Source organism: Actinomadura rayongensis (assembly GCF_009831215.1).
GTDB classification, from domain to species: Bacteria; Actinomycetota; Actinomycetes; order Streptosporangiales; family Streptosporangiaceae; genus Spirillospora; species Spirillospora rayongensis.
Map to the genome: position 1 here is coordinate 115343 of NZ_WUTW01000007.1, position 57671 is coordinate 173013.

48 protein-coding genes (2 of these 48 running past the window's edge) are annotated in these 57671 nt (G+C 75.1%); 20 read left to right on the forward strand and 28 right to left on the reverse strand.

Annotated elements, in window-relative coordinates; all coding sequences use genetic code 11:
* The 8 genes in view from GQ466_RS25550 to GQ466_RS25585 are tightly spaced (at most 30 nt apart) and all read right to left on the reverse strand, a layout consistent with a single transcriptional unit that may run on beyond the window.
* Positions 1–807: the 5' portion of an MSMEG_0565 family glycosyltransferase gene (locus GQ466_RS25550; protein WP_161105584.1), read on the reverse strand. 267 nt of this gene lie to the left of the window's left edge; the window shows 807 of its 1074 coding nt (coding positions 1–807); the start codon lies at positions 805–807; its stop codon lies off the left edge, out of view.
* Positions 804–1640: a carbon-nitrogen hydrolase family protein gene (locus GQ466_RS25555; RefSeq protein ID WP_161105585.1), complete on the reverse strand. Its 837-nt coding sequence runs from the start codon at positions 1638–1640 to the stop codon at positions 804–806. Before GQ466_RS25555 ends, GQ466_RS25550 begins: the two co-directional genes overlap by 4 nt.
* Positions 1637–2485, reverse strand: a complete 849-nt coding sequence (locus GQ466_RS25560) for a carbon-nitrogen hydrolase family protein (protein WP_161105586.1) — start codon at positions 2483–2485, stop codon at positions 1637–1639. The genes GQ466_RS25555 and GQ466_RS25560 overlap by 4 nt, the downstream gene beginning before the upstream one ends.
* On the reverse strand, positions 2482–3924 hold the full coding sequence (locus GQ466_RS25565) for an MSMEG_0567/sll0787 family protein (protein ID WP_337193627.1): 1443 nt from the start codon (positions 3922–3924) through the stop codon (positions 2482–2484). Before GQ466_RS25565 ends, GQ466_RS25560 begins: the two co-directional genes overlap by 4 nt.
* Positions 3921–4979: an MSMEG_0568 family radical SAM protein gene (locus GQ466_RS25570; protein ID WP_161105587.1), complete on the reverse strand. Its 1059-nt coding sequence runs from the start codon at positions 4977–4979 to the stop codon at positions 3921–3923. The genes GQ466_RS25565 and GQ466_RS25570 overlap by 4 nt, the downstream gene beginning before the upstream one ends.
* 30 nt (positions 4980–5009) lie before the next feature.
* The gene (locus tag GQ466_RS25575) at positions 5010–5525 is read right to left on the reverse strand and encodes an MSMEG_0572/Sll0783 family nitrogen starvation response protein (protein WP_161105588.1); all 516 of its coding nucleotides are present in this window, start codon (positions 5523–5525) and stop codon (positions 5010–5012) included.
* Between the two features lie 26 nt (positions 5526–5551).
* Positions 5552–6367 carry an amidohydrolase family protein gene (locus GQ466_RS25580; protein ID WP_161105589.1) on the reverse strand — a complete coding sequence of 272 codons (816 nt, stop codon included), beginning with the start codon at positions 6365–6367 and terminating at the stop codon, positions 5552–5554.
* Positions 6368–6385: 18 nt separating this feature from the next.
* A complete protein-coding gene (locus GQ466_RS25585) occupies positions 6386–7696 on the reverse strand; it encodes an MSMEG_0569 family flavin-dependent oxidoreductase (RefSeq protein WP_337193628.1) in 1311 nt (436 codons plus the stop codon).
* 314 nt (positions 7697–8010) lie between these two features.
* On the opposite strand from GQ466_RS25585, the gene GQ466_RS25590 reads away from it, so the two are divergent.
* Positions 8011–9621 (forward strand): carboxylesterase/lipase family protein, encoded by a 1611-nt coding sequence (locus GQ466_RS25590; protein WP_161105591.1) that lies wholly within the window; start codon positions 8011–8013, stop codon positions 9619–9621.
* Between the two features lie 3 nt (positions 9622–9624).
* On the opposite strand, the gene GQ466_RS32020 is transcribed toward GQ466_RS25590, so the two are convergent.
* The gene (locus GQ466_RS32020; protein ID WP_202421119.1) at positions 9625–10095 is read right to left on the reverse strand and encodes a MarR family transcriptional regulator; all 471 of its coding nucleotides are present in this window, start codon (positions 10093–10095) and stop codon (positions 9625–9627) included.
* A gap of 93 nt (positions 10096–10188) precedes the next feature.
* Here GQ466_RS32020 and GQ466_RS25600 point away from each other — a divergent pair, with 93 nt between their 5' ends.
* Positions 10189–10698 carry a nuclear transport factor 2 family protein gene (locus GQ466_RS25600; protein ID WP_161105592.1) on the forward strand — a complete coding sequence of 170 codons (510 nt, stop codon included), beginning with the start codon at positions 10189–10191 and terminating at the stop codon, positions 10696–10698.
* 3 nt (positions 10699–10701) lie between these two features.
* A complete protein-coding gene (locus GQ466_RS25605; RefSeq protein WP_161105593.1) occupies positions 10702–11667 on the forward strand; it encodes a zinc-binding dehydrogenase in 966 nt (321 codons plus the stop codon).
* A gap of 16 nt (positions 11668–11683) precedes the next feature.
* On the opposite strand, the gene GQ466_RS25610 is transcribed toward GQ466_RS25605, so the two are convergent.
* The 6 genes from GQ466_RS25610 to GQ466_RS25635 are packed head-to-tail and all read right to left on the reverse strand — an operon-like array spanning position 11684 to position 19985.
* Positions 11684–13975 (reverse strand): transketolase-like TK C-terminal-containing protein, encoded by a 2292-nt coding sequence (locus GQ466_RS25610; protein WP_161105594.1) that lies wholly within the window; start codon positions 13973–13975, stop codon positions 11684–11686.
* A gap of 26 nt (positions 13976–14001) precedes the next feature.
* Positions 14002–14994, reverse strand: a complete 993-nt coding sequence (locus tag GQ466_RS25615; RefSeq protein WP_161105595.1) for an amidohydrolase family protein — start codon at positions 14992–14994, stop codon at positions 14002–14004.
* An 11-nt stretch (positions 14995–15005) separates the two neighbouring features.
* A complete protein-coding gene (locus GQ466_RS25620) occupies positions 15006–15968 on the reverse strand; it encodes a PhnD/SsuA/transferrin family substrate-binding protein (RefSeq protein ID WP_161105596.1) in 963 nt (320 codons plus the stop codon).
* Positions 15969–15983: 15 nt separating this feature from the next.
* Positions 15984–17111 (reverse strand): ABC transporter ATP-binding protein, encoded by a 1128-nt coding sequence (locus tag GQ466_RS25625; protein ID WP_161105597.1) that lies wholly within the window; start codon positions 17109–17111, stop codon positions 15984–15986.
* An 11-nt stretch (positions 17112–17122) separates the two neighbouring features.
* Positions 17123–18838: an ABC transporter permease gene (locus tag GQ466_RS25630; protein WP_161105598.1), complete on the reverse strand. Its 1716-nt coding sequence runs from the start codon at positions 18836–18838 to the stop codon at positions 17123–17125.
* A 16-nt stretch (positions 18839–18854) separates the two neighbouring features.
* The gene (locus tag GQ466_RS25635) at positions 18855–19985 is read right to left on the reverse strand and encodes an ABC transporter substrate-binding protein (protein WP_161105599.1); all 1131 of its coding nucleotides are present in this window, start codon (positions 19983–19985) and stop codon (positions 18855–18857) included.
* A gap of 272 nt (positions 19986–20257) precedes the next feature.
* Here GQ466_RS25635 and GQ466_RS25640 point away from each other — a divergent pair, with 272 nt between their 5' ends.
* Genes GQ466_RS25640 through GQ466_RS25660 form a run of 5 tightly spaced genes read left to right on the forward strand, consistent with a single transcriptional unit; the run spans position 20258 to position 25501 of the window.
* Complete coding sequence (locus GQ466_RS25640; protein WP_161105600.1) at positions 20258–21352, forward strand: cupin domain-containing protein; 1095 nt, start codon at positions 20258–20260, stop codon at positions 21350–21352.
* A complete protein-coding gene (locus GQ466_RS25645) occupies positions 21349–22557 on the forward strand; it encodes an FAD-dependent monooxygenase (protein ID WP_161105601.1) in 1209 nt (402 codons plus the stop codon). Before GQ466_RS25640 ends, GQ466_RS25645 begins: the two co-directional genes overlap by 4 nt.
* 9 nt (positions 22558–22566) lie before the next feature.
* On the forward strand, positions 22567–23424 hold the full coding sequence (locus GQ466_RS25650) for a fumarylacetoacetate hydrolase family protein (RefSeq protein ID WP_161105602.1): 858 nt from the start codon (positions 22567–22569) through the stop codon (positions 23422–23424).
* Positions 23421–24587: a CaiB/BaiF CoA transferase family protein gene (locus GQ466_RS25655; protein ID WP_161105603.1), complete on the forward strand. Its 1167-nt coding sequence runs from the start codon at positions 23421–23423 to the stop codon at positions 24585–24587. Before GQ466_RS25650 ends, GQ466_RS25655 begins: the two co-directional genes overlap by 4 nt.
* Positions 24584–25501 carry a hydroxymethylglutaryl-CoA lyase gene (locus tag GQ466_RS25660; protein WP_161105604.1) on the forward strand — a complete coding sequence of 306 codons (918 nt, stop codon included), beginning with the start codon at positions 24584–24586 and terminating at the stop codon, positions 25499–25501. The genes GQ466_RS25655 and GQ466_RS25660 overlap by 4 nt, the downstream gene beginning before the upstream one ends.
* Here GQ466_RS25660 and GQ466_RS25665 read toward each other — a convergent pair.
* The 3 genes from GQ466_RS25665 to GQ466_RS25675 are packed head-to-tail and all read right to left on the reverse strand — an operon-like array spanning position 25473 to position 27781.
* Complete coding sequence (locus GQ466_RS25665; protein ID WP_161105605.1) at positions 25473–26387, reverse strand: MarR family transcriptional regulator; 915 nt, start codon at positions 26385–26387, stop codon at positions 25473–25475. The genes GQ466_RS25660 and GQ466_RS25665 overlap by 29 nt on opposite strands.
* 60 nt (positions 26388–26447) lie before the next feature.
* Positions 26448–27380 carry a M48 family metalloprotease gene (locus GQ466_RS32980; RefSeq protein ID WP_161105606.1) on the reverse strand — a complete coding sequence of 311 codons (933 nt, stop codon included), beginning with the start codon at positions 27378–27380 and terminating at the stop codon, positions 26448–26450.
* A complete protein-coding gene (locus GQ466_RS25675; protein ID WP_161105607.1) occupies positions 27377–27781 on the reverse strand; it encodes a BlaI/MecI/CopY family transcriptional regulator in 405 nt (134 codons plus the stop codon). The genes GQ466_RS32980 and GQ466_RS25675 overlap by 4 nt, the downstream gene beginning before the upstream one ends.
* Before the next feature lie 74 nt (positions 27782–27855).
* Here GQ466_RS25675 and GQ466_RS25680 point away from each other — a divergent pair, with 74 nt between their 5' ends.
* The 5 genes from GQ466_RS25680 (at position 27856) to GQ466_RS25700 (ending at position 32623) form a co-directional block, all read left to right on the forward strand.
* The gene (locus tag GQ466_RS25680; RefSeq protein WP_161105608.1) at positions 27856–28491 is read left to right on the forward strand and encodes a DedA family protein; all 636 of its coding nucleotides are present in this window, start codon (positions 27856–27858) and stop codon (positions 28489–28491) included.
* A 64-nt stretch (positions 28492–28555) separates the two neighbouring features.
* The gene (locus GQ466_RS25685; protein WP_161105609.1) at positions 28556–29392 is read left to right on the forward strand and encodes an undecaprenyl-diphosphate phosphatase; all 837 of its coding nucleotides are present in this window, start codon (positions 28556–28558) and stop codon (positions 29390–29392) included.
* A gap of 11 nt (positions 29393–29403) precedes the next feature.
* Positions 29404–30057: a response regulator transcription factor gene (locus GQ466_RS25690; RefSeq protein WP_161105610.1), complete on the forward strand. Its 654-nt coding sequence runs from the start codon at positions 29404–29406 to the stop codon at positions 30055–30057.
* Positions 30048–31310 carry an ATP-binding protein gene (locus GQ466_RS25695; RefSeq protein WP_161105611.1) on the forward strand — a complete coding sequence of 421 codons (1263 nt, stop codon included), beginning with the start codon at positions 30048–30050 and terminating at the stop codon, positions 31308–31310. The genes GQ466_RS25690 and GQ466_RS25695 overlap by 10 nt, the downstream gene beginning before the upstream one ends.
* Positions 31311–31348: 38 nt before the next feature.
* Positions 31349–32623 carry a COG4705 family protein gene (locus GQ466_RS25700; RefSeq protein WP_161105612.1) on the forward strand — a complete coding sequence of 425 codons (1275 nt, stop codon included), beginning with the start codon at positions 31349–31351 and terminating at the stop codon, positions 32621–32623.
* Between the two features lie 52 nt (positions 32624–32675).
* On the opposite strand, the gene GQ466_RS25705 is transcribed toward GQ466_RS25700, so the two are convergent.
* From GQ466_RS25705 to GQ466_RS25715, 3 genes are all read right to left on the reverse strand, one after another.
* On the reverse strand, positions 32676–34391 hold the full coding sequence (locus GQ466_RS25705) for a sulfatase (RefSeq protein ID WP_161105613.1): 1716 nt from the start codon (positions 34389–34391) through the stop codon (positions 32676–32678).
* Between the two features lie 115 nt (positions 34392–34506).
* Positions 34507–36561 carry an ATP-binding protein gene (locus tag GQ466_RS25710; RefSeq protein ID WP_161105614.1) on the reverse strand — a complete coding sequence of 685 codons (2055 nt, stop codon included), beginning with the start codon at positions 36559–36561 and terminating at the stop codon, positions 34507–34509.
* 20 nt (positions 36562–36581) lie between these two features.
* Entirely contained in the window at positions 36582–37247 is a 666-nt protein-coding gene (locus GQ466_RS25715; protein ID WP_237418371.1) for a TetR/AcrR family transcriptional regulator, read from the reverse strand.
* Positions 37248–37305: 58 nt separating this feature from the next.
* Between GQ466_RS25715 and GQ466_RS25720 the strand changes: the two genes are divergently transcribed.
* Positions 37306–38694, forward strand: coding sequence for an MFS transporter (locus tag GQ466_RS25720; protein WP_161105616.1), 1389 nt, complete (start codon positions 37306–37308; stop codon positions 38692–38694).
* Here GQ466_RS25720 and GQ466_RS25725 read toward each other — a convergent pair.
* Together GQ466_RS25725 and GQ466_RS25730 are read right to left on the reverse strand one after the other, a co-directional pair.
* Positions 38662–39807, reverse strand: a complete 1146-nt coding sequence (locus tag GQ466_RS25725) for a CaiB/BaiF CoA transferase family protein (protein WP_161105617.1) — start codon at positions 39805–39807, stop codon at positions 38662–38664. The two genes, GQ466_RS25720 and GQ466_RS25725, sit on opposite strands and share 33 nt — an antisense overlap.
* Positions 39808–39957: 150 nt before the next feature.
* Positions 39958–41511, reverse strand: coding sequence for a hypothetical protein (locus GQ466_RS25730; RefSeq protein ID WP_161105618.1), 1554 nt, complete (start codon positions 41509–41511; stop codon positions 39958–39960).
* Between the two features lie 217 nt (positions 41512–41728).
* Here GQ466_RS25730 and GQ466_RS25735 point away from each other — a divergent pair, with 217 nt between their 5' ends.
* Positions 41729–43510, forward strand: a complete 1782-nt coding sequence (locus GQ466_RS25735; RefSeq protein ID WP_161105619.1) for a serine/threonine-protein kinase — start codon at positions 41729–41731, stop codon at positions 43508–43510.
* Here the strand turns inward: GQ466_RS25735 and GQ466_RS25740 are convergent.
* From GQ466_RS25740 to GQ466_RS25760, 5 genes are all read right to left on the reverse strand, one after another.
* Positions 43405–45615, reverse strand: a complete 2211-nt coding sequence (locus GQ466_RS25740) for a transglutaminaseTgpA domain-containing protein (RefSeq protein ID WP_161105620.1) — start codon at positions 45613–45615, stop codon at positions 43405–43407. The two genes, GQ466_RS25735 and GQ466_RS25740, sit on opposite strands and share 106 nt — an antisense overlap.
* Positions 45612–46748: a DUF58 domain-containing protein gene (locus GQ466_RS25745; protein WP_161105621.1), complete on the reverse strand. Its 1137-nt coding sequence runs from the start codon at positions 46746–46748 to the stop codon at positions 45612–45614. Before GQ466_RS25745 ends, GQ466_RS25740 begins: the two co-directional genes overlap by 4 nt.
* 2 nt (positions 46749–46750) lie before the next feature.
* Positions 46751–47737, reverse strand: a complete 987-nt coding sequence (locus GQ466_RS25750; RefSeq protein ID WP_202421120.1) for an AAA family ATPase — start codon at positions 47735–47737, stop codon at positions 46751–46753.
* Position 47738: 1 nt separating this feature from the next.
* Positions 47739–50105, reverse strand: a complete 2367-nt coding sequence (locus GQ466_RS25755) for a fibronectin type III domain-containing protein (protein WP_161105622.1) — start codon at positions 50103–50105, stop codon at positions 47739–47741.
* 156 nt (positions 50106–50261) lie between these two features.
* A complete protein-coding gene (locus tag GQ466_RS25760) occupies positions 50262–51509 on the reverse strand; it encodes an acyltransferase family protein (RefSeq protein WP_337193629.1) in 1248 nt (415 codons plus the stop codon).
* Positions 51510–51631: 122 nt separating this feature from the next.
* Between GQ466_RS25760 and GQ466_RS25765 the strand changes: the two genes are divergently transcribed.
* The 5 genes in view from GQ466_RS25765 to GQ466_RS25785 are tightly spaced (at most 29 nt apart) and all read left to right on the forward strand, a layout consistent with a single transcriptional unit that may run on beyond the window.
* Positions 51632–52384 (forward strand): M50 family metallopeptidase, encoded by a 753-nt coding sequence (locus tag GQ466_RS25765; protein WP_378186557.1) that lies wholly within the window; start codon positions 51632–51634, stop codon positions 52382–52384.
* 29 nt (positions 52385–52413) lie between these two features.
* Positions 52414–53319, forward strand: a complete 906-nt coding sequence (locus GQ466_RS25770) for an SWIM zinc finger family protein (RefSeq protein ID WP_202421121.1) — start codon at positions 52414–52416, stop codon at positions 53317–53319.
* Positions 53316–54857 (forward strand): DUF5691 domain-containing protein, encoded by a 1542-nt coding sequence (locus GQ466_RS25775; RefSeq protein ID WP_161105623.1) that lies wholly within the window; start codon positions 53316–53318, stop codon positions 54855–54857. The genes GQ466_RS25770 and GQ466_RS25775 overlap by 4 nt, the downstream gene beginning before the upstream one ends.
* Positions 54854–55933, forward strand: coding sequence for an ATP-binding protein (locus GQ466_RS25780; protein WP_337193630.1), 1080 nt, complete (start codon positions 54854–54856; stop codon positions 55931–55933). Before GQ466_RS25775 ends, GQ466_RS25780 begins: the two co-directional genes overlap by 4 nt.
* On the forward strand, positions 55930–57671 hold the 5' portion of the coding sequence (locus GQ466_RS25785) for a DUF5682 family protein (protein ID WP_337193631.1). The gene runs 490 nt beyond the window's last position; 1742 of the gene's 2232 nt are visible here — the first part of the coding sequence; the start codon lies at positions 55930–55932; its stop codon lies beyond the right edge, outside the window. Before GQ466_RS25780 ends, GQ466_RS25785 begins: the two co-directional genes overlap by 4 nt.

Below are 57671 nucleotides of genomic sequence, written 5' to 3' on the forward strand. Positions count from 1 at the left end.
CGGGAAGGCGAAGGCTTCGGCGGCGGCGACCAGCGGTGGGAGGGTGTCGTCGGGGACGGGGCCCAGGATCACCGGTTCGATGTTCAGTTCGGCGGCGCGGGCGTCCCAGCGGGCGCGGTAGTCGCGGTAGTCGAAGAGGGTTTCGCCGCCCGCTATGACCAGTCGGAGATCGCGGTGGCGGGTGCGGAGCAGGGCGTAGGCGTTCAGGAGGTCGAGCGAGCCCTTGCGGGGTTCTATGCCGCCTACGGTGAGGATGTAGCGGCCCAGGCGTGAGCGCCAGTCCGCCCGTGCTGCGGGATCGGTGGACGAGAAGCGGTCGTAGGCCACGCCGTTGGGGATCGTTTCGGCTTTGACGCCCCAGCCCGTGGCCAGTTCGTCGGCTACGGAGCGGGAGACGCAGATGTGGGCGTAGGGGGTGGTGATCGCGCGTTCGTGGCAGGCGGCGAGTTCCGGGGTCGTGAAGTGGTCGATGTGGTGCACCGTGCGCACGCAGCGGCCGGCGGCGTTGGCGCTGATGCAGTCCTGGGCGTGGACGACGTCGTACGGCGCCGGGTCGAACGCCGCGCGCAGCGTCGCGATGGAGCGCAGCACGCGGTCGCCCACGGTCTCGGACGGGCGGTCGGGGAAGGGCACGATCCGTTGGCGGACGGCCGGGTCGACCTGGCGGAAGAAGCCCGTGTCGCCGTTGCGGCCCAGGGTCCAGACGGTGACGTCCTCGCCCAGCGCGGCGAGGGCTTCGGCCAGGGCGAGCGTGTGGACGACGCCGCCGCGCGGCTTGGTGGAGTAGCTGAGCAGGGCGATCTTCACGACGGCGCCCTCCGGTAGGCGTCGGGGCGCAGTTCGTCCAGATGCCGCAGCACCCGGCGGGCGCGGTCGATCTCCTCGGCGATGTCGACCTCGGCGACGGCCAGTCCCGCCTTGGACCAGGTGCGGGCGAGGATGTCGCCGCCGGGCCCGACCACCTTGGCCTGCCCGAGGAAGCGCATGCCGCCCATGGCGCCGGTCTGGTTGGACGAGGCCAGCACCACCTGGTTCTCGGCCGCCCGCGCCTGGTCGTACAGGTCGAACAGCCGCGCCTGGCGGTCCTGGGCCATGCGCGGGGCGCGGTTGGTGATGCTGGTCGGCCAGGCGGACAGGCAGGCGAGGATCCCGGCGCCGTCCAGAGCCAATGACCGCGCGGACTCGGGGAAGGTCTTGTCGTAGTCGATGAGCATGCCGATCCGCCCGACCGGGGTGTCGAAGGCGTCGAAGCGGTCGCCGGGGGTGTACGCGGCGACCTCCCCGGCCGGCAGGTGGACCTTGCGGTGCCTGCCGAGGACGCCGTCGCCGCTGACGCACACCGCCGCGTTGTAGCGCTCGCTGCCGCCGTCCTCGCAGTAGCCGACGCAGACCACCATCTCGGCGGCCAGCCGCGCCACCTGGAGGATGGCCGGGTCGTCGGCCTTGAGGGCGGGCGGCAGCGCTTCGGGGTCGGGGTGGCGCAGGTCGGCGAGGTAGCCGCCGAGGGCGGCGTCGGGCAGGACGAGCAGCCCGGCGCCCTCCCGGCGGGCGTCCTCGACCAGTTTGGCGATGCGCGCGAGGTCGAACTCCAGGTCGCGGCCGAAGTGGGCGGCGGCAGCCGCGATCCGGACGGTCGTCATGCGCTGACTGCTCCTGCGGGCGTGTAGGTCTCGGGCCGCCGGTCGCGCAGGTGGCCCATCGACCGGCGGGCGGTCTCCAGCGCCTCCCGGACGTCGAGTTCGGCGACGGCCAGGCCGGCCGGGACGCCCGTGTCGGCGAGGATCTCCCCGCCGGGGTCGACGACCTTGGCGCTTCCGACGAAGCGTAGCGACCCGAACGTGCCCGCCTGGTTGGCCGACAGCCACACGATCTGGTTCTCCAGCGCGCGGGCCCGGTCGAACAGGTCGAAGCGGCGCTTCCAGCGGTCCTGCGCCGGGTCGGCGGCGGCCAGCGTCCGGGCGGCGGGCCAGGCGGAGACGCAGACCCCGATCTGCGCGCCGTCCAGCGCGAGCGCGCGGGCCGACTCCGGGAACGCCTTGTCGTAGCAGATCATCATGCCGATCCGGCCGACGGGAGTGTCGAAGGCGTGGAACCGGTCGCCGGACGTATAGGACGCGTCCTCGCTGAGCGGCTGGTGCACCTTGCGGTGGTTGCCGAGGACGCCGTCCCCGTTGACGCAGACCACGCTGTTGTAGCGCGTGTCGCCGTCGGCCTCGCAGTAGCCGGCGATCACGGTCATCTCCCCGGCCAGCGCGCTCAGCCGGCGGATCTCCGGGCCGTCCACGGCCAGCGCGGGCGGGCCCGCGTCGAGTTCCACGTCGTCGGCGAGACTCAGCAGATAGCCGCCGAGGCACGCTTCGGGCAGCGCGAGGAGCCGGACGCCCGCGCCGCGCGCCTGGTCGATCAGGCGCTCGACGGTGGCGAAGTCCTCGTCCAGGTCGCGACCGAACTCGGCGGCCACGGCCGCCATCCTCAGCGTGCTCATGCGGTTCCCATTCCCGTCACCGTGCCGGTGACCGCTTCGGTGATCTCTCCGTCGGGCCAGCGCAGCCCGACGCCCCGGCCCGTCGTCAGCTCGCCGCAGACCGCGCTCACCGCCGGGCCGGCCGGAGGCGGGGGCGTTCCCGGCGCGTCGGCGGTCAGCAGGGCGAACCCGGGGAAGCAGGTGAGCCAGTCGCCCGCCGTCGCGCTCCGCGGGCGGGGGACGGCGGCGACGTCCAGGACGGCGCCGCAGCCGCTCGCCTCGGCGAGCATGCCGAGGGTGCCGGCGATCCCGGCCATCGACACGTCCTTGGCGGCGGCCGGACGGGCGGCGGCGACCGCGCCGAGCATCGCCTGAAGCTCGTCCGGACGGCGGTGGGTGGTGGAGTCCCACTGGCGGCCCCGGTAGCCGGGCCGCCAGCCGCCGCCGAGGTCGGCGGTGAGCCGCACCGCGTGGCCCGCCTCCCCGCCCCCGCCCGGAACCGGATGCGCGGCGCGGCCGAGCGCCGTGACCGCGAGCGCGGCGGGCACCCCGATCTGCGTGTGCCCGCCGAGGACCGGGACGCCGTACGCGACGGCCGCCCGTTTCAGGCCCGCGAGCACCCGGGCGGCGTGCGCGGCGTGGGGCGCGCCGAGCGCGTCCAGCAGTCCGAGCGGCGCCGCGCCCATCGCCGCGAGGTCGTTGAGGTTGACGAGGACCGAGCACCAGCCGGCCCACTCCGGGTCGCGCTCGACCATGGACGGCACGATCGCGTCGCAGGCGGCGATCACCTCGGTGCCGGGCACCGGGGCGCCGTCGTCGCCGACGAACCCGGCGCCGCCGGGGGCCAGGCCGGCGAGCAGCGGTCCGAGCGCGCTCTTGGCGGCGGCCGTCTGGGCGGCGATCCGCCCGATGGGCCACCGCATCAGGACGTGCGGCGCCCCGGCGATCGCGACCGGCCGCACCCGCCGCCACCCGAGCTGCCGGAACAAGTCCTCGTTGCGGGTCTGGACGGTCGCCTCGAAGCGCAGGACGCCGTCCGCCTCGGCCCGGGCGCAGGCCGCCCGCACCAGGGCCGCCCCGACGCCCCGCAGGCCCCGGGCACCGGGAGCGACGACGAGGCGGCCACCGGCCCACCAGCCGAGGTCCGGGCCGTCGTCGACGGGACCCAGCCGCACCCCGCCGAGGACCGTGCCCGACCGATCCTTGGCGACGAGGACGAGGGTGCGCGGATCATCGTCCCTGTCGTCGCGGTCGTGGCCGTCGAAGAGCCGCTGCTCGTAGACGAAGCAGTCCCGGCGCAGCCCCCGGTAGACCGCCAGGTCCGTCGCGGTGCGGGCCTGCTCGACGTGGAACGCGGGCTGCCGGGCGAGCGTGCTGCGGTCGCCGAGCAGGGCCAGGATGTCGCCCGGCCCGTCGGTCACCGGGATCGCGTCGCCGCCGTCCAGGTACACGCCGCTCACCCGCCCGCCGCGCGCAGCACGCTGCACGCCCCGCAGGCCGCGCAGCCCGCGCCCTGGTCGGCGCCGGTCATGCCCGCCGCGCGGAGCCTGGCCGCGACGCCTTCGGTGACGTGCCGCAGCACCTCGGCGTCCGGGGCGGTGACGCCGTCGCGCGCGGCCAGCGTGCCCCGCATCGGACGGTAGGGGACGACGAACGGATAGACCCCGCGGTCGATCAGCCGCCCGGCGCCGTCGATCAGTTCGTCCGGATCCTCGCCGAGGCCGACCAGCAGATAGGTGGAGACGCGGTTGCGGCCGAAGACGGCCACGGCCTCGTCCCAGGCCGCCTCGTACTCGGTCAGCGCGACGCCGGACTTGCCGGGCATCCACCGCCGCCGGACGTCGTCGTCCAGGGCCTCCACATGGATGCCGATCGCCGTCGCCCCCGCCTCGTGCAGTCGGCGGATCCAGGCCAGGTCGCCCGGCGGCTCGCACTGCACCTGGATCGGCAGCCCCGGCACGGCGTCCAGGACCGCGCGCACGGACCGGACGAGGTTGCGGGCGCCCCGGTCCGGCCCGGCCGTGGTGCCGGTGGTCATCACCATCTGCTTCACGCCGTCGAGCCGGACGGCGGCCTCCGCCACCTCGGCGAGCTGCGCCGGGGTCTTGGCGGCGACGGTGTCGCCCGAGCGCAGCGACTCCTCGATGGTGCAGAAGCGGCAGCGGTCCGCCTCGGCGTAGCGGATGCACGTCTGCACGACCGTCGTGGCGAGGACGTCGGCCCCGTGGAGGCGGGCGATGTGCTCGTACGGCGTGCCGTCCGCGGTCGCCAGTTCGTAGAACCGGGGACGGCGGACGGTCCGCAGCGTCAGCCCGGTGTCCTCGTCGCCGAGCCACACCCGGCCGTCGCGGACGAAGTACGGGCTGTCGGGGTTGGTCGGCAGGGCGGCGTTGGCACCGTCGACGAGGACGTGGCCGTCGTCGCTCGGTCCCGCGCCGTCCGGCCGCCGCACGGGCGCATCGGCCCGGACGCCCTGGAGGGCGAGTTCGGCGCGCGTCAGGATGCGCACGCTCACGGCTCTGGTGCCAACGCTCACGGCCCGCCCCTAGAGCTGGTAGGTGGAGTTGATGATGGCGCCCTTGCGCGCGTAGTGGATCAGCGCGTCCTGGACGTCCAGCGGGTGCGTGGGGATCACGCCCTCGATGAGGTCCTCCTCGCGGGCGCCGTGCAGGGAGAGGCCGAAGCGGCAGCAGAAGACCTTGCCGCCCTCGGCGATGAACGTCTTGAGCTGGTTGTTGATGTTGTGCTCGCCGGGGAAGGCCGAGTTCCCGACGGTCGGGAAGCCCCGCGTGGCGAGGCAGTTGAGCGAGCCGGGGCCGTAGAAGTAGATGGCCGTCTCGAAGCCCTTGCGCAGGGCGCGGGTGGCCTGGAGGACGGCGACGAAGGAGACCGACGACTCGTGCGCGATGCCGTGGACGAGCGTGAAGTAGGTCTCCCCGTCCTCGGCCTGGTAGTCGGGGAAGACCTTGGTGGACCCGTAGAGGCTGGAGCCCTCGGGCAGCGACGGGTGCGGGATCTCGTCGAGGGACTTCTGCTCGACCTCGGAGAGCTCGACGGTCATGGATTTCTTCCTTTCGTGGTGAGGGTTCAGTCGTAAAGCGCGGCGAAAGTGCCCGTGAAGACGCGTTCGCCGAGTTCGCCGTCGCCGACCGCGGCGCTCATCCGGGCGTGCTCGCCCGCGAAGTCGCCCCACGGCTGGTCGCTGGCGAAGAGCACCCGGTCGTGGCCGATGCCGCGGTGCTCGATCTCCCGGGCCAGCCAGTACGGCGCGAAGCCGATGGCCCAGGAGAGGTCGGTGTAGACGCGTTTGCCCGCCGCGATCCAGTCGAAGAAGCGGGATCCGATCAGCTTGATGTGGCCGCTCATCCCGCCGCCGAAGTGCACCAGGTGGACCGGCACCCGGTCGGCGTACCAGTCCACGAGGCGTCCGACCTCGTCGATGTCGGACGCGGCGCCGGGCGAGGTGTGGACGTGGACCACCAGGCCGAGCCGCTCGGCCTCGTCGAAGATCCGGTCGAGCTGGGGGCGGCACGCCGGGTCGGTGACGCGTCCGCCGAGCAGGAAGCTGAGCTTGAGGGCGCGCACGCCGTCCTCGCCGGCCAGCGCCAGGGCGTGCGCGGTGCGCCGCTCGTCCTCGGGACGCGGCGAGACCCACAGCCCGGCGCGGATCCGGTCGTCGGTCTGCGCCGCCTCGATCACCAGCTCGTTGAACGAGAAGGCGATAGCGGGATCGGGCACCCCGTAGTTCGGCAGGACCAGGGCGCGTTCGGTGCCCTCGGCGTCGAGGTCGGCGAGGAGCTGCTTGACGGTGCCGCGCGCGGTGACGTCGGGCCGGACGGGCGGCCCGCCGTAGAAGGGATGGGCGGGCAGCACGCCGAGATGGCGATGTGCGTCGAAGACCATGGCGGTGTCCTTGACCGTTCAGCCCAGCGGGAGGGCGGAGGCTAGCTCGCTGGGCGCGCCGGTGAGCGTGCCGCAGACGTCGGCGAGGCGGAGGGAGGCCTCGATGTGGCCGGCGAGGAATCCGGCGTCCCGGCCCACCGCCTCGAAGCGGCCCGAGCCCCAGGAGTACTGCCAGGGCAGGCCGAGGAAGTACAGGCCCGGGATGCTGGTGGCCCCGCGCCAGTGCATCGGGTAGCCGCGGCCGTCGAAGGCCGGGAGTTCGATCCAGCGGTGGTCGCGGGCGAAGCCGGTCGCCCAGACGACGGACGTGACGCCCGCCGCGCGCAGGTCCAGCGAGCGCGGCTGCTCGGACGGCTCCCAGACGGGCACGTAGCGGGCCTCGGCGGGCGCGTCGATGCGCTGGGCGGCGATGTGCGCGTCGATGGCGTCCTTGATGCCCTCGGCCACGGCGTCCGCGCGGTCGAGGTTGAGCTTGAGGTCGTCGGCGAACTCCAGGGCCGCGCCGTCGACGCCGGTGAGCCGTCCGTACAGGCGCATGCCGTCCCGGGCGAAGGCGCGCAGGTCGATGTCGCGGCCTCCGTCGCGTCCGGTGACGTAGTGGTTGACCCGCATCCGGACCCCGTCGGCGTCGTCGAAGGCGTCGATGGTCTTGGCGTAGTGGCCCATCTCGTCCAGCCAGGCCACGCAGTCCTTGCCCCGGTAGAAGCGGGCGACCCGGGGAGCGCCGCCCACCGCCAGATGCACTTGGCGGCCCGCCAGGTGCAGGTCCTCGGCGATCTGGCAGCCGGACTGGCCGGTGCCGATGACCAGGACTCCCCCGTCGGGCAACTGGTCGGGATTGCGGTAGCGCGAGGAGTGGACCTGTTCCACGTCCGACGGCAGCCGCTCGGCCATCCGGGGGACGGACGGCGCGTGGTACGGGCCGGTCGCCACCACCACCTGGTCGGCGGTGAAGGCGCCCGCGGTCGTCGTGAGGTCGAACACGCCGCCGGACCGCCGCAGGCCCGTGACGGTGACGCCCTCGACGAGCGGCGGCCGGAAGAAGGCCACGTAGTCCTCCAGGTACCGGACGATCTCGTCGCGGACCATGAAGCCGTCGGGATCCGTCCCCTGGTACGGGTAGCCGGGCAGTTTGCACTGCCAGTTGGGGGTCACCAGGCAGAACGTGTCCCAGCGGCGCTCGCGCCACTCGCGTCCGACCCGGCCGGCCTCCAGCACGACGTGGTCGATGCCGCGCTCCCGCAGGTGGTAGCTCATGGAGAGACCGGCCTGGCCCCCGCCGACGACGGCGACCGGGTAGTGGGCCCCGGCGAGCCCCGGCGGGTTCACCGCTCGCTCCCGTCGGCGTTCCCGACGTACGCGGTGGCCGCGCGATGGAAAGACAGCTCGGGCATGAGATCCTCCCTGCAGAACCCCGAGGCCGGTCCGGCCCTCGGGACTGCTTGATGAGTGCCACCTCATCCCTCGCGTGTTACCGAACGGGGTCATCCGGACTAAACGGGCGTTACCAAACGCTCACCGCCGGTGACGGCGGACGCGGCCCCGAACGGTGTTCTTGTCAGCCGTCCGCATAGGCACGGTCCCGGCGGATCTCTAGGGTGTGCGCCACTTCACATTTCGGGGGCCTCCTCGAAAGGACCGTCATGGCGCTTCGGCGTTGGCTGGGAACGATCGCGCTCGCTGTGAGCGTGCTGGGCGGGACGGTCGCGGGACCCGTGCGGGCCGCGGAACCGCAGGACGTCGTCCAGACCGGGAGCGGCGCGGTCAAGGGGGTGGCGACGGCGGGGTACCGGGCCTTCCACGGCATCCCCTACGCGAAGCCGCCGCTCGGCGACCTCCGCTGGCGGCCCCCGCAGCCGCCCGCCGCCTGGACGGGCGTGCGCGACGCGACCGGGAACCGGACGGTCCGCTGCCCGCAGCACCGCCTGTCGTACGAACCGGACCGGCCGATGACCGAGGACTGCCTGGTCGTCGACGTCTACACCCCGCCGGGCGCCACCGACGCCGACCGCCTGCCCGTCATGGTGTGGCTGCACGGCGGCGGGTTCGAGAACGGCTCGGGGGCCGACTTCAACGCCGCCGGGTTCGTCGCCCGCGCCGACGCCGTGGTCGTCTCGGTCACCTACCGGCTGGGCGCGCTCGGCTTCCTGGCGCTGCCCGGCCTGCGCGCCGAGGACCCGAAGCTGAACTACGGCCTCCAGGACCAGCAGGAGGCGCTGCGCTGGGTCCACCGGAACATCGCCGCGTTCGGCGGCGACGCCGGACGGGTCACGCTGTTCGGGGAGTCGGCCGGGGCGCTGTCCACGTGCGCGCACCTGACGATCCCGTCGTCGGCGGGCCTGTTCCACCGGGCGATCATGCAGAGCGGCCCGTGCGAGGACTCCCAGGTGCACGCCGCGACGCTCGCCGCCGCCGAGAAGCACGGCGCGGGCTTCGCCGACAAGGCGGGCTGCCCGGACGGCCCGGACCGGCTCGCCTGCCTGCGCGCCCTGCCCGCCGCCGACCTGGTCGCCGCCGCCCCGCCGCTGGACGATCCCGCGAGCGTGCAGGGCGTGCCGTGGGCGCCGGTCGTGGACGGGACGTTCCTGCCGGGCGATCCGGCCGACCTCGTCCGGGCCGGGAAGTTCACCCGGATGCCGGTCATGATCGGGATCAACCGGGAGGAGGGGCGCCTGTTCACCGCCCTGTTCCGCCTCAAGACCGACCACGACCTCACCGAGACCGAGTACCGGGCGCAGCTCGACGCCTTCGGCGGCCCGCTGGTCGGGGGGATCTTCGCGCTGCTCTACCCGTCGGAGCGGTACGGCTCGCCGGAACGGGCGCTGGCCGCCCTGCTCACGGACATGATGTTCGCGCACCCCGTCCAGGGGATGGCGAGCGCCTTCTCCGACCGGGTGCCGACGTTCGCCTACGAGTTCAACGAGCCGAAGGCGCCCAGCGTCATCCCGACCCTTCCCGACCTTCGCTGCGCGTGCCACGCCTCGGAGATCCTTTACCTGCTGGATCCCGATTCCGCCCGCTACGACGCGGCGCAGAAGGCCCTCGCCGACCAGATGATCCGCACCTGGGGGACCTTCGCCGCGACCGGCTCCCCCACCTCCACGACCCTTCCGGCGTGGCCCGGGTTCAACCGGCTCAGCTCGCCCTACCGCAACCTCAACTCGGCCGGCGAACCGGACGTCACCCGCTTCGGCGCCTTCCAGAACGTCCACCAGGACTGGTTCTGGGCCCTCGTTTCACCGTTCCTGACCTAGGGATCAGGCCGGCGCCGCGCGGTTGACGAGCAGGTCGAAGGCCGTCTGGACGAGGGCGGCCTCCTCGGCGGTCAGTCCGTCGAGGACCTCGGCGAGCCAGTCGCGGCTGTGGCACAGCGCGGCCGACGCGGCGACCCCGGCGGGGGTCGCCGCGATCAGCTTGACGCGCCCGTCCTCGGGATCGGGACGGCGTTCCACCAGCCCGAGGGCGATCAGGCGGTCGACCTTGGCGGTGAGGTTGGACGGGTCGCAGCCGAACCGCGCGGCGAGGTCCTTCATCGAGGACGGCTCGACCGCCGCGAGCCCCAGCACCCGCGCCTGGGCGAGGGTGAGGCCGGCGGCGCGGGCCGAGGTCTCGAAGTCGACCAGGTAGGCGCCGACGAAGTCCAGCATGGCCCGGCGGATGCCGGGAAAGCTGCCCCGGGCCATGTCGCCCGTCAGGGTCTCTCCGCTGAAGGACGGTCGTGTGCTCACCCGTCCAAAGTACCTGAGACACTCCGTCAAAAAGCCTGATACTCTCAGGCAAACACATGAGAGTCTCATGTTGTTTGAGCCAGAGGAGCGTCCATGAGCACCGAGGTGCAAGCCCCGCCGAAGATCGCGGAGCGCCAGATCGACGAGGTCACCGCGCGGTACGTCCGGGCGGCCGACCACCGGGACGGGCGGGCCATGGCCGCGCTGTTCACCGACGACGCGGTCGTCGAGATCCGCTACACCGGCGCGGGCGAGTCCGAACTTCTCGGGACGGTGCGCGGGGCCGAGGCCATCGGCCACGCCGTGGCGGGCATGATGGCCCCGCACCCGCCGCTCGGCTGGAGCCACCACACCACGTTCAACCACCTCGTGGAGGTCGACGGCGAGACCGCCACCAACGACGCGCAGTTCGTGGTCTACAACGTCGTCGGCCGGGCGCGGCCCGCCGAGGGGTGGCCGCCGGACGCGTCCGGGGCGCAGGGGTCGATCACGCCGATCGAGTCCGGCTACGTGCGGTCCCGGCTGTCGCGCGTCGACGGGCGCTGGCTGATCACCGAACTGGTGATCAGCCACGACCTCCCCTACGCGTTCCCGCAGGACTGAGGCGTGCTCGCCATCCGCCGCACCGCGCCCGACCCCGACGGGCGCCTGACCGGCATCGAGATCGCCGACCGTCCCGCCCCGCCGCGCCCGGACGGCTGGACCACGGTCCGCCTGAAAAGCGCCTCGGTCAACCACAGCGACCTGGCCGCCGTGCGCGGCCCCGGATTCGAGCCCGGGACGCACCGCGTGCTCGGCATCGACGGGGCGGGCCTCGACGAGGACGGCAACGAGGTGATCGTCTACCCGATCGTCTCCGGCCCCGGATACGCCGACCCCCTGTACGACCCGGACCTGCGGGCACTGTCCCAGGGCCTCGACGGCACCTGGGCCGAAGAGGTCCACGTCCCGCGGGCGAACCTCATCCCCAAACCGGCCGGGCTGTCCTGGGACCATGCCGCCTGCCTGGGCACCGCGTGGCTGACCGCCTATCGGATGCTGTTCGGACGGGCCGACCTCAAACCCGGCGAGACCGTCCTCGTCCAGGGAGCGGGCGGCGGCGTCTCGACGGCGCTCATCAGCCTGGGCGTCGCGGCGGGCCTGCGCGTCTGGGTCACCAGCCGCGACCCCGACCGCGGCGAGCGCGCCGTCACCGAACTCGGCGCGCACGCGGCCTTCTCCCCCGGCGCCCGCCTGCCCGAACAGGTCGACGCCGCGATGGACGCCACGGGCCGGGCGACGTTCGCCCACTCGCTCCGCTCGGTCCGCACCGGCGGACGCCTGGTCACCGCCGGAGCCGTCACCGGCGGCACCACCGACCTGGACCTCGCCGACCTGTTCATCCGCTCCATCAGCCTGCACGGCAGCGCCATGGGCAGCCCCACCGACCTCCGGAACCTGGCCCGGCACTGCGCCACCGGCGGCGCCCGACCGAAGATCGACAGCACCTGGCCCCTCCACGACGCCAAACCCGGCATCGCCCGGGCCCTCGCCGGCGACCAGTTCGGCAAGATCGTCCTCCACTGCGCCTGAATGCGGGGGGCCGGCGTCAGGTGATCAGGGCGAGGGCGGCGGTGATGACGGCGTCGGCGTCGATGCCGTGGTGGCGGTAGACGTCGGGCAGGTCGCCGCTCTGGCCGAAGGACGTGACGCCGAGGTGGGCGGCGCGCACCCGCCGGACGCCCGCGAGGAACGCCAGCGTGTGCGGGTGCCCGTCGATGAGGGTGACCAGCGGGCACGCGCGGTCGTCGGGGAACAGCGCGTCCAGGATCCAGGTGGGCGCGTCGTCCAGGCCGGTGCGCGCCCGCTGGGCACGGAACAGCAGGTCGGGGCTGGTCACGCAGACGACGTCCGCGCCCACGCCGAGGGCGGCCAGCCGTTCGGCCGCCGCCAGCGCCTCGGGGACGAGCGCGCCGACCGCGGCGAGCGTGACGCGAGGTTGCGCGGCGCGGCGCAGCGCGTAGCCGCCCGCGACGACCGAGCGGCGGCGGCGCTCGCGGGCGGCCGGGTCCGTGGGCACGGCGGCGAGCGCCTGGTCCACCGGACGGGTCGACAGCCGCAGGTACGCCGACGTGCCGTCCGGGCCCGCGAGCGCGCCGAGGCAGGCCAACAGGCACCACTCGGCGTCCAGCGCGAACGCCGGTTCGTAGCTGACGCAGCCGGGCTGCTCCAGCCCGATCGACGGCGTCTTGACCGACTGGTGCGCGCCGCCCTCGGGCGCGAGGCTCACCCCGGACGGCGTGCCGACGAGGATCGACCGCCCCCCGGCGTAGATCCCGAACGACCACGGTTCCAGCGCCCGTTCCACGAACGGGTCGTACAGGACGCCGATCGGCAGCAGCGGCTCGTCCCAGCGGCTCCAGGTCGCGCCGAGCTCGCCGAGCAGGCCGACGAGGTTGGTCTCGGCGATGCCGAGTTCGATGTGCCGTCCGGCGGGCCGCTCCCGCCAGTGCAGGATCGTCTCGGCGTCGTCGGCGAACCAGTCGGCGCGCTCCTCGGTGGACCACACGCCGACCTTGTTGACCCAGCCGCCGAGGTTGGTGCTGGAGCTGACGTCGGGGCTGACGGTCACGACCCGCGCGGCGGCGTCCGGGGCGGCGCGGTTCAGGTCCAGCAGCGTCCGGCCGAGCGCGGTCTGGGTGGCCAGCACGCCGGACGGCGTCCGGCCGAGGTCCGCCGGCACGGTCACGCGCGCGGGCGCGGCGGGCGCGGCGCGGTGCAGCCGGGCGGCGGCGTCGGCGAGCAGCCGGCCTTCGGGGGATCCGGGTTCGGGCCGCGTCCACGGACGCGCGGGGTCCGCGCCGAGCCGGTCGGCCAGCTCCGCCAGCTGCGCGTCGGTCAGCAGCGCCGAGTGGTTCTGCGGATGGCCCTCGATCGGCAGGTCGCGGCCCTTGAGGGTGTAGGCGAAGATCACGGTGGGCCGCGCGTCGTCCACCTGGGCGAACGCGGCGCGCAGGGCGGCGAGGTCGTGGCCGCCGAGGTCGCGGACGGCGGCGGCCAGGTCGGCGTCGGGGACCTCGGCCAGGAGCGCGGCGAGCGCGGGCCCGTCGGCGAGGGCGGCGCGCAGTTCGTCCGGGCGGCGGCGCAGCATCCGCTGGTACTCGGCGTTGGGCATCGCGTCGATGCGGCGGCGGAGCGCGTCGCCGCCCGGACGGGCGAACAGCTCCTCCAGCCGCGTCCCGTACTTGACCGTGATCACCTGCCAGCCCGCGGCGGCGAACACGCCGGGCAGCCGCGCCCCGGCCATCGCGGGGACGACCCGGTCGAGCGACTGGCGGTTCAGGTCGACGATCCAGTTCACCTCGCCGAGGTCGGCGACCATCGGGTCCAGCACGGCCTCCCAGACGGCGCCCTCGTCGAGTTCGGCGTCGCCGACGAGGGACCACTGCCGTCCGGTCCCGCCCGTCCCAAAGTGGTCGCGGACGTAGCGGCGGGCGAGCGCGCCCCAGATCGGGGCGGTCGCGCCGATGCCGACCGAGCCGGTGGAGTAGTCGGCGGGCACGGGGTCCTTGAGGCGGCTGGGGTAGCTCTGGAGGCCGCCGAACTGCCGCAGGGTCGTCAGGTCGGCGGCGCCCAGGTCGCCGAGAAGGTACTCCAGCGCGTGCAGGACGGGCGAGGCGTGCGGCTTGACCGACACGCGGTCGTCGGCGCGCAGCTCCTCCAGCCACAGCGCCGTCATGATCGTGACGAGGGACGCGCTGGACGCCTGGTGACCGCCCACCTTGAGCCCGCCCGGGTTGGGCCGGACGCGGTTGGCGTGGTGGACGATCGCCGTCGCGAGCCAGAGCACGCGCCGCTCCAGGGCCCGCAGCACCGTGTCGCGGCCGGTCGTCGGGTTCATGGCGCCTCCCGTGGTGTCGGTAACGGTCATGCCCGGGGACGCCCGGACGAGTCCAGCCCGAGCAGCCGCGCGGCGGTGCCGCCGAGGATCGCGGCGGGCAGGCCGTCCGGCAGGTCGAGGTCGGCGACGGCCCGGACGTAGGCGGCGATCCCGGCCGCGCCCTTGGTCTCGACGGACCCGACGCCGGAGAAGTCCTGCGGGAAGTCGGTGCCGAACAGGAGCGTGGCGGGGTCCAGCGCGGTGAGCGCGCAGGCGAGCGCGCCCGGGCCGCCCTCGAATCCGGCGAGGTCGAAGTGAATGCGGCCCAGGTACTCGTCGAAGGACCGTTCCAGGTGGGGGCCGAAGCGGTGCTGCTTGCCGCGCAGCCGCTCGGTGATCGCCGCGATGCCGCCGCCCATGTGGCTCATGACGAACGTCAGCGTGGGGAAGCGGTCGAGCAGGCCGCTGGCGATGATCCGCGTCGTCTGGAGGATCAGGTCGAGTTCGCGGCCGACGATCCGCGACAGGTCGTAGTCGCCGATGAACGCGTACCCGCGCGGCGGCATCGCGGGATGGACGAAGATCGGCACGTCCCAGGCGCACGCCTTCTCGTACAGCGGCCACAGTTCGGGCGCGTCGAGCGGGTGCCCGTCGGGCTGGGAGGGAAGGCTGAGGCCGCGCAGGCCGAGGTCGCCGAGCGCGCGGTCCACTTCGTTCAGCGACTCGGCGGTCATGCCCGTCGGAACGTGGGCGAGCCCGGCGAACCGTCCGGGATGCGACGTCTGGAGCCCGGCGAACGCGTCGTTGGTGATCCGGCACTCCTCGGCGGAGGCGTCCCAGCTCAGGATGCTGGACAGGACGGCGACGTCCACGCCCGCCGCGTCCATCGTGCGCAGGCGCTCGTCGACGTCGGACAGCCCCGGATGGCTGTTGATCTTCGTCATGCCGGGCGGCGCGACCTGGGTGCCGCTGCGTCCGCCGTCGTAGCGGGCGACGAGCGCGGGCGGCACGTAGTGGTGGTGGGTGTCGATGACGAGCACAACGATCTCCTTCAGACCCGGTAGACGTCTTCGACGGCGGTGAGGAAGGCGTCCTCGGGTGTCAGCCGCGCGGCGCAGACGCCCTGGTCGTGGCAGTGGCGCAGGAAGGCGTCCAGGGTGGTGTGGTTGGCCGCGACCCCGTAGGGCCAGCCGAAGCCCGGAAGCGACGGGTCGCCGGCGGTCTGCGGCAGCCACGGCACCGGGATCCGCGACACGGCGGTGTCGGTGAGGCGTTCCAGGCTGGCGTCGCGGGCCCGGCAGAACGCCTTGAACAGCGCGGTCGCGAGCCAGGAGTGCTCCTCCAGCAGGCGCCGCCGGACGGCGACCGTGTGCATGATCGGGTAGATGCCGGTCGCGTCGTAGTAGGCGCGCTCGCGGTCGCGGGCGTCGGCCAGCAGCGGACGGAACGGGCCGCCGGGCTCGCGGGCGGTGATCAGCGCGTCCAGCTCCCCGGCGGCGAGCATCCCGGTCAGCGACCGGTCGGTCACCGAGGTGATCGCGACACCGGACGGCAGGCGCGGCGGGACGTGCTCGCGCCGTCCGGGCTGGCGCAGCCCGGCCTGCGTCCAGGCGATCTCGTCCAGCCCGACGCCGTGGTGCTCCAGGACGGCCCGCGCGTACACCCCGGCGGTCTGCACCCATTCGGGCACGCCGACCCGTTTGCCCGCCAGGTCCTCCAGCGCGGTGAGCGGCGAGTCGTCGCGGACGACGAACGCCCGGTGCCGGAACACCCGCGAGGTGAACACCGGCAGCGCGACGAACGCGTCGCCGCCGTCGGCGCGGTACTGGGCGTAGCGCGCCATCGACACCTCGGCGACGTCGAACTCGCCGTGGACGAAGAACCGGTGGAAGATCTCCTCGACCGGCAGGACCATCCAGACCGGGTCCGCGCCGTCCACCGGGACGGCCCCCGACACCAGGTCGCGGACGTGGTCGTAGTCGGCGGTGGCCACCGACAGCCGTACGGAACTCAAGAATCGCACCCTTTCCTAGCCGAGCGGGACGAGCCGGACCTTCTCCGGCGCCACGCGGACGGTCACGTCCCGTCCGGGCTCGATCGACAGCGACGGGTTGGACCGGCAGCGCACGCTCCGGTCGCCGACCCGCACGACGTGCTCGGTCGCCTCGCCGAGGAACGCGCGGGCCGTCACGACGCCCGCCAGCTCGTTGTCCCCGGCCGGCGGCGCCGCCGGGTCGTGCGGCGCGAGCGACAGGTCCTCCGGACGCAGCGACACCAGCAGGTCGGCGCCGGACGCGGCGTCCACCCGGTCGGCCGAGCGCAGCACGGCGTGCCCGGCGCGGACGCTCGTCCCGTCCGGCCCGGCGCCCGCGACGACGGCGGGCAGCAGGTTGGACGTGCCGATGAAGTCCGCGACGAACCGCGAGTTCGGCCGCTCGTAGATCTCGCGCGGCGTCCCCATCTGGACGATCTTCCCCCCGTTCATCACCGCGATGACGCTGGACATCGCCAGCGCCTCGACCTGGTCGTGCGTGACGTACACGGCGGTGAGCCCGAGGTCGCGCTGGAGCCGCTTCAGCTCCATCCGCATGGACTCGCGGAGCTTGGCGTCCAGGTTGGACAGCGGCTCGTCCAGCAGCAGGAGCTGGGGTTCGATGACGAGCGCGCGGGCGAGCGCGAGCCGCTGCTGCTGCCCGCCCGACAGCTTGGTGGCCGGACGGTCGGCGAACGCGTCCAGCTCGGTGACCGCGAGCACCTTCTCGACGCGCGCCCGGATCTCCGCGCGCGACGGCCGCGCCCGCCGCTTGGCCAGCTCCAGCGGGAACGACACGTTCTTGGCGACGGTCATGTGCGGCCAGATCGCGTACGACTGGAACACCATGCCGAGCCTGCGCTCGTCGGCGGGGACGTCGACGTTCTCGGCGGCCGAGTACACCAGCCGGTCGCCGATCGTGATGCTGCCGCCGCTCGGGGACTCCAGGCCCGCGACCGACCGCAGCGTGGTGGTCTTGCCGCATCCGGACGGGCCGAGCAGCGTGAACAGCTGGCCGGGGGCGACGTCGAAGCTCACGCCGTCCACGGCCCGCACGGCGTCCTCGGCGCGGGCGCGCCGGCCGCCGCCCGCGTAGTCGATGATCAGGTCCTGCACGTGGAGCATGACGATCTCCGTTAGTCGAGGTCGACGCCGAGGCGTCCGGCGACGGCGACGAGGGCGGTCACGAGCACGCCGAGGAACGCGCACAGCAGCACGCCCATCGCCGCGACGCTCGTCAGCGATCCCTCCTGGTACTGCTCGAACACCCGGACGCCGATGACCTCGGTGCCGGGGCTGTAGAGCAGGATCGAGCTGGACAGCTCGCGGAACGACACGACGACGATGTAGAGCCCGCCCGCGATCAGGCCCGGCCGCGCCAGCGGCAGCAGGATCCGGCGCATGGTCGTCCACCAGGACGCGCCGAACACGACCGCCGAGTCCTCCAGCTCGGCCGACACCTGCTGCATCGCGGTGTTGGCGTAGCGGACGCCGTAAGGCAGGAACCGCGTGACGTAGGCGATGAGCAGGATCCAGAGCGTCCCGTAGACCGGGATCGGGGACCGCAGGTAGACGAACGCGAGCCCGAGGCCGAGCACGAGGCCCGGGATGACGAGCGGGGTGAACGCGAGGGCGTCCACGGCCGTCGCGGCGCGGCTGCGCGAGCGGACGACGATCCACCCGGTGAACGCGCTGAGCGCCATCACGACGACGGCCGCGCCGAGGCCGAGGACGGTCGAGTTCCGGACGGCCGTGAGCGTCGTCCCGCTGGACAGCACGGCCGAGAAGTTGTCGAGCGTGAACCCGGCGGTGGACAGCGACGGCGTCCGGTAGGTCTTCAGCAGCGACGCGTAGACGAGGATCGCGACGGGCGCGAGCACCGCGACGGCGAAGTAGGCGAGCGTCAGCGCCCCGACCGCGCCGCGCATCCGGCCGAGCCGGATCCGCCGGGGCCGGAACGCCTTGCCGGTGACGGTCTGCGCGGCGCCGCGCGAGATCCGGCGGCTCAGCACGACGCCGACGGTCGCGACGGCCAGCAGGCCGAGCGACAGCGCGCCCGTCGCCTGGTAGTCGATCGGGTACTGCTGCATGAGGAAGTAGATCTTGCTGATGAGGACGTAGACGCCGTCGTGCAGCCCGAGCATCGCGGGGACCTCGAAGCTCTCCAGCGACTGCACCGCGACGATGAGCGTCGCCGCCGCCAGCGCGGGCCGGACGAGCGGGAGCGTGATGCGGCGCAGGATCACCGCGCGGCCGAGCCCGCAGGTCTGCGCGGACTCCTCCAGCGAGGCGTCCGTGGAGCGGAACGCAGCGGACATCAGCAGGAACACGAGCGGCGTGGAGTGGATGCCCTGGACGAACATCATCCCGCCGACGCCGTAGACGTTGAACGGCGTCACGCCGAGGACCGCGTCGCTCATCCGGTTGAGCAGCCCGATGTCGGGGCTCGCCAGGAAGATCCAGGCGGGCACGTAGGCGACGCTCGGCAGCGCCAGCGGGATGATGGACGACAGGAAGAACAGGCGCCGGAAGGGGGCGTCGGTGCGGACGTGCGCGTAGGCCATGAGCGTCCCGCACGCGACGGCGACCAGCGTGGACCCGGCGACGTACAGGGCGGTGTCGCCGACGACGCCCCCGAGCTGGGAGTCGGCGTACGCGCGGCGGAACCCGGCGAAGGTGATGCCGCGCTCGTCGCTGAGCGCCCCCCACACCAGGTAGGCCAGCGGGACGAGGACGAGGTAGCCGACGACCGCGACCGTGCCGACGCCGACGAACGTCCGGGCTCCGGCGCGGCGCCGGCGGGGCGCCGGGGACGGCGCGCGGTCACGCGGCGGTGCGGTGGCCAGGGTCATGGTGTCTCACCCGCTCTCACGGCTTGACCGGGTCGTGGTGGCGCAGGAGGTTGTCGTACGCCTTGGACCAGGGGCCGGACTCCCGCACGTACTTCGCCGTGTCCACGGTGACGGTCCTGGCGTCGGCGGGCAGCAGCGGCCGGTAGCCGGGGACGGCCGACGGGTTGGAGACGATGTCGTTGTCGTGGGCGTAGACGGCCTGGGCGTCGGTGAGCAGGAAGTCCACGAACAGCAGCGCGGCGGCGGGGTGCGCGGCGCGCGTCATCGGCGCGGCCCCGGACGGGACGAGCACGATCGGCTGCACGGCGGCGTCGACGGCCAGCGGCGCGCCCTTGGCCCGGGCGGTGAGCGCGAGCCGGTTGTAGGCGGTGACGCCGACCGCGCCCTCGCCCGCCGCGAGCAGGTCGTTGAGCTTGACGTGGCCCTGGACGGTCCGGGCGTTCGCGGCGATCCCCTTGAACAGCCTGGTGATCTCGGCGTCGCTGCGGCCCTGCTGGGCGAAGTAGTCCCAGAGCGTCATGTACCAGTTGGAGTCGGACAGCTCTAGGGCGAGCTTGCCCTTCCACCGGGGGTCGGCGAGGTCTTCGAAGGTGCGGGGCGCGTCGGCCTCCGACACCTTCTTCGTGTTGCGCACCACGGTGATGGCGTTGAAGCGGGTCGTGACCCACCCGGCGTTGATCCGCGCCTGCGGGCTGAGCCGCCCGCGGATGTCGCTGTCGTAGCGGGACAGGATCTTCTTGTCGGACAGGACGCCCAGCTCGAAGTTGGTGGCGTCGACGACGTCGTTCTTCGGCTTGCCGGCGCTGTCCTCCTGGAGGACGCGCTGGAGCAGGTCCTCGCTCTGGGCGCGGAAGACGTTGACCTTGATGCCGTACTTCTTCGCGAAGGGCCCGGCCACGAGGGCCTGGAGCTTCTCGTTGCTGGTGTAGACGTCGACCTCGCCCTCGGCCTTGGCGGCCTTGACGAGGGCTTCGGTGCGCGCGGGCCCGGTCAGCCGGGCGAACTTCGCGTAGGTCGCGACCTTGGAGTCCGACGCGGACGCGGGGTCGGCGCTGCCGGTCGGCGGGCCGCCGCACGCCGCCGCCAGGACGACGGCGGACAGGGCGGCCGGAAGGCCGCCGGACAGAACGCTGCGCAGGGGACGCATGATCCTCCTCGATCCTGCTCGGGTGTCCGCAGGGGGGTGCCAGGGGACCGCGCCGCGGTGCGCGGCCCGGTCGTTCCGTATACGGACTACCTGTGGGCAAGGTATGAGACCCACATCACGGTGTCAACACCCGGGATCGAGTCGCCGCAGCAAGAGACCGCTAAACAGCCCGCCCTTGACGGAGTCGCCGCCCCGACCTACCGTGAGCGATCTAGTCCGTGTACGGACTAATTTGACCCGGAGGCCACCGCCCCGCCGCCGAGGAGAGGACCATGACGACAACCCGATTCGACGACGACGAACCCGACCTGGACGCGCTGTACGCCGACCTGGCGGCGGCCGACCTCCAGCCGCTGTGGCGGCAGGCGGGCCTGCTCCCCCCGGCCCCGAATCGCCTCGGCCCCCACCGGTGGGACGGCCGGACCCTGCGCGCGCTCGCCGAGCGCGCGGGCGCGCTGGTCGGCATCGACCGGGGCGGCGACCGCCGCGTCCTCGCCCTGTCCCACCCCGACCTCGGCGGCCTCCCGTTCGCCACCCACACGCTGTGGGCGGCCGTCCAGTACCTCAAGGGACACGAGAGCGCCCCCGCCCACCGGCACAGCCCGGCCGCGCTGCGGTTCGTCCTGGAGGGCTCGGGCGTCTGGACGCTCGTCGACGGCGACCCGATCGCGATGGAGCCCGGCGACCTCGTCCTCACCCCCGGCAACACCTGGCACGAGCACCGCAGCCGCGGCGACGAGCCGATGATCTGGTTCGACGGGCTCGACCTGCCGCTGGTCCGCGCCCTGGACGCGGTGTTCTTCGAGCCCGGACCCGACGACCTCACGCCCTTCTCCCCCGGCGACCCGTGCCGTTCGGAGGAGCGCTTCGGCCGCGTCGGGCTCCGGCCCGCCGGCGAGGCGGCGCCCGGACGGCACTCCGCCCTGCTCGTCTACCGCTGGGACGCCACCGACGCCGCGCTGCGCGCCCAGCTCGCGTCCACCGGACGGGACCACGCCCGCGTCCGCTACACCGACCCCGCCACCGGCGCGGACGTCATGCCGACCCTGCGCGCCGAGCTGCAGCGGGTGCTCGCCGGAGGCCGCACGACCGCGACGCGCACGGTCGGCAGCGCCGTCTGCGTCGTGCACCGGGGCGCGGGGTCCTCGCTCGTCGGCGGGCACCGCGTCGACTGGACCGCCGGGGACGTGTTCGTCGTCCCGTCGTGGGCGTGGGCGCAGCACCGCGCGGACGCCGACGCCGACCTGTTCGTCCTGTCCGACACGCCGGTCATCGAGGCCCTGGGCCTCGGCCGCCGTGCGGAACGATCCGAAACCGAGGAGAACACCCCCATGCCCGGCATTTCCCGCGTCGGCGGCACCTCATGACCGTCCGGCACCGCGTCGGACGGCTCGTCGTCGGCGGCGGCATCGGCGGCCTGACGGCGGCGCTCGCGCTGGCCCGCAACGGCGTCCCCGTCCACGTCCTGGAACAGGCCCCCGAGTTCAGCGAGATCGGCGCGGGCGTGCAGCTCGCCCCGAACGCGCTGCGCGTCCTGGACCGCCTCGGCGTGCTCGGCGACGTGCTGCGCGAGGCCGTCCGGCCGCCGCAGGCCGTGCTCATGAGCGCCGTGACCGGCGAGCGGATCACCGCGATCGACTTCGGCGCCGAGTTCCAGGCCGCCTACGGGCACCCCTACATCGTCACCCACCGCTCCGACCTGCTCGCCGCGATCCTCGACGCGTGCCGCGCCGAACCCGCGATCACGCTGGAGACGGGACGGAGCGTCCGGTCGGTGCGGCAGGACGGCGACGTCGCCGTGGCCGTGTGCGCCGACGGCGCCGAGTACCGGGCGGACGCGCTCGTCGGCGCGGACGGCCTGTGGTCGGCGGTCCGCGCCCACACGATCGGCGACGGCGACCCCGCGTACATCGGCGACGTGGCCTACCGGGGCACGATCCCGACCGCCGCGATCTCCGACCGGGCGGGCAAGGACAACATGACCTGGTGGATCGGGCCCGGCCTGCACCTCATCCAGTACCCCGTCCGGGGCGGCGAGCTGTTCAACCAGGTCGCGGTGTTCTCCGCCGACGAGCGGGGCCCGGCCGAGGAGTGGGGGCCGCCGGACGAACTCGACCGCGCGTTCGCCGCCACCACCGGCCACGTCAGCGAGGGCGTCCGGCTGGTCAACCGCGACCGGCGCTGGGTCCTGCGCGACCGGCCGCCCGCCCGCGCGTGGTCGCGGGGCCGCGCCACCCTGCTCGGCGACGCCGCCCACCCGATGGCCCAGTACCTCGCGCAGGGCGCGTGCCAGGCGCTGGAGGACGCCGTCGTCCTCGCGGACCTGCTCACCGCGCACGGCGCGGACGTGCCCGCCGCGTTCGCCGCCTACGAGGCCGAACGCGTCCCCCGGACCGCCGAGGTCCAGACGTGGGCGCGGCGGATGGGCGAGATCGTCCACGCCCGCGGCGTCACCGCGCTGCTGCGCGACGCCCTGCTCGCCGACCGCGACGCGCGCGACTTCCGCTACACCGACTGGCTCTACGACTACCGGACCGACGCCCGGCCGCAGGCCCCCGCGTCGGCGGGCTGAGAGGAACCCATGAGACTCGTCACCTACGACGACGGCCGCGCCGGCGTGCTGCGCGGCGACCGCGTGGTGGACCTCGGCGGTCGCACCATGCTGGACGTCATCACCGGCGGGATCCCCGGCGGTGTCCCCGAGGCCGCCGGCACGCCGCTGGACCGGGTGCGGTTGCGCGCCCCGGTCCTCGACCCCTCGAAGATCATCGCCGCGCCGGTCAACTACCGCGACCACCAGGCCGAGATGAGCGTGGACTCCCAGGTCGGGGTGCTCGGCTTCTTCCTCAAGGCCCCGTCGTCGATCCTGGACCCGGGCGGGACCGTCCAGCTCCCCTACCACGACCGCCGCTTCGACCAGGAGGGCGAACTCGCGCTCGTCATCGGGCGGACCGCGCGGCGCGTCGGCGAGGACACGGCGCTGGACCACGTGTTCGGCTACACCGGCCTGCTCGACATCACGATGCGCGGCGGCGAGGACCGCTCGACCCGCAAGTCCTTCGAGACGTTCACGCCGATGGGTCCGGTCCTCGTCACCGCCGACGAGTTCGGCGACCCGGCCGACGTGGACCTGCGCTGCTGGGTGAACGGCGATCTGCGCCAGGACGCCAACACGCGCGACCTCATCTGGAGCGCCGCCCGCCTGGTGTCGTACGCCTCCTGGGTGACCACTCTGCACCCGGGCGACATCATCACGACCGGGACGCCCGCCGGGGTCGGGCCGCTCGCGGCGGGCGACGCGATCCGGCTGCGGCTGTCCGGGCTCGGCCCGGACCTCGCCGTCGCCGTCCGCGCCGACGCCGCCGTCGCGTCGCACACCGCCGGACGCGACCGGGGGCCCGTCCCGCCGCCCCCGCCGGTCCCGGGCGCGGCCCGATGACCGCGCCCGCCGGGCCGCTCGCGGGCCTGCGCGTCCTGGAACTCGGCAGCCTCATCGCCGGGCCGTACGCGGGCCGGATCCTCGCCGACTTCGGCGCGGAGGTCATCAAGATCGAGGACCCGGGCCGTCCGGACCCGCTCCGCGAGTGGGGCGCGGCGCGGCACCGGGGCCGCACGCTGTGGTGGTCGGTGCAGAGCCGCAACAAGCGGCTCGTCACGCTGGACCTGCGGTCCGCCGAGGGCCGGGACGCGCTGCTCACGCTGGTCGAGTCGTCCGACGTCCTGGTGGAGAACTTCCGGCCCGGGACGCTCGAACGCTGGGGGCTCGCGCCCGACGTCCTGTGGGAGCGCAACCCCGGCCTCGTCGTCGCCCGCGTGTCGGGCTACGGGCAGACCGGGCCCGGCCGGCACCGGCCGGGGTACGCGTCCGTCGCCGAGGCCGTCGGCGGGCTGCGGCACCTGGCGGGCTTCCCCGACCGTCCGCCGCCGCGCCTCGGCGTCTCCCTCGGCGACAGCCTCGCCGCCATGATCGCCGTCCAGGGGATCCTGATGGCGCTGTACTGGCGGGACGCGCGGGCGGGCACCGGGCAGGTCGTGGACGTGTCGCTGGTCGAGGCGTGCTTCTCCCTGCTGGAGGGCGTCGTCCCCGAGTACGCCGCGACCGGCGCGGTGCGCGGCCCGACCGGGACCGCGCTGCCCGGCCTCGCGCCGTCCAACCTGTACCGCACCGCCGACGGCCGCTGGGTCGTCGTCGCGGCGAACCAGGACACGGTGTTCGCCCGCCTCACGGCGTGCATGGACCGCCCGGACCTCGCCGCCGACCCGCGCTTCGCCACGCACACCGCCCGCGGGGCGCACCAGGAGGAGATCGACGCGATCGTCCAGGAGTGGACCGGGAAGCACGACGCCGACGCTCTGCTCGACCTCCTGGCGGAGGCGGCCGTGCCCGCCGGGCTCGTCTACACGGTCGCCGACATCTTCGCCGACCCGCTGTTCACCGAGCGCGGGATGCTGCTGCCCGTCGAGGATCCCGAACTCGGCGAGATCGTCATGCCGGGCGTCGTGCCGAAACTGAGCGCGAGCCCCGGCGCCGTCCGCTGGCCGGGGCCGCTGACCCCCGGCGCGCACAACGCCGAAGTGCTCGGCGAAGGGGGAACGCCGTGACGGACGTGGAGATCGTGGAGGTCTGCCCGCGCGACGGGCTCCAGAACGAGGACCGCACGGTCCCCACCGCCGACAAGATCAGGCTGGTGCGGGACCTCGCCGCCGCCGGGGCGCGGCGGATCGAGGCGGTGAGCTTCGTCCATCCCCGGCGCGTCCCGCAGATGGCCGACGCCGAGGCCGTCCTCGCCGGGCTCGGGCCCGTGCCCGGCGCGCGCCTCATCGGGCTCGTCCTCAACCGGCGCGGCGTCGAGCGGGCCGTCGCGACCGGCGCGCTGGACGAGATCAACTACGTCGTCCCGCTCACCGACGCGTTCGGCACGGCGAACCAGGGGCGCACGACGGCCGATGCGCTCGCCGAACTGCCCTCGATCCTCGGGCTCGCGGCCGACGCGGGGCTGCGGACGACCGTCACGCTCGCCGTCGCGTTCGGCTGCCCCTACGAGGGCGACGTCCCCGTGGACCGGGTGCGGGAGGCCGCCCGCGCGGTCGCGGGCGCCGGGCCGGACGAGCTGGCCCTCGCCGACACGATCGGCTGCGCCGTCCCCGCCGACGTCACCGCGCGGCTGCGGGCCGTCCGCGCGGTGTGCGGGCTGCCGCTGCGCACCCACTTCCACCAGACGCGGCTCACCGCGCTCGGCAACGTCCACGCGGCGCTGCTGGAAGGGGTGACGGTCCACGACGCGAGCGCGGGCGGCATCGGCGGCTGCCCGTTCGCGCCGGGCGCGGCGGGCAACGCCGCCACCGAGGACGTGGCGTGGATGCTGCACCGCAGCGGCCACCGCACCGGGATCGACGTCGACGCGGTCACCGGCGCGGGCCGGTGGATCTGCGACGTGCTCGGGGTGGCGCCGCGCTCGGCGCTGGCGCAGGCGGGGCCGTTCCCCGCTACGGCGCCGCCTCGTGCGCCCGGGTGAGACGCGCCATCAGGTCCGTGAACCGCCGGCGCTCCCCCGCGGGCAGGGGCGCCAGCAGTTCCGCCTGGACGGCGACCACGGCGGCGGCGCGGTCGATGAGGAAGTCACGGCCCGCCGCCGTCAGGCCGAGCAGGTTGCGGCGCCCGTCGCCCGCGTCGCGGGTGCGCTCCACCCAGCCGCGCTCCTCCAGGCGCGCGACGACGTCGCCGCCCGTCGACTTGTCCAGCGAGACGCGGACGCCGAGCGTCCGCTGATCCAGAAGCGGTTCCCGGTGGAGGCTCAGGAGCACGCTGTACTGCACCGACGTGATGGACGAGGACACCGACCGCGTCCACAGCGTCGTGTGGACCTGCTGGGCGCGGCGGACCAGGTGCCCGGGGTGGCGGTGCAGCCGCTCCGCCGGGATCGCGCCGTCGTCCGCGGCGAGGGCTTCGTCGTCCGGCGCGGGCCCCTGGTAGGCGACGCGGCTCAGCAGCCCGAAGAGTTCGTCGCGCTCGGCCGCGTCAAGGGGGTCCAGCAGCCGCCGCTGCACCTCCACGACGGCGGGGGTCGCCTGGACGAGCGCCAGCCTGCCGCGCGCCGCGAGGCAGACCGGACGGCGGCGGCCGTCCTTCGGGTCCCGCTGCCGCGTGACCAGGCCCCGCCGGACGAGCCGCGACACGACGTCGGCCGTGGTCGACTTGTCCAGCGACATCAGGTGGCCGACGGTCTTCTGGTCGAGCTTCCCCTGCTGCCCGACGACCAGCAGGATCCCGTACTGGACGGACGTGAGCCCGACCAGCACGTGCTGCTGCCACAGGCCCGTGTGCGCCTGCTGCACGCAGCGGATCAGATGTCCGGGCGCGGTGCCCAGCACGGGGAGAGAGGCGTCGGCGGGGGCGGTCACGCGAAAATACTACGTGTACGCACCAACCCACGTCGAACACGCGCCGGAACACCGGGCCGGTCAGGCGCCGGCGGCTTCGAGGAGGTCTTCGAGGTCGTGGACGGCTTCGAGGGTGCACAGGCCCGTGAGGACGAGCGTCGCGGCGACGGCGGCGATGAGCAGGACCCGGCGGCGCGGGGGCGCGGCCATCAGCGCGGCGACGCGGCGCGGCAGGGGGCCGCCGGCGGCGAGTTCCGTGCCGGTGATGCCGAGCGCGGGGGCGGACTTGTGTGGATTGTCGGCTTTGAGGAGGGCCGCTTTGGCGACCGTCCGGGCGACCAGGCGGCGGTCGCCGCTGGCGCGGGCGGCGTGCTCGTCGGCCCAGCGTTCGACGGTGTAGGAGACGGCCCGGCTCACCGGCCTCAGGAGGGGGTTGAGGGACGCGGCGAGGTGGCCGACGGTGGTGAACCAGTGGTGCCGGTGGCGCAGGTGGGCGCGCTCGTGGGCGATGAGGGCGACGCGTTCGGCTTCGGTGAGGCCGTCGAGCATCCGGGTGGAGACGACGATGCGCCCGGGGAGACCGGGGAGGGTGAACGCGTCGGCCGCCGGGTCGTCGATGACGACGAGATCGCCGGTGCCGGGCAGGCTGCGGGCCTGGCGGGCGGCGGCGAGCAGGGCGCGTCCGCGGTGCCAGAGCGCGCGGACGGTCGCGAGCGCCGCCGCGGTGAGGAGGAGTCCGGCGGCCAGGGACACGAACCGGGACGTCGGGTCGGTGCTCGCCAGGACGGTGCGCGACAGCCTGCCCGCCTCGGTGACCAGGGGGATGCGGACGAGCCCGGCGATGGCGAGCAGGCCGAGCGTGATGGTGCTGGCCGTCGCGAGGACCAGCGCGGTCGCGGTGAGGAGCCAGGTGGCCGGACGCGGGTCGAGCCGGGCGGCCAGCCAGCGGGCCGACAGCGCGGCGGCCAGGGACGGCAGCAGCGGCAGGTAGACGGCCAGGTGCACGCCCGTCACTCCCGTCCGTCGTCGGAGGCCAGCAGGCGGCGGAACAGGGCCTCGTCGCGCGGCGACAGCTCGCCGACGAACCGGGCGAGGACCGCGTCGCGGTCGTGCTCGTTCTCCAGGACCTCCCGCATCCGGCGGGCCGCCATCCCGGGCGCGTCCAGGACGGGACTGTAGGCGTAGGCGCGGCCCGAGCGCTCCCGGTTCAGCGTGCCCTTGGCGTACATCCGGGACAGGACGGTGACGACCGTCGAATAGCTCAGTTCGCCGCCCATCCGCTCGGCCACGTCGCCGGGCGTCAGCGCCGCGTCCGCGCTCTGGAGCACGGCCAGCAGCTCGGCCTCCAGCGCGCCGGCGGGGCGGCGCGCGCCCGTGCCCTCGTCCACGGCGAACCTCCGGGCGTCTTCGAGCATCTACATGGTGTAGAACTTCTACATGGTGTAGATGTCACTGTATTCGATCGGGCGACCCCAGGAAACGAGGAGCCATGACGGCGGCGCTCAACCCGCTGGACGCGACGTCCCTGCTGTCGAGTCTCGGCGCGTTCGGGGTGTTCCTGGTCCTGTTCGCCGAGACCGGGCTGTTGATCGGGTTCTTCCTGCCGGGCGATTCGCTCCTGTTCACCGCCGGCCTGCTGTGCACGACGTCGGCGACGGGCAAGGTCCATCTGTCGTTGCCGCTGGTGCTGCTCGCGGCGGTGGCGGGCGCGCTGGCCGGCGCGCAGACCGGGTTCTGGATCGGACGGCGGGGCGGCCGGCCGCTGTTGGCGCGCTCGCGCAACGAGCATCTGCGGCGGGGCGCCGCGCGGGCGGAGGAACTGCTGCGCTCCTACGGGCACGGCAAGGCGATCGTGCTGGCCCGGTTCATCCCGGTCGTGCGCACGGTCCTCAACCCGATGGCCGGCGCGCTGGACGTTCCGGCGAGGGTGTTCACGCTCTGGCAGGCGGCCGGGGGGCTGGTCTGGGCGGTCGGCGTGACCCTGGCCGGATACGCGCTCGGCTCCACGATCCCCGGCGTGGACGCCTACCTGCTCCCGATCGTCGCGGTGATCGTGGTCGTGTCGGCCGTTCCCGTGCTGCTCGAACTGCGCCGGAACCGCCGCCGGCCCGGCGGTCCCTCGTGACGCCCGGCCCGTCCCCGCGCTCCGCCCACCGCCGCCCCGGCGGCCGTCCGGAAGGCAGACCCGCATGACCGCCATCACGATCGGCCAGGCCGTCGTCCTCGGTGTCGTCGAGGGGCTGACGGAGTTCCTGCCCGTCTCCTCCACCGGCCATCTGAAGATCGTCGAAGGGCTGATGAAGATCCCCGTCGACGACGACTCCGTGGTCGGGTTCACCGCGGTCATCCAGGTCGGCGCGATCGCCGCCGTCCTGCTCTACTTCTTCTCCGACATCGCCCGCATCGCCGGAGCCTGGCTGCGCGGCGTCGCGAACAAGGAGCAGCGCCAGAACCACGACTACAAGTTCGCCTGGTGGGTCATCTACGCCACCATTCCCGTCGTCCTGGTCGGCCTGGCCGCCAAACCGCTCATCGACGGGCCGCTGGCCTCGTTGTGGGTGGTCGCCGGATCGCTGATCTTCGGCAGCGGGTTCATGTGGGCCGCCGACCGGTACGGCCGCCACAAGCGGGGCGAGGCCGAGGCCACCCTCGCGGACTCACTGCTGGTCGGCACCTCCCAGATCCTCGCGCTGCTGTTCCCCGGCTTCTCCCGCTCGGGCGCCACGATGTCCACCGGGCTGCTGCGCGGCCTGGACCGCGTCGCCGCCACCCGGCTGTCGTTCTTCCTCGGCATCCCCGCCCTCACCGGCGCGGGCCTCTACGAACTCAAGGACGCGCTCGGCACGGGCACCGCGACGGGCCCGCTGCTGGTCGGCACCCTGGTGTCGTTCGTCGTCGCCTACGCCTCCATCGCCTGGCTGCTGCGCTTCGTCGCCCGCCACACCTTCAACGCCTTCGTCCTCTACCGCCTCGCCGTCGCCGGTCTGCTCCTCGGCCTCCTCGCGAGCGGCGGCCTCTCCGCCTGACCGCCGGGCGCATGGCTCTCATCGCGGTGTGCGAGGACGACGCGGCGGTGCGCGACGTCCTCAAGCGCGTCCTCGAACACGACGGGCACCGCGTCTCGGTCGCCGCCACGGCGGACCGCCTGCTGCGCGCGCTCCACCCGGTCCCCGACCTGGTCGTCCTGGACCTCGGGCTGCCGGACGCCGACGGCCGCGACGTCTGCCTGGCGCTGCGGGCGCGCGGCGTCGACGCGCCCGTCCTGATGCTCACCGCGCTGGACGGCGTGCACCACAAGGTGGGCGGCTTCGAGGCCGGGGCCGACGACTACGTGACCAAGCCGTTCGACGTCCCGGAACTGCTGGTCCGGGTGCGCGCCCTGCTGCGCAGGACGACCGTGCGCCCCACGCCGAGCGGCGTCGTCCTCGATCCGGCCAAGCACGTCGTGACCTACGGTTCGCGGAGCGAGAGCCTGACGCCGACCGAGTTCCGGCTGCTGGGCCGGCTCACCGCGTCGCGGGGCGAGGCCGTGCGCCGCCACGCCCTGGTCGCCGCGGGCTGGCCGCACGGCGCGCGGGTCAGCGACAACACCCTCGACTCCTTCGTCCGCCGCCTGCGCGCCAAGCTCGGCGCGCTGGGCGCGGCCGATCATCTGAGGACGGTCCGCGGGGTGGGGTACCGATGGGAGTGACGGGCTTCCGGGGGCAGGTCGTCGCGCTCACCGTGGTGATCGCGACGGCGGTGGTGGCGGTCCTGGTGGTCGTCTCGCACGTGCTGCTGAGCCGGGTGACCGACGCCGACTCGCGGGGGCTCGCGCGGACGCGGGCGGAGGCGGTCGCGGCGAACGTCACCGTGCGCGGCGGTCGCGTCGTGATGACCGAGAACGGCAACGAGGCCCTGGACACGGTCGCGTGGGTGTACGCCGACGGGCGCCTCATCGACGGGATCGCGCCGGACGGCGTCCTCGACCACGTCGAGGAGCTGGCGGGCTCCGGGCGGTCCCGGACCGTCACGGCCGACAATCACCTCTTTCACTCCCGGGCGATCTCGATCGAAGGTCACCGGGCGGTGGTGGTCGCGGGCGTCGATCTGACGCCCTACGAGGCGTCGGAGCGGCGCGGCCTGGCGCTGTCGCTCATCCTCGGGGGCCTGTCGATCCTGCTCGCGGGCGCCGTCGCCCACCTCGCGGTGCGCCGGGCGCTGCGGGTGGTCCACGCCATGGCCGCGCTCGCCGACGACTGGAGCGACCACGAACCCGGGCGCCGCTTCGACCTCGGCGTCCCCCGCGACGAGTTCGGGGAACTCGGACGCACGCTCGACCGCCTCCTGGACCGCGTCGACACCGCGCTCGCCGACGAACGGCGGCTCACCGACGAGATCGCCCACGAGCTGCGGACGCCCATGACCGTCCTGCGCGGTGAGGCCCAGTTCGCGCAGCTGTCGCGCCGCGAGCTGGCGCCGGAATCGGTCCTGCGGGAGGTCGAACGGCTGGACACGGCGGTCAGCGCGATCCTCGGCACCGCCCGGTCGGGCGGCGACGTCGGCGCCCGCTGCGATCTGCGGGCCGCAGCACGGCGGGCCGTCGCGGGACGCCCGGTCGACGTCGCCGTTCCCGCCGGCGTCGACGTCGCGGTGGCGGCCGAACTCGTGGTGGCCGTCCTGTCGCCCCTGCTCGACAACGGGCTGCGGCACGCGGCGTCGCGCGTCCGGATCACGGCGCGCGTCCGGGCCGGGGACGTGGTGGTCGAGGTCCTCGACGACGGTCCGGGATTCGATCCGGCGCAGGTCGGGCGGGCGTTCGAGGCGGGCGTCACCGGGGGCGGCGGGCACGGGCTGGGGCTGGCCGTGGTCCGGCGCCTCGCCGCGTCCGCCGGCGTGGACGTGCGCGCGGTCGCCGACGGCCACGGCCGCGTCGCGGTGACCCTGCCCCGGGCGTCCCGGTAGTCAGGTTACGGGCAGGTGCGGCGGTCCAGCCTCTCCGCATGACGACGACAAGCGCGGTGCGCTCGCGGCGCGGGCGGCTCCTGCTCAACAAGGTTCCCGAGGTCACCGTCTGGTTCTGGGTGATCAAGATCCTCTGCACGACCGTCGGGGAGAGCTTCGCCGACTGGATCGACATGAAGCTGGGCGTCGGCCTGGTGAACACGGCCCTGATCTTCACCGCGGTCTTCGTGGTGGTCCTGGCCGTGCAGCTGCGGCTGAAACGGTACGTCCCGTTTCCGTACTGGCTCACCGTGGTGGTCGTCAGCGTGACGGGCACGCTGTACACCGACATCCTGACCGACCAGCTCAACGTGCCGCTGTGGATCAGTTCGGCGGTGTTCTCGGTCCTGCTCGTGGCGGTCTTCGGCGTGTGGTGGCTGCGCGAGCGGACGCTGTCGATCCACGCGGTCGCGACGCGGTCCCGTGAGTCGTTCTACTGGCTCACCGTTCTCGTCACCTTCGCGCTCGGCACCGCGACCGGCGACTGGACCCTCGACCTCACCGGCTGGAGTCCGGGAGCGTCGGTCCTGCTGCCGCTCGGCCTCATCGCGGCGATCACGGTGCTGTGGAAGTTCGGCGCGAACCCCGTGCTGTCCTTCTGGCTCGCGTACATCCTGACCCGCCCGCTGGGCGCCAACATCGGCGACTGGCTCGCCTCGCCCAAGGTCGCCGAGTCCCCGGGCGACCCGACGGGGCTCGCCCTGGGCACCTTCACCACGAGCCTGATCTTCCTCGGGCTGATCCTGGCGACCGTCCTCTACCTGACCGCCACGCGGGCCGACGTCACCGAGACCCATCGGGCCGCGCAGGACCCGCACGCCCCCGGCGATCCGCGCAGGGAACGCGTCGCGCTGGCCGGGTTCGGCGCTCTCGCCGTCGCCACGGCGGTCCTGCTGACGGTGGCGCACAACCGGCCGCACGTCACTCCGGCGCCGGAGACCGACGCCACCCCGACCGTGCAGCTCGCCCCCGGCCAGGCCGCCGAGAAGTTCCCGCCCGCCAAGGTCGCCAGGCTGAGGGCGCTCGCGTCCACCGCGCTCGCCGACGCGCGGTCGGGGAACGCGAAGGGGGCCCACGCAGCCGCCAAGGCGCTGCGCGACCTCTGGGACGCCGACCAGAAGTCCCTGCAGCCGCTGGACGGCACCGGCTGGACGTTCATCGACGCGCAGCTGGACCAGGTCCTCAAGACCTTCGGCATCGACCACTCCAACCCGCCGATGGCGCCGGCGAAGCAGGAGGCCGAACTCACCACGCTCCTCGCGGACCTGCGCTGACGCACCCGATCGGCGCCGTCCTCGCCGCGCCCCGCGGCGAGGACGGCGGCGCCTAGGAGTTCGGGAGCACCAGGGGGACCTCGTCGCCGGGCTGGACGCGCAGGGTCGTGCTCCGCGCGTAGTGCCGCACCGTCTTGGCGGAGTAGGTCGTGCCGCGCACCTGCAGCTCCAGGGGCGGGCGGCCCGCGCGCAGCGTGGCGAGCGGCGCGTCGGTGCGGTCGAGCCAGCGGACGATCTCGGTCCCGAGCCGCGCGACGACGTCGGGACGCCGGGACGCGAGGTCGTTGGTCTCACCAATGTCGTTGCCGAGGTCGTAGAGATGCCAGCGCTGGTCCTCGTAGGTGTAGCCGAGCTTCCACCGGCCGTCGCGCACCGTGGTCTCGGGCCGCTGGTCGCGGGCCCCGCCGTTCTTGTAGCCGGGCAGATGGGCGAACCGCGGACGGACGACGGGAGCGCCGGTGGTGAAGGCGGGCCGCAGGTTCGTCCCGTCGAAGGGCACGCCGCTCGGCAGCTTGGCCCCGGCGTAGGCCGCGAGCGTCGGGTAGAGGTCGGTGCCGTTGATGGGCGAGGAGTTGATCGTGCCACCGCGCACCAGCCGCTTGTTCTTGCTCCACACGATCCAGGGGACCCGCACGCCGCCCTCGTCGAGTTCGCCCTTCTGCCCCTTCAGCGGGCCGTTGTAACCGCCGAGGTCCGTGCGTCCGCCGTTGTCGGAGCTGAACACGACCAGCGTGTTGTCCGCCAGCACATGGCCGGGGTTGCGCGGGTCCGGCGTGCGGTCGAGGTGGTCGATCACGCGCGCCACCGATTGGTCGAGCCCTTCCACCAGCGCGGCGTACGACGGTTTGGCGGGGTCCTTGCCGGGGGTCGCGGCCTTGTACTTCGCCAGCAGGTCGCTGCGCGCCTGCGCGTCGCCGACGGGGCTGTGCACCGCGTACTGACTGAGCCACGTGAAGAACGGCCGCCCGCTGTTGCGGTCGATGAAGTTGACGGCCGCGTCGCTCAACGCGTCGGTGACGTGCTTCTGGGTGCCGACCAGGGCGTCGAGGGCCTTGCCGCTCACCCCGTGCGCGTACGGCTTGAGGTTCTGATCGACGTACGCCTGCGTGTAGGGCGCCGCGAAGGCGTTGAGCGCGGGACCGATGGAGGCGTCGAACTTCCCGTTCTCGGCGTGGTAGACCTTCGCGTTGCCCGATTCGCTGCCGCCGAAGTTCTCGTCGAAGCCGTGGGCCGAGACGATCTCCGCCGCGTTCTTGGTGACGTGGAACTTGCCGATGTACCCCGTCCGGTAACCGGCGCTCTGCAGCGTCTCGGCGACGGTGACGGCGTGCGGCGGGAGGACGGGGTTGCCGTCCGCGAGCCCCTGCGGCGGCCCGACGAGCAGGGTGTCGTCACCGCCGCTGTTGAGCTCGGCGCCGAGGTAGATGTTGTTGTCGGGACGCTGGGCGTAGAGGCCGGTCAGCAGCGCGGACCGCGAGGGCGCGCACATGACGCAGGCGTAGCCGTTGTCGAAGGACATCCCCTCCCGGGCCAGCCTGTCGATCGCCGGTGTCTGGATGAAGTCGTTGCCGTTGCCTTGGTTGGTACGGCCGGTGCTGAGGTCCGCCCAGCCGAGGTCGTCGGCCAGCACGAAGACCACGTTGGGTCGGCCTGGCTGCTTCTCCTTCGCGGCGGCGGCCGGCGCCGGCCCGGAGGCCGCGCCGAGAAAGGTGAGGGCGAGGGGCACCGTCAGCGCGCCGAGCGCGTGACGGGACAGTCGTGCGGACATGTGTTCCCTTCCGGGCGACGGCCCGACGGATCGCGTGCGGCAGGACGCCCGGAATGAGATCACAAATTACCTACTTAGACAACCTGCTTAGTAGGAAGCTCCCGGCTCACCGGGTTCACGGGTGGTTGAGCGTGGCGTCGCGTTCCCGCGTCCAGAGCAGGGAGGTGACGCGGGCGACGGCGGCCGTGTGGTGGCGGCGGAACGTGCTGAGCGACAGGCTGAGGAGTTCGGCGGCGAGTTCCTGCGTGGGCGCGGGACGCAGATACGTCCGGTCCAGGACGAGGTACAGCTTGTGCTCCTGCGGATCGTCCCGGACGTGGTCGATCGCGGCGCGCACGGCGGCGCGCAGCGCGGACGGACCGCCGCCCCCGACGAGGCGCGCGCTGAGCAGCGGGTTGACGGCGAGGCGGTCGGGGGCGTGCAGGTCGCGCAGCGCGGTCCGGACGGCGGCCGTGAACGCCGCGTGGGTCAGCGCGGTGATGAACGGCCGGTCGTCGACGGGCGCGGTGCGGCCGAGGTCGCGGTCGGCGAGCATCGCGCTCCAGCTCTCCGGGGTGCGCCCGCGCCAGTCCCGGACGAACACGCAGTGCCGGGCGCCGTCGATCTCGTACGCGCCGCCGGGCAGGACGTCGTAGCCGACGTGCGCCATGGCCTCCGGCTGGACGGCGCCCTCCCGGAACGCGCCGAGGAAGTCGAAGGCCAGGTCGGGACTGCCGAGGATGCGCTGCGAATGGCTGGCGGACGCGGCGTTGCGGGTGGGCGAGGCGTCCTGGAAGCAGTCGCGGTCGATCAGGAAGCGGCTGAACGTCACCTGCTCCCCCGCCGCCAGCGGGCCGTGCGCCCGGACGTGCGCCCACGCCGGGGCGGTCGCCGGATCGGCGGCCAGGTCGGCGTCGCTCATCTGGTCGAGCCGCAGCAGGACGGCCAGCCCGCGCGGCCCGGGCTCGGCGGACCGGAACACCGCGACCGTCGCGGCGGGATGGCCGAGGTAGCGGCGCAGCAGGTCCGCCGAGCGCGGTCCCTGGTGCCGGGCGGCCAGCGCGATCAGCTCGGCGTGCTCGGACGGCGCGGGCAGGTCGGGGTAGGCGGCGTCGAGGGCGTCCCAGTCCCAGAACCGGCGGATCACCGGGTGGGTCCGGGCGAGGAAGCTGACGTCGGTGATCCACCGGGCCTGCTGCCGGCCGGACGTCCTCCCGACCTCGTCCATCAGGTGGCGGCGGATGCGGTGGTGGAGGTCGGCGCGGGTCTCCGGGTCGCGGCGGCGCAGGTCGGCCGCCACGACGTCGCGGACGAGGTCGTGCGGGAACAGGCCGTGCTCGCCGTGCTCGACGAACGCCAGGCCGCTCAGCCAGGTGTAGAGGTCGCCCGCCTCGTCGTCCGCGTCATCGTCCGCGTCATCGTCCAGGGCGGCCCGCAGGAGCGGTTCGGTGGTGAACCGGGCGTGCGCGGCGGCCTGGAGCGCGCGGCGGTGCCGGGGGCTCGGGGCGTCGGCGAGGAAGCACTCGGTCAGCCGGTCCACGACGTCCGGGGACCCGGCCAGGTCGCAGGCCGCGCCGGGGTCGCGCCGCAGGAGGCCGGTGAGCAGCGTCAGCGCCAGCGGGTGGCCGTGGGTGACGGCGGCGAGCCGTTCGTGGACGTCCGGCGGCGCCCCGGCGGCGGTGGCGAAGGCCCGGATCTCGTCGGCGTCCAGGTTGTCCAGGCGGACGACGCGGAGCAGGTCGCGCCAGCCCGGGTTCACCGCCCAGCCCGGCGGCGGCGGGGTGCGGCCGGCGATGACGACCAGGGCGTCGGCGGGCAGGCCGGGGATCAGCGTCTCCCGGATCCAGCCGTCCAGCGGGAGGATCGCCTCGTAGGTGTCGATGAACAGGACCGTCCGGCCGTGCCCGGCGGGCCGGGCGGACGCGGCGAACGCCTCCGGGGACGGCCCGGTCGCGCGCCCGTCGACCCGCACCGGCGCCGCGCCCGCGTCCCGCGCGACCCGGGCCAGCTCACCGAGCAGCGCGGTCTTCCCGACGCCCCCCGGACCGTGGACGTAGAGCACCGCGAAGCCGGGCTCCGCCGCGCGCAGGGCGTCGCGCAGCAGCGCCGATTCGGCCGACCGGCCGACGAACCGGCGCGCCCGCGCCCGTTCCAGCCGCGCCGCGATGGTTTCCTCAGCCGAGACGTCCATGGCAGCGGACTATAAGCGCGTCACGCCCGCCGGACGAGGCCGTCCACGAGGGCGCGCAACCCGGCGGCGTAGTCGTCGCGGACCGACAGTTCCTCCCAGCGGTCCGCCACCCGGGCGAGCGCCGGGTGCTCGTCCGGGTCGAGCGTGCCGAAGACCCGCTCGCGGTAGGTGGTGCCGGTCGCGGCGCGGGCGCGGTCGCGGGCGGCGCGCTCGCGGGACGTCACGATGATCTGCCCGGCGGTGTAGTGCCAGATCGCCCGGTAGGCGCGGACGGCGTCCTCGGGCGTCAGGCCGCAGTCCAGGGCGGCGGCGATGATCTGCTCGTTGAACCAGAGCGCGGACCGCCCGAAGAGACGGCCGCTGGTCAGCACGTCCATGATCCACGGGATCTCCGCCAGCGCGTCGCGCATCGCGGTCGCGACGGCGATGACGCGCTCGCGCGGGTCGGCGGGCAGGTCCGGGCGCGGCGCGCGGACGGCGTAGTCCTCCAGCAGGAGCAGCAGCAGGCCGTCCCGGTCGCTGACGTGGTGGTAGAGCGCCATCGGCGTGCTCCCGACCTCGCGCGCGAGCCGCCGCATCGTCAGCTTCTCGACGCCCTCCTCGGCGACGATCCGGTGCGCCGCCGCGACGATCTCGTCCCGGGAGATGCGCGGCGGGCGTCCGGGCGGGCGCTTCTGGCCGGTCATGCGGCTCATCCTCTCGCACGCCTCGACAGCGCGGGGCCGCTCCGGCTAGTTTTTGTACATGTATAGAAACCCTTTGGCCGCCGTGGCGGCGGTCCAGTTCCTCGTCGCGCTCGACCTGTCCGTCGTCAACGTCGCCCTCCCGGCCATCGGCTCGTCGCTGGGGTTCGCGCCCGTCGACCTCGCCTGGGTCGTCCACGTCTACGCGCTCACGTTCGGCGGGTTCCTGCTGCTCGGCGGACGCGTGGCCGACCTGTTCGGCCGCCGGGTCCCGCTCGTCGCCGGGCTCGCGGCGTTCGGCCTCGCGTCGCTGGCGGGCGGGCTCGCGCAGACGCCCGGCCAGCTCGTCGCCGCCCGCGCCGTCCAGGGCGTCGCCGCCGCCGCGCTGGCGCCCGCCGCGCTCGCCGCCCTCACCGTCGCCTTTCCCGAGGGCGCGGCGCGGGTGCGGGCGCTCGGCGTGTGGAGCGCGGTCAACGCGGGCGGCGGCGCGCTCGGCGTCCTCGTGGGCGGGCTGCTCACCGAGTACGCGGGCTGGCGGTGGGTGATGCTCGTGAACCTGCCGATCGTCGCGGTCGCGCTCGTGCTGACCGCGCGCGGCGTCCCCGGCGGCGGAGGGCGGCCGGGGCGGCTCGACGTGCCGGGGGCGGTGCTCGCCACGGCCGGGACGGGCCTGCTCGCGTTCGGGGTCGTCCGGACGGACCGGTACGGGTGGGCGTCGGGCCGGACCCTCGGCGTCCTCGCCGCCGCCGCGCTGCTGCTCACCGCGTTCGCCGTCGTGGAGTCCCGGACGGCCGATCCGCTGCTGCGGCCCGGGCTCCTGCGCGGCCGGTGGACGGCGGGCGCGAACGTCTTCGTGTTCCTCGCGACGGCCGGGCAGTTCGCCGCGTTCTACTTCGTCTCGCTGTACCTCCAGCGCGTCCTCGGGCTGGGCGCCGCCGCGACCGGCGCGGCGTTCCTGCCGTTCTGCGCCGGGACCGTCGCGGGGGCTGTGTCGGCCGTGCGGCTCACGTCGGGACGGTCGCCGCGCCTCGCCCTCGTCCCCGGCGCCGCGCTGGCCGCGCTCGGGCTCGGATGGTTCGCGATGGTCAGCCCGGACGGGTCGTTCGCCGGCGACGTCCTCGGCCCGTCCCTGCTGACCAGCGTCGGGATCGGCCTGTGCCTCGGGCCGGTCACCGCCGCCGCGACGACCGGCGTCGCGGCGGCGGAGGCGGGCATGGCGGCGGGCGTCGTCAACAGCGCGCGGCAGCTCGGCGGGTGCGTGGGCCTCGCCGCGCTGGCCACGCTCGCCGCGCACCGCACCGGCGGCTCGGTCGCGCCCGGCGACCTGAACGGCGGCTACGCGGCGGGGCTCGCGGTCACCGCCGTCCTGCTCGGCGTCGCGGCGCTCGTGGCGCTGGTGGTGCTGCCGCGTCCCGCGCTAGCCCTGGACGACGGCGCCCGAGTCCAGTAGCGCGTCGGCGTCGGCGAACCCGAGGTCGGCGAGGACGTCGCGGGTCTGCCCGCCGGGCAGGACGGGCAGCCCGGCGGTCTCCCCCGGCGTCCGGGAGAAGCGCGGCGCGGGGGCGGGCTGCCGGTGCCCGGCGCGCTCGGGGAAGACGTCGCGGGCCGTGTTGTAGGGGTGTTCGGCGGCCTCGGTCAGCGACAGGACGGGCGCGACGCACGCGTCGCCGGGCAGGAAGACCTCCGCCCACTCGTCGCGGGTGCGCTCCTTGAACCGGGCGGCGAAGGCCTCGCGCAGCTCGTTCCAGCGGGCGCGGTCGTGCTGGCCGGGGAGGTCGGCGGCCTCCAGGCCCAGCTTGGCGAGGAGTTCGGCGTAGAACTGCGGCTCGATCGCGCCGACCGCGACGTGCTTCCCGTCGGCCGTCCCGTAGACGTCGTACCAGGGGGCGCCGGTGTCGAGGATGTTGACGCCGCGCTCATCCGTCCACAGGCCGCCGGCCATGAACCCGTGGATGAACGTGGACAGGTGCGCGACGCCATCGACGATCGCGGCGTCCACGACCTGGCCGCGTCCGCTGATCCTGGACTCCAGCAGCGCGGCGAGGACGCCGACGACGAGGTACATGCTGCCGCCCGCGAAGTCGCCGAGCAGGTTCATCGGGACCTGCGGCGGGCCGCCCGCCCGGCCGATCGCGTGCAGCGCGCCGGTGACGGCGATGTAGCCGATGTCGTGCCCGGCGCTCTGCGCGAGCGGGCCGTCCTGCCCCCAGCCGGTCATGCGGCCGTAGACGAGGCGCGGGTTGCGGGCGAGGCAGTCGTCCGGGCCGAGGCCGAGCCGCTCGGTGACGCCGGGCCGGAACCCCTCGACCAGCACGTCGGCCTTCTCGACCATCCGCAGGACGACGTCCCGTCCCGCGTCGCTCTTGAGGTCGATCGCGATGGATCGCTTGCCCCGGTTCGTGAAGTCCGTTCCGCCGGTCGCCCCCGCGCCCGCCACGGCCGACGCCCGGTCCACCCGGATCACGTCGGCTCCGAGATCGGCGAGCAGCATCGCCGCGAACGGCCCGGGACCGATCCCGGCCAGCTCGATCACGCGCACCCCGTCCAGCGGCCCCGCACCCATCCGGCCACCCCTCTTTCCCCAGAACGTCGTTCGGTCGCGGTCCAGTCTGCCGCATCCCCGTAAGCGCGCGCTGACCCGCCCCGGCGAATGCGGTGCCCGAACCGCCTTTTGAGGGTAATGCCGGATTATTCAGTTGATCACCGGGATTGGTCAGCGGGCGGACGCGGTGAACGTTCCCGGCGGCGTGTGCGGTGAATTCGGACCGGGGACGATCAGCAATCCGCCGCGCCGGGAAATACGGCGCGGACGGCCGTCCACCGACGGCGTCAGATCCCGGCGCGCGGCGGCGATGTACGCCCATCGGCCGGACGGCGCGCGCCACCACGTCCCGGCCACCGGGCGCGCCTCGTCGCACCAGCCGGTCGCCTGCTCGGCGCGGGGCGTGAGCAGGACGGCGCGGGACGTCGTGCCGCCGCCCGCGAAGGTGAGGCGGGTGCACGTCCAGTCGCCCCGCCCGCCCTCGAAGGGGAGCTGACCGGACCAGAAGTCGTACGCGCGGGCCTCGCCGAGCGGGCGCGCGGGCTGCGGCAGCGCGCAGCCCAGGCGTTCCCACAGGTGCAGGCCGCCGCCGGTCAGGCGGGTGACGGGCGGCGTGCCCGGCATCCGGTAGGACAGGGCGAGCGGACGCGGGCCGCCGAGGTGCCCGATCGTCCGGACGGCCGTCCCCGGGCCGTGCTGGTCGAACAGCGGGCCCCGGCCGCAGCGGGTCGTGGGCGCGACCGGGTCCGTCACGCCGGACCGCACCGGGACGGCCCGTCCGGCGGGCGTGGTCACCGCGTTGGTCCACGGCGGCAGCAGGTAGTGCCCGTCGCCGAGCGCGAGCGGGGTCTCGGCGTCCTCGCCCGCCGAGACGACCTCGACCGACCCGCCCGCGAACCGCGCGACGCGGCCCGCCCGGCGCAGCAGCGCGACGGGACGTCCGCCGACGCGCCCAGCGAACAGCAGCTGCGCGCGGTCCGGGCCGGTGCGGTCGGCGGTGGCGAACGCGCGCGCGGCGCGGCCGGTGAAGTCCCGGTCGGACGCCAGGTCGCCGCGCGCGGGCCAGGCGTCGAGGCGGTGCGGGCCGGTGCGCCAGGCGTCCGGCGCGGCGGCGGTGACGCGCAGGTCGCGGGCGGCGGCGGTGCCGTCCACGCCGAGCCGCCCGGCCTCCCCGGCGGCGAGCGCGCCGACGAGCGTCGCGGTGAGCGCGACCCCGGCCGTCACCGGGACGAGCGAGCGGCGCCGCACCGGGCGGACCTGCGCGGGCGGGAACGGCGCGGGCACCTCGGGCGGCTCGGGCGCGGCCTCGGCGGCGGCGAGCACGGCGGCCGGGTCGGCGACGCGCAGCCGCGTGAGCTGGTCGCGGACCTCGTACCCGGGCATCCCGGCGAGCCGCCGCAGCACGTACGCGATCCGGACCGGCGGGTCGAGCGTCCCGAGCAGGTCGGTGAGCGCCGGGGCGGGCAGCGGGACGGGCAGCGCCCGCGTCCACGGCCCGAGACCGAGCGCAAGCCTGCGGGGCGGCCGGACGGCGCGGCGCAGCACGCGGGTCCGGCGGCGGCGCGGGTCGTGCGGGCGCCCGGCGACGGCCGCGTCGGCGATGCGCCGCGCGAGCGCGATCCGCCGGGTGCGGGTGCCCCGGTCGGGCAGGACGAGATAGGCGAGCCAGACGAGATCGCGATAAAGCGTTCCCGTGGCGGGCTTCTCTCCGGTCGTCTCCGGCATCGCGCCCCCTCCTCTTCGCGTCGTGATGCGGAAAGGTTAGAGATCGCGGACGCGACGGACAGCCGAATTGACGGAACCCGGACCCGCGATAAAGGGCAATTCCGCCTTTCCGCGATGTGAGACCGTTCACGCGCGCGGCGCCGCGCGGATGCGGCGTCCGAATCGTCCGCGTACTACGCTGGAGCGCCCGCCCCCCGAGTAGAGGATCCCGCTCCCGATGACCGAGGACGTGCCCGGCTACCGCGTGCTGGACAGGGCCGGGGAGGGCGGGTTCAGCGTCGTCTACCGCGCCCGGCAGGAGCGGCTCGACCGCCTCGTGGCGCTGAAGGTGCTGTCGGTCCACGCCGTGGACGACGCGGCGCTGCGCCGGTTCCAGCGCGAGTGCACGATCACCGCGAAGCTGTCGGGGCATCCGAACGTCGTGACCGTCCTCGACACCGGGACGACGCGGGCGGGCTCGCCGTACATCGCGATGGAGTACTTCGAGCACGGCGCGCTCGCCGACCGGCTGGACCGCGAGGGGCCGCTGCCGGTCGCGGACGCGCTGCGGGTCGGCGTGAAGATCGCGGGCGCGCTGGCCGCCGTCCACGAGATCGACGTGCTGCACCGCGACATCAAGCCGCAGAACATCCTCGTCTCGCGGTACGGGGAGCCCGCGCTCGCCGACTTCGGGATCGCGCGGCTCGTCGACTCCCTGGACGCCCAGCACACGCAGGCGTTCACCCCGCACCACGCCGCGCCGGAGGTGCTGGAGGGACGGCCCGCCGGGGTCGGCTCGGACCTGTACTCGCTCGGCTCGACGCTCTACCAGCTCCTCGCCGGACGGCCCGCGTTCAAGGGGCCGAAGGGCGAGGGCATGGCGCAGCTCATGCTGCGGATCCTGAACGACCCGCCGCCGCCGTTCGGGCCGCACGTGCCGCCGGGCGTCCACGCGGTGATCGCGCGCGCGATGGCCAAGGCGCCCGCCGACCGGTACCCGGACGCGGTCACGTTCGCGCAGGCGCTGCGCGGCCTCCAGGCCGACCTCGGCCTGCCCGTCACGGACCTCGCCTACGGCACGGCGGGCGGCGCGGTCGACGGCACGGGCGGCGGCATCGTCGGCGGGACGTTCGGCGGCACGGGCGGCGGCACAGCGGGAAGCGGCGGCGCTGTGGGCGGCGGCGCTGTGAGCGGGCCGGGCACGGTCCCGGCGGGGAGCGACGTGCCGCCTCCGCCGCCGGTCCCGGACTGGGCGTCGACCGCGCAGGTCGCTCCGCCCGCGCCCGCGGTCCAGGCGAGCCCGTGGCAGGCGCCCGTCCCGCAGGACACGGCGCCGCCCGACGCGCGGCACGGCACCGTCCCGGGGCCGCCCGGCACACGACACGGAACGATCCCGGGGTCGCCCGGGACGCTCACCGGGCCGTCCGACACACGACCCGGAACGCTTCCCGGGCGGTCCGACACACGACCCGGGACGGTCCCCGGGGCGCCCGACACGCATCCCGGAACCGTCCCCGGGCCGCCCGCGCGTCGTGACGGACCGCGCCCCGGGCTGATCATCGCCGCGTCCGTGGCGCTCGTCGGCGGTCTGGCGGCCGGGGTGGGCGCGCTGGTGTGGGGCGGCGGCGGGAAGCCGTCCGCTCCCCCGGCGACGCAGGCCGCGACGCCGGTCGCGAGCGCCGCGCCGAGCGCGGACACCGGCCCGATCCCGCGCTCCCGGTACGCCGAGACGCGCCCGCGCGGCGTGGTCGTCCGCCCGTACGGGACGACGGCCGCGCTGAGCTGGAAGCTTCCGGCGGCGTCCCGGCAGCTCGCGATCCTCGTCCTGAAGAAGCCGGCGGACGGGCAGGCCGTCGTGTCGGCGGGCAACGGCGCGCAGGCGGTGACCGTCACCGGCCTGAACGCCAGGCGCGGCTACTGCTTCCGGGTCGGCACCCTCCTGCGCGTCAACCAGGGGAAGGCGGCGGACGTGTCCTGGTCGGCGCCGGTGTGCGTCCGGGGCGCCCGCACGGCGCGCTGACGGCGCAGCTCGCGCGGATGGAACCGCCGGACGAACCGGGTCTCGGCGGCGGCAAGGCGGACGAGCCGGTCGGCGTGCGCCCAGGCCCGGTCGGCGTCGGCGGCGCTGACCGGCGACGCCGCGAACCGGGCGCGGTTGGCGAGGTCGGCGAGCGGGCGCAGCTCCCGGGACGCGGCGTCCCCGGCCCGCTCCGCGCCGAACGCGGCGACCTCGTGCGCGGTGAGGGCGTCGGCGGAGCGCAGCCCGAGCGCGGCGACCGCGTCCAAAGCCTGCCGCCAGGCCCCGGCGACGCGTTCGGCGGGCGTCCCGGCGCGGCGGCGCCGGCGGCGCAGGACGGGCGCGGCGAGCACGGCGGCGAGATACCCGACCACGAGCACCGACGCGACCACCGCGGCGAGGACAGGCCAGGGCGGCGCGCCGTGCCCCGAGCGCGCGGCGGGCGGCGGGACGGGCGCGGCGCTCGGCGGCGTCCCCCCGCCCGGCCGCGCCGCCGCGTCCTTCTGCGCCTGCTCCAGCTTCTTCGACTCGCCCGCCGCGACGTCCGCCCGCTTGGACTGCCCGCGCTTGGCGGGCGTCGGGTCGAACGGCACCCAGCCGACGCCCGCGAACTTCACCTCGGGCCAGACGAGCACGTCCCGCGACCGCACCTCGGTGATCCCGCCGAGCGGCGCGGACGGACGGAACCCGACGACGACGCGGGTGGGCAGCCCGATCGTCCGGCCGAGCACGGCGAACAGCGTGGCGAACTGCTCGGACGTCCCGCGCCGCGACGTGCCGAGGAAGTAGTCGAGCTGCCGGTACCCGTGGCCGGGCGGCGCTGACACGTCGTAGCGGGCGGTGGCGGCGAGCCGTTCGGCGAGCCGCGCGGCCTGCTGGAACGGCCCGGACGACCCGTCCGTCGCGGCCTCGGCGAACGTCCGGAAGTCGGCGAGCTGGACGGGTTCGCGCGTCTCCCCAGGACCCCACGGCAGCGCGCGGGCGGCGCGGGCCTCGGGGTCATCGGCGGTGTCGGCGTACAGCAGCTCGTCGGGGTCCCAGCGCGGCGTCGCGGACGCGACCCGGTAGGTCTGGCCGCGCCGCAGCGGGCGCGCGGCGGCGAGGATCCCGGCGCCCGGGTCGACGACGGCGTCCAGTCCGGCGAGGCGGCGCGGACGGTCGGCGGCGGGCGCCCAGATGCCGGGCAGCCCGGCGATCGTGATCGTCTGGTCCAGCGGGCGGCGCGCGACGTCGCCGCCGGCGCCGGGCACGCGCCCGCCGGTCGGGACGAACCGGGCGGTGGACGTCCAGGTCACGCCGTCGAACCGGTCGAGCGCGACGAGCCGCTGGTCGGCGGCCCGGGACGCGCGGACGGTGAACAGGACCTCGTCCGACAGCAGCCACCCGCCGACGCGGTCCAGCGGGCTGACGCCGTCGCGGGTCTGCGGCGGCGGCGCCTGCACCTGCTCGCGCGGGTCGTAGGGCTCGGCGCCGACCGGCACGTGCGGGACGAGCAGGAACACCGCCCCGCCGAGCGCCGCCGCCACCGGCACGCCCGCCCAGGCGCGCCGGCCGTCCGGCGACCGGACGAGCGCGAGCCCCGCCAGCAGCACCGCGACCGCGGCGACGAGCGCCGCGTTGGACCCCGGCCCGCCGACGCCGAGCAGCAGCGCGACCGCGAACACCGCGAGCGGCGGCAGCCCCGGCGCGAGCCGCCACGGCGTGCGCAGCGCCAGTTCCGCCGCCCCGGCGGCGCCGAGCCAGGTCAGCGCGCTGACGAAGGCCAGCGAGCGCGGGTCGGCGGGGACGGGCGGCAGCGTCGTGAGGATCGCCTTCCACGCGCTGAGCAGGGCGTCGGCCACCGCGTCCGGGAACGCGCCCGCGACCGGCCGCAGCACGGTGACAGCGGCCGTCCCCAGCCAAACCGCAACCGATAGAACAAGCGACGTCCACAACGGCCACGGCCGGTCCGCGCGCCCCGCGAGCAGCGCCGCGAGCATGGTCGGGACGACGGCCGCGACCGCGACGACCGGCAGCACCGGCCCGTACCCGAACACCCGATGGAACGCGAGCCCGGCCGCACACGCGAGCGCGGCGGTGAGGGGCAGCGCGAGGTACCGCCGCGTCACCGGCCCCTCCCGAGCAGCGGCCAGGCGGCCTTGAGCGCGTCGAGATCGGCCACCTCGGCGGCCTGGACGCCCGGCGGCACGGGCGCGCCGTCCCCCGGCCGCACCCGCAGCGCGACGACGCGGTCGTAGCGGGCGCGGACGGCCCCGAGCCGGGCCAGCGCCGCGCCGTCCTGGACGACCACCACGAGCGACCCGCCGCCCGGCGCCCCGCGCAGCGCGTCGGTGACGGACCGGTCGCCGCCGGGGTCGAGCGCGAGCCGGGTCAGCCGGTCCAGCACGGTCTCGGCGTCGCCGGGCCCGCCGCGCGTCGCCGCGACCGGCCCGGACGCGGCCAGCACCCGCACCGGGAAGCTCGCCCGCGCGGCGCCCACGGCGACGGACGCCGCGACGTCCACGGCCAGCTCGAAGTCGTCGGGGTCGCGCCAGGCGGCGGCGCGGTCGTCCACGAGGACGGTCGTGGTGGGCAGGCTCGCGTCCACCAGGCGCCGCACCATGAGCGTCCCGGTGCGCGCGGACGACTTCCAGTGGACGTGCCGCAGCTCGTCCCCGACGACGTACTCGCGCAGCGCGTGGAACGTCGCGGTGCCCGCCGGGGACTTCTCGCTCGTCGGGCCTTCGAGGTGGTGCGCGCGTCCGGACGGCAGCAGCCCGAGCGGAACGGTCCGGGGCCGCACCAGCAGCGTGCGCGGCGTCCCGTAGGAGCGGACGCGGCGCGCGAGGCCGAGCGGGTCGGCGCGCACGAGCCGCAGCGGCCCGACGGGGATCTCGCCGCGCCGCGCGGTCGACAGCCGGTAGGTGACGGTCCGCCGCGCGCCGCTCCGCATCCGGGGCAGGTCGACCGCGACGGGCTCGGACCCGGCCGTGTCCCGCGCCGCGAGCCCGCCCCGGACGGCGCGGCCCGCGTTCGTCACGTGCAGGACGCCGACGGCGGGCTCGCCGCGCGCGACCTTCTCCGGCGCGATCTCCCGGCGGACCTCCAGGCGCGGGCGCGGCAGCGTCCACAGCAGCGCCCCGGCGGACGCGGCGAGCCCGGCGGCGCCGAGCGCGGCGGGCTCGGGGTAGCCGAGCCACCAGCCCGCCGCGTACAGCGCCGCCGATCCCGCGGCCGTGGCCAGGCCGAGCGGCGTGAGCATCGTCAGACCCCTGCCGCCTGCGGGGCCGGGACGGTCGCGAGCACGTCCGCGACGACGTCCGCGCCCGTCCGGCCGCGCAGCTCGGCCTCGGGCGTGACGAGCAGCCGGTGCGCGATGACCGGGACGGCGAGCGCCTTGACGTCCTCGGGGACGAGATAGGACCGTCCGGCCGCCGCCGCCCGCACCCGGCCCGCGCGCAGCAGCGCCAGGCTGGCCCGGGGGCTCGCGCCGAGCCGCAGGTCCTCGTGGCCGCGCGTGGCGGCGACGACCCGGACCACGTAGTCGTAGAGCGGCGCGGCGACGTGCAGCCGGGCCGCGAAGTCGATCATCGCGGCGACGTCGTCGCGGGTGGCGACGGCGGGCAGCCGGTCCAGCAGCGCGCCGGACGGCCGTCCCGCGAGGACCTCCACCTCCGCGCGGTGGTCGGGGTAGCCCATCGAGATCCGCATGAGGAACCGGTCGAGCTGGGCCTCCGGCAGCGGGTAGGTGCCGTCCATGTCGACCGGGTTCTGCGTCGCGAGGACGAGGAACGGGCGCGGCACCGGGTGCGGCGTGCCCTCGACGGTGACGCGCCGCTCCTCCATGACCTCCAGCAGCGCCGACTGCGTCTTCGGCGAGCCCCGGTTGATCTCGTCGGCGACGACGAGGTTGGCGAAGATCGGGCCGGGGTGGAACTCGAACGCGTTGCCGGCCTGGTTGAAGATCGACACGCCGGTGATGTCGCTCGGGAGCAGGTCGGGGGTGAACTGGACGCGGGTCCAGCGGGCGTCCACGGACGCGGCGACGGCGCGGGCCAGCGTGGTCTTGCCGACGCCGGGCACGTCCTCGACCAGCAGGTGGCCCTCGGCGAGCAGGCAGACGAGCGCCAGCTCGATCTTGTCGCGCTTGCCGCGCACGACGTGCTCGATGTTCTGCGCGAGGGCCGCGAACATCTGGGCGAACCGGGCGGCGACGGCGTCGGCCTCGGGAGCGGCGGGGGGCTCGGTCATGTCAGGAACAGCTCCACAGGGTCGAGGAGAACTGGCCGGCGTTGGATCCCGGCGTGTTGACGTAGAGGTCGCTGACCCACTTGACGCCGTTGTAGTCGATCTTGTCCCACACGCTGCTCTGGAGGTTTCCGTCGTTGCTGTCGACGACGTGTGATCCGCTCGCCTGGCACAGGACGGTCACCGGGCCGGTGAAGCCCTTCGGGAACGACCCGGCGCGCGGGTCGCTCGTGCTCGGGCCCGTGTGCAGGAAAGTGCTCGTGTACTCGTTGTTGTGGCCGTTGTACGTGCGGGCGTGCGGCGCGACGGCGAGGTCCGCCGTGGCATGGGCGGGCGTGGCCTCGCCCGCGCCGTTCAGTGCGACGATCGTGACGTCGTACTGCCGGTCGTTGGTGAGCCCGGTGATGCTGTAGCTCGTCCCGGTGGTGGTGTACGTCGCACCGTTCGCGGTGATCCGGTAGGCGACGTCGTAGCCCGGCGCCGCGTTCCAGCTCAACGACGCGCCGTGGTTGACGCCCGTCGCCTGGAACCCGGTGACCTGGCCCGGCGCGGTGCACGGCCGTGCGGTCGCGGACGTCTCCGACAGTGCCTGCGCGGGACGTCCGCCGCTCGTGTACTTGGCCGCGACGCGGAACGTGTAGTCCCGCGAGCACGACAGGCCCGTCACCTGGAACCGGTGCGCCGCGTTCGTTGCGAGCGGCTTCACACCGGGGAACGGCGAGCCCGCGTCGTCGGTGAGGACGTAGCCGGTGACGGCCGCCGCGTCCGCGCCCGGGTCGAACGCGACGGTGACCGTCCCGTTCCCCGGGTCGGCCTGGACGTTCTGCGGCGCGGCGGGCTCCTTGCACGCCCCCGAGGTGAACCGCGTCGACGCGCCGTTGCGCTGCCGGTGCGTGCGCGGGTCGGTGTACCGGACGGTGATCTGGAACGTGTACGGCCGTCCGCACTGGAGGCCGCCGATCGTGAAGCGGTAGTCGCCGCCCTGCGGGACCTGCGCGGGCGACGCGCCGGGCACCGGGCCGCCCGCCGGGCCGCGCAGCACGTAGCCGTCCGGGCGGATCCTGCCGAAGTCGGACGGCTGGAACGTCACGGTGATCGTCCCGGCGTCGCCCTGCGGGTCGACGGCGCGCGGCGCGGACGGCGGGTCGCCGGGCCGCAGCGGGCGCACCGGCCGGTCGCCGGGCCGCGGGTCGCCGCCGCCTCCGCCGCCGCCGGGCGTGGGGAGCGGCTTGCGGACGCCGCCCGCGACCTTGTCGTCGTACTTGCTGATGTGCTTGACGGAGCCGTCCTGGTCGAGAGAGACGGCGGTGGAACCGTCCGGGTCGTTGGCCCAGAGCATCCCGTCCTTGACGAAGACCTCCAGCGGGCCGGTCCGTCCCGACACCCGGATGGGCTTCTCCGCCCGCCGCGCGGCGTAGTCGTAGACGAGCAGCGCCCCGGCGGACTCGTCGGGGATGTAGACGCGCGGGCCGAGCACCTGCGGCTCGCCGAGCCGGTGCCGGGGCACGGCGAGGCCGACCGAGGCGACCGTGCCGGTGCCGGTGTCCAGCAGCGTCAGCTCGCCGCGCGCCGCCAGCAGCGGGACGGTCAGGCTCTCGGCCGTCGCGGGCAGCCGCACCCCGCCCGCGCCCGCCGCCCGCACCGCCGACGGCAGCTTGACCGTGCGCGGCCCCTCGGGACGGACGATCGTCGCGGTGGCGCTCTCCGAGTCGACCGCGACCGGGGTGCCCGCCGCGATCGTCAGCCCGAGGCCGCCGCCGGGCCGTCCGGCCGTGACGGGCGTTCCGGGCTTTCCATCGGTGAACGGGACGAGGTGGCCGGACTGCGGCTCGGGCACCCAGAGGCGTCCGGTCGCGTCCACGCCCGCGCGGCCGAGCGGCGGCGTCAGGTTCGTGACCGGCCCGGACGCGGCGAGCGTCACCGGGTCGATCCGCTGCACGCTGCCATGGACGGCGTCGACGGTGTAGGCGCGCCCGCCGCCGATGACGACCTGGATCCCGGCCGCGCCGAGGTCGCGGCCCTGCTCCACCTTGAGCTGGGACGGGTCGACGCGGCTGACGACGCCGGTGGTCTCGTCCACCAGCAGGACCGTCCGGCCGTCCTGCACGACGGTGATCGCGTGGCCGCGCGCGGTCGGCAGGGCGGCCTTGCCGTCGATCCGCCCGGCGAGGCCGTTGGCGTGGACGACGAGGCCCTTCGCGGTCGCGCCGAGCCAGGCGCCGACGTCCGACACCCGGTAGGTCGCGCTGGCCCGTCCGACGCCGTACACGAGCGCCGCGACCAGCAGCAGCCCGACGGCGCCCACGGCGACCTGCCCGGACAGCCGGTCCCTGCGCAGCAGCCCGCGCAGCACCCCGCCCCCTGAACCCACAGTCCGTCCACCCCTCCGTCAGGGTTCGCATCGGCCGCCGTCCACCCGCGGCGCGCCCGTTACCGTCACGAAAAGCGGGAAAACCCTAACGGACCGGTTACACCGCTGTTCCTGCTATCGGTGAGACTGACCAGATGCGGCGTTGGATGCTGTGAGTCACCTCACAGTTACCGGGGCGGGCGAACGGTCCGGGGCGGCGGGCGGCGGGTCCAGGCGGCGGGCGACCCGCCGGCCCGCGCGGAGCGCCGGGACCTCCACCAGCCGGTACGTCCCGGCCGACACCGCCACGACCAGCACGAGGTAGGCCGCGAGCCACAGCGGACGGTCCTCGCCCGGACGGCCGACCGTCCCGTCGGCGGCGGCGAGCAGCACCGGGTGCAGGACGTACACCGAGTAGCTGACGACGCCGAGGCCCGCGAGCGCGCGCGGCATCCGCCGGGCGCGCAGCGCCATCGCCGCCGCGAACGCGGCCATCGCGAGCGGGAGCGAGGTCTGCCACGCGCGGACGACGCCGCCGTCCACCATGTCCGGGACGTGCCGGAGCGGCAGGAGCAGGGCGGTCGCGAGGACGCTGGCGCCCGCGAGGACCGTCCAGCGCCAGGCGAGCCGGCCCTGCTCGGAGCGGTGGACGGCCGTGCCGAGGAACATCATCGCGAGCAGTACCAGCCCCTGCCAGGCCGCGATCCGGCTGTTGGCGAGCACGAGGACCAGGCCCGTCGCGCCGCCCAGCAGCGCGCCCGCGCGGGCGAGCGCGGCGCGGCGCGAGCACGCGAGGACGATCGCGGTCGTGACCAGCGCGGCGACGGCCGCCGTGACGGGCGCGGTCCCGGCCCGTCCGGACAGCGCCGCGACGGGCAGCACCGCCGCCAGCGCCGCCGCCGACCCGGCCAGCGCCAGCGCGACGCCCGCCGACCGCCGGTGCAGGCCGACCGCGAACAGCGCGACCGTGAGCAGGTAGAACACCATCTCGTACGAGAGGGTCCAGAAGACGTTGACGATGCTGGGCACGGCCAGCAGGTCCTGCAGCATCGTGAGGTGCGCGAGGACTTCCGTGACCGGTTCGGGATGGTCGCCCAGCCGCGCCGACAGGGATTTCAGGCCCGTCAGCGACAGGACGGCCATCGCGCCCGTCGCGACCAGCAGCATCGGGTGGATCCGGAAGGCGCGGCCCACCCAGAACCGGCGCACCGAACCCGTCCGCTCCAACGACGCCGGGATGATGTAGCCGCTGACCAGGAAGAACACCAGCACGCCCCAGGCGCCGGGGTTCACGTAACCGATCAGGCGCTCCCGGAACGCGGGCACGTAGTGATACGAACCGTGATGGAAGGCCACGGTGAGCGCGGCGACGCCCCGCAGGACGTCCAGCCACGCCAGCCGGGGGGTGGGGGGCGTTTTCTCCACAGCCCGCCCACTCTAGGGGGAAATACCGGGTTCGCGGTACGAACGGCTTCTCCTGAGTCGAAACGAACGCACGGCTTATCCCGGACGTCCTACTCTGTGTCATCGCAGCGAAGGAATCCGGGGTGGACGTGGGCGCGCATCTCAGCTTGGGCAACGGGAACGACGGCGGCCTGTGGGACCGGTTGACCGGCACCCAGGACGCGCCGTCGTGGTGGCTCGTCGCGCTGGTCGGCCTGGTGGCGCTCGCCGCCGTCCTGCACGGCCGGTCGTGGCGCGTCGCCCGCAACGTCGTGACGATCGCGCACGAGGGCGGGCACGCGCTGATCGCCCTGGTCACGGGCCGGAAGCTGGACGGGATCAAGCTGCACTCCGACACGTCCGGCGTCACCGTGTCGCGCGGGAAGCCGCACGGCCCCGGCATGGTGTTCACCGCGATGGCCGGGTACCTGACGCCGCCGCTGCTCGGCCTGCTGTTCGCGGCGCTGCTCGCGGGCGGGCGCGTCACGCTCATGCTGTGGTTCTCGCTGGCGCTGCTCGGCGGGATGCTCGTGATGATCCGCAACGTCTACGGCGCGGTGTCGGTGCTGGTCACGGCCGCGATCATCTTCCTGGTGTCCTGGAAGACGGGGCCGCAGGTGCAGGCCGCGTTCGCCTACCTCGCCGCGTGGTTCCTGCTGCTCGCCGGGACGCGTCCGGTCGTCGAACTGCAGCGGATGCGCGCGCGGCGCATGGCGCCGTCGTCGGACGCCGACCAGCTCGCCCACCTCACCGGCGTCCCGGGGCTCACGTGGGTGTCGCTGTTCTTCGTCGTCGCGCTCGGGTCGCTCGGGGTCGGCGCGCTGCTGCTCGCCCCCGCCGACCTGCCGTTCGGCTGATTGTCGGACCCCGGCGCTAGCGTCGGACCGTGGACGAGCGACGGGAGCGGCGCGAGCGGCGGGTGGCCGCCGGGCTGGACGATCTGGACCGCTGGCTGCGCGACCGCGTGGCCCGCGGCCTGGCGGCCGAGGACGCCGGTCAGTTCGACGAGCCCGCGCGGCGGCTGGTCGACGCGCAGGCGGGCGCGCTGGCCGGCCAGGTGCGCGGCCTGGCGTCCGTCCCGCACGGCCCGGACCGGCCGGGCGCGCTGCTCGCCGAGTACGCGCTGCTGCGGCTGCTCGTCCACGCGCACCGGCGGCCCGACCTGCCCGCGCCGCTGCGCGCGACCGTCCGCTCCCGGATCGGCTTCACGGTGCCGCGCGAGGACGTGCTGTCGGACGGCGAACGCGTGCGCGACCGCTGGTGCGTCGTGGGCGTCCGCGACAGCGCGCAGGACCAGCTCGTCACCCGCCGCGCCTGGCTGCGGGGACGCGGCGGCCGACCGGCGCTGGTGCTCTCCTTCGCCCCGCCGGGCCGTCCGCTGGACGACTCCCTGAAGGCGGGCACCGAACTGGACGCCGACCTGGCCTTCTACCCCGCCGCCGCGCGCCTGCGCGCCCTGGTGGCCGAACGCCACACCGAACCCGTCCCGGCCGTCCCGGACGGCACGACGATCGCGGGCTTCCTCGCCGAGCACGCCGCCGCCCTGGCCGCCGACCCCTGGACCGACCGCTGGCCCGCCGTCCTCACCGACGTCCGCCTGGCCCGCACCGACGCCGACGGCCTGGCCGCGCTGGACGCGACCGGCGACGTCCTCCCCCTGCGCACCACCGACCCCTGGCCACTGCTCTCCCTCTCCGGCGGAGAACCCATCACGCTCGCCGGCGAGTGGACCCCGCGCGGCCTCCACCCCCTCGCCGCCTGGCACCCCGCCGAAGGCGCGGTGACGCTGTGACCGAGGTGTGGGAGGAGCATGTCGGGGCGGCGTTGCTCGGGACGGCGCGGCGGGTTCCGCCCGTGCTGGCGGGGGCGCCGGAGGGCGGCGATCCGGCGGGGCGGCTGCTCGATCAGGCGGCCGTGCTCGCTGTGCGGCGGCGGGCGGGGTTCCGGGCGGGGCGCGGGGGCGTCGATCCGGTCGCGCCCGCACCGGCCGAGGAGTTGCCCGTCGTGCCGCCGGACGCGGCGGAGCGGCTGGACGACCTGCTCGCCGGGCGCCGCACCGAATTGCTGGCCGAGTGGCTGCGGCTGGCGGCGGCGCGGGGGCTGCGCGCGCCCGCCCGGGCCGTCCCGCACCTGCTCGACCTCGGCCGCGAGCGCGCCCACCGGGACCTGCGCGGCGACCTCGCGGCCGTCGTCGGGCGGCGCGGCGTGTGGCTGGCGCTGCAGAACCCGCGCTGGGCGTACGTGATCGCGCTCGCCGCCGATCCGGGCACCGACGACCCGGACGTCTGGTCCACCGGCACGCGCGAGCAGCGCGTCGCCCACCTCGCCCGGCTGCGCCGCGCCGATCCGGACCGGGCGCGCGCGGAACTGGCCGCCGTGTGGCGCGGCGAGCGCGCCCCCGACCGCGCCGAGTTCGCCGCCGCGCTCGCGACCGGCCTGGCGGCGGCCGACGAGGAGTTCCTGGAGGCCGCGCTGGACGACCGGGCGGGCGAGGTCCGCGCGACGGCGGCGGCGCTGCTGGCCCGGCTGCCCGGATCGGCGCTCGGCGCGCGGATGGCGGCGCGGGCGCGCGGCTGCGTCCGGCCCGAACGCCGCACCGTGCGCGGACGCGCGCAGACGTGGATCTCGGTCACCCCGCCCGCCGAGCACGACGAGGGCATGGCCCGCGACGGCGTCCCGTTCCACCCCGAGGGGTCGTTCGCGCCGGGCCGCACCCCGGCGCCGCAGCAGGCGTGGCTGCGCGAGATCCTGGCCCGCACCCCGCTCGCCACCTGGCCGGACGTGTTCGCCCTCCCGCCCGCCGGGATCCTCGCGCTGCCCGTCACCAGCGGCGCCGAGCCCGGCCGGGGCGCCCGCGACGTCCACCTCGGGCTGGCCCGCGCGGCGCTGTGGCAGCGCGACGCGGCGTGGGCGCGCGCCCTGCTGGACGGCGGCGTGCTGCTGGACGCGCCCGCCGTCCTCGCCGACCTCGCCGGGGTGCTGCCGGAGGCCGAGCGCGCCGGGGCGGCGGCCGGGCTCGTCCGCTGGATCGCCGACCCGAAGGTGCTGGCCGAGCAGGTCCTCGCGCGGCTGCCGTCCCCGTGGACGGGCGACCTCGCCGCGACGGTCGCGGGCACGATCGCGACCCTGCTGGACCGTCCGGCCGGGACGGCGAACACCGCCCTGCGCGCCCTCGCCCGCGACGCCGCGCACCGCCTCGACCCGGCCCTGGCCGACCGCTACGCCGACCGTTTCGCCGGGCTCGGCACGCCCGAGACCGTGACCGTCCGGGACGCGCTCGTCGCGACCCTGCGCCACCGCCACGCCATGACGAAGGAGCTGTGTCCGTGACCGACGTCCTGCGGCCCCACGCCGAACAGGAGTTCGCCGCCGAGCTGGCCCTGCTCGCCGAGCACGACGACCGGCCGCGCCCGCCCGGCTGGAAGCTGTCGCCGTGGGCCGTCACCGCCTACCTGCTCGGCGCGGAACTGCCGGGCGGCGCGGTGGTGACCCCGAAGTACGTGGGGCCGCGCCGGCTGGTGGAGGTCGCCGTCGCGACGCTCGCGACCGACCGCGCGCTGCTGCTGCTCGGCGTGCCGGGCACCGCGAAGACGTGGGTGTCGGAGCATCTGGCCGCCGCGATCAGCGGGGACTCGACGCTGCTGGTCCAGGGCACGGCCGGGACGTCGGAGGAGGCCGTCCGGTACGGGTGGAACTACGCGCGGCTGCTCGCCGAGGGCCCGTCGGCGGCGGCGCTGGTGGAGAGCCCGCTGCTGCGCGCGATGCGGCGCGGCGCGGTCGCGCGCGTCGAGGAGCTGACCCGGATGCCGGGGGACGTCCAGGACGCGCTGATCACCCTGCTGTCGGAGAAGGCGCTGCCCGTCCCCGAACTGAACACCGAGGTGCAGGCGAGACCGGGCTTCACCGTCATCGCGACCGCCAACGACCGGGACCGGGGCGTGAACGAGCTGTCGAGCGCGCTGCGCCGCCGGTTCAACACGGTCGTGCTGCCGCTGCCGGAGACCGTGGAGGACGAGGTCGCGATCGTCGCGCGGCGCGTCGAGCAGCTCGGGACGGCGCTGGAGCTGCCCGCCGCGCCCGCCGGGCTGGCCGAGATCCGGCGCGTCGTCACGGTGTTCCGCGAGCTGCGGTCGGGCGTGTCGGCGGACGGCCGGACGACGCTGAAGGTCCCGAGCGGCACGCTGAGCACCGCCGAGGCGATCTCGGTGGTGACGGGCGGGCTCGCGCTCGCGGCGCACTTCGGGGACGGGGTGCTGCGGCCGTCCGACGTCGCGGCCGGGATCGTCGGCGCGGTCGTGCAGGACCCGTCCGCCGACGCGGTCGCGTGGCAGGAGTACCTGGAGACGGTCGTGCGCGCGCGGCCGGAGTGGAACGACTTCTACCGGGCCTGCCGGGACCTGGCGTGACCAGCCCGGCGGTGCTCGACCCGGACGCGGCGCAGGCCGTCGTGGAGGTGTACGGGGTCCGGCACCACGGGCCGGGGTCGGCGCGCGCGGTGCGCCGGGCGCTGGCGGCGTTCGGCCCGGACGCGGTGCTGATCGAGGGGCCGCCGGAGGCCGACGCGCTCGTCCCGCTCGCCGCCGATCCGGGGATGACGCCGCCGGTCGCGCTGCTCGCCTACGCCGACGGCGCCGAACCGGGCCGCCGCCGCGCGCTGTTCTGGCCGTTCGCCGAGTTCAGCCCGGAGTGGCAGGCGCTGCGGTACGCGGTCGGTGTGGGGGTGCCCGTCCGGTTCTGCGACCTGCCCGCCGCGCACCGGCTCGCCGAGGAGGACGACGACGACCCCGGCGACGCGTCCGACCCGCTGGGGATGCTCGCCGAGGCCGCCGGGTACGACGACGCCGAACGCTGGTGGGACGACGTGGTCGAGCACCGCGTGGACGACCCGTCCCCCTTCCCCGCGATCGCCGAGGCGATGGCCGAGCTGCGCGGCCCCGTCACGCCGGACGCGGTGTCCGGCCGGGAGGCGCGCCGCGAGGCGTTCATGCGGCGGACGCTGCGCCGCGCCCGCCGCGACGGGTTCCGCCGGATCGCGGTCGTGTGCGGGGCGTGGCACGTCCCGGCGCTGGCGGCCCGGATTCCCGCCGCCCACGACGACCGGCTGCTGCGCGGCCTCCCCCGCGCCAAGGTCGCGCTGACCTGGGTGCCGTGGACGCACGGGCGGCTCGCGGGCCGGTCCGGCTACGGCGCGGGCGTCCGCTCCCCCGGCTGGTACCACCACCTGTTCACCGCGCCGGACCGTCCGGTCGAGCGGTGGCTGACGGCGGCGGCGCGGGTGCTGCGCGCGGAGGACCTGCACGTCTCGTCGGCGGACGTCATCGAGGCGGTGCGGCTGGCGGAGGCGCTCGCGGCCCTGCGCGGCCGTCCGCTGGCCGGGCTGGACGAGGTGACCGAGGCCGTCCGGGCGGTGCTGTGCGGGGGCGCGGACGAGCCGGTCGCCCTGGTCGCCCGGCGGCTCGTCGTCGGGGAGCGGCTCGGCGCGGTGCCGGACGCGACGCCGATGGTCCCGCTCCAGCGCGACCTGGTGGCGGCGCAGCGGCGGTTGCGGCTGCGGCCGTCCGCCGAGGAGAAGGACCTCGATCTGGACCTGCGGGTCCCGACCGACCTGGAGCGCAGCCGCCTGCTGCACCGGCTGCGGCTGCTGGAGGTGGAGTGGGGCGTCCCCGACCCGGACGCGAGCCGGTCGCGCGGCACGTTCCGGGAGGCGTGGACGGTCCGCTGGCGCCCCGAGTTCGACGTCCGGCTGATCGAGGCCGGGGTGTGGGGCACGACCGTGGCGGACGCGGCGGCGGCCCGCGCCCGCGACCTCGCCGCGCACGCGGGTTCCCTCGCCGACCTGACCGCGCTCGCCGAACGGTGCCTGCTCGCCGACCTCGGCGCCGCGCTGCCGGACGTGATGCGCGTCCTCGCCGACCGCGCCGCCGTCGAACCCGGCACCGCGCACCTGATGGCGGCGCTGCCCGCGCTGGTGCGGGCGCTGCGGTACGGGGACGTGCGCGGCACCGACCCCGCGCCGCTGCGCACGGTCGTGGACGGCCTCGCCGTGCGGATCCGGATCGGCCTGCCGCGCGCCGCGACCGGCCTGGACGACGACGCGGCCCGCGCGCTGCTCGCCGGGATCGGGGCCGTCCACGAGGCGCTGTC

Bases quoted from the DNA above. Each gene is read 5' to 3' on its own strand.
- GQ466_RS25555 (WP_161105585.1), bottom strand. From the start codon at position 1,640: ATGACGACCGTCCGGATCGCGGCTGCCGCCGCCCACTTCGGCCGCGAC.
- GQ466_RS25560 (WP_161105586.1), bottom strand. From the start codon at position 2,485: ATGAGCACGCTGAGGATGGCGGCCGTGGCCGCCGAGTTCGGTCGCGAC.
- GQ466_RS25575 (WP_161105588.1), bottom strand. From the start codon at position 5,525: ATGACCGTCGAGCTCTCCGAGGTCGAGCAGAAGTCCCTCGACGAGATC.
- GQ466_RS25580 (WP_161105589.1), bottom strand. From the start codon at position 6,367: ATGGTCTTCGACGCACATCGCCATCTCGGCGTGCTGCCCGCCCATCCC.
- GQ466_RS25590 (WP_161105591.1), top strand. From the start codon at position 8,011: ATGGCGCTTCGGCGTTGGCTGGGAACGATCGCGCTCGCTGTGAGCGTG.
- GQ466_RS25600 (WP_161105592.1), top strand. From the start codon at position 10,189: ATGAGCACCGAGGTGCAAGCCCCGCCGAAGATCGCGGAGCGCCAGATC.
- GQ466_RS25610 (WP_161105594.1), bottom strand. From the start codon at position 13,975: ATGAACCCGACGACCGGCCGCGACACGGTGCTGCGGGCCCTGGAGCGG.
- GQ466_RS25625 (WP_161105597.1), bottom strand. From the start codon at position 17,111: ATGCTCCACGTGCAGGACCTGATCATCGACTACGCGGGCGGCGGCCGG.
- GQ466_RS25630 (WP_161105598.1), bottom strand. From the start codon at position 18,838: ATGACCCTGGCCACCGCACCGCCGCGTGACCGCGCGCCGTCCCCGGCG.
- GQ466_RS25635 (WP_161105599.1), bottom strand. From the start codon at position 19,985: ATGCGTCCCCTGCGCAGCGTTCTGTCCGGCGGCCTTCCGGCCGCCCTG.
- GQ466_RS25640 (WP_161105600.1), top strand. From the start codon at position 20,258: ATGACGACAACCCGATTCGACGACGACGAACCCGACCTGGACGCGCTG.
- GQ466_RS25645 (WP_161105601.1), top strand. From the start codon at position 21,349: ATGACCGTCCGGCACCGCGTCGGACGGCTCGTCGTCGGCGGCGGCATC.
- GQ466_RS25650 (WP_161105602.1), top strand. From the start codon at position 22,567: ATGAGACTCGTCACCTACGACGACGGCCGCGCCGGCGTGCTGCGCGGC.
- GQ466_RS25655 (WP_161105603.1), top strand. From the start codon at position 23,421: ATGACCGCGCCCGCCGGGCCGCTCGCGGGCCTGCGCGTCCTGGAACTC.
- GQ466_RS25675 (WP_161105607.1), bottom strand. From the start codon at position 27,781: ATGCTCGAAGACGCCCGGAGGTTCGCCGTGGACGAGGGCACGGGCGCG.
- GQ466_RS25680 (WP_161105608.1), top strand. From the start codon at position 27,856: ATGACGGCGGCGCTCAACCCGCTGGACGCGACGTCCCTGCTGTCGAGT.
- GQ466_RS25685 (WP_161105609.1), top strand. From the start codon at position 28,556: ATGACCGCCATCACGATCGGCCAGGCCGTCGTCCTCGGTGTCGTCGAG.
- GQ466_RS25690 (WP_161105610.1), top strand. From the start codon at position 29,404: ATGGCTCTCATCGCGGTGTGCGAGGACGACGCGGCGGTGCGCGACGTC.
- GQ466_RS25695 (WP_161105611.1), top strand. From the start codon at position 30,048: ATGGGAGTGACGGGCTTCCGGGGGCAGGTCGTCGCGCTCACCGTGGTG.
- GQ466_RS25700 (WP_161105612.1), top strand. From the start codon at position 31,349: ATGACGACGACAAGCGCGGTGCGCTCGCGGCGCGGGCGGCTCCTGCTC.
- GQ466_RS25705 (WP_161105613.1), bottom strand. From the start codon at position 34,391: ATGTCCGCACGACTGTCCCGTCACGCGCTCGGCGCGCTGACGGTGCCC.
- GQ466_RS25710 (WP_161105614.1), bottom strand. From the start codon at position 36,561: ATGGACGTCTCGGCTGAGGAAACCATCGCGGCGCGGCTGGAACGGGCG.
- GQ466_RS25715 (WP_237418371.1), bottom strand. From the start codon at position 37,247: ATGACCGGCCAGAAGCGCCCGCCCGGACGCCCGCCGCGCATCTCCCGG.
- GQ466_RS25720 (WP_161105616.1), top strand. From the start codon at position 37,306: ATGTATAGAAACCCTTTGGCCGCCGTGGCGGCGGTCCAGTTCCTCGTC.
- GQ466_RS25725 (WP_161105617.1), bottom strand. From the start codon at position 39,807: ATGGGTGCGGGGCCGCTGGACGGGGTGCGCGTGATCGAGCTGGCCGGG.
- GQ466_RS25730 (WP_161105618.1), bottom strand. From the start codon at position 41,511: ATGCCGGAGACGACCGGAGAGAAGCCCGCCACGGGAACGCTTTATCGC.
- GQ466_RS25735 (WP_161105619.1), top strand. From the start codon at position 41,729: ATGACCGAGGACGTGCCCGGCTACCGCGTGCTGGACAGGGCCGGGGAG.
- GQ466_RS25745 (WP_161105621.1), bottom strand. From the start codon at position 46,748: ATGCTCACGCCGCTCGGCCTGGCCACGGCCGCGGGATCGGCGGCGCTG.
- GQ466_RS25750 (WP_202421120.1), bottom strand. From the start codon at position 47,737: ATGACCGAGCCCCCCGCCGCTCCCGAGGCCGACGCCGTCGCCGCCCGG.